Here is a 57,671-nt window from a genome sequence, read left to right as displayed (position 1 = left end):
TAATTCAACCTTCAAATTATTGATGATAAACTCTTGTCGGTCCGGCGTATTTTTGCCCATATAGAAAGAAAGCAATTGCTCTACCGAAGTGTTTTTATCCATCATAACTGGGTCTAATCGTATAGTCTCTCCAATAAAATTCTTGAATTCATCAGGCGAGATTTCTCCTAAACCTTTAAATCGGGTGATTTCGGGTTTTGGTTTCAATTTTTCCATCGCGGCCTTCTTTTCTTCCGGAGAATAGCAATAAATTGTTTCTTTTTTGTTTCGAACCCTAAAGAGTGGTGTTTGCAGAATATACAAATGACCTTCCTTTATTAATTCAGGGAAAAATTGCAGAAAAAATGTAATCAATAACAAGCGAATGTGCATTCCATCGACATCGGCATCTGTTGCAATTACAATATTGTTGTATCGTAAATCTTCCATGTTCTCTTCGATATTCAAAGCCGCTTGCAGCAAATTGAATTCTTCGTTTTCATACACAATTTTCTTGCTCATTCCATACGAATTCAAAGGCTTTCCACGCAAACTGAAAACCGCTTGTGTGTTGACATCACGTGATTTGGTGATAGAACCCGAAGCAGAATCTCCCTCGGTAATAAAAAGCGTACTTTCTAAGTATCTTGGGTTTTTAATATCCGGTAAATGCACGCGGCAATCCCGTAATTTTTTGTTGTGTAAGTTCGATTTTTTGGCTCTGTCTTTGGCTAATTTTCTGATTCCGGAAAGTTCTTTTCGTTCTCTTTCGGCCTGAAGGATTTTGCGCAAAAGCAAATCGGCAACTTCCGGGTTTTTATGCAGATAGTTGTCTAATTTATTTTTTAAAAAATCATTGATAAACGTTCTAACGGATGGCATTCCTGGATCGGATCCCATATCGGTAGACCCTAATTTGGTTTTGGTTTGCGATTCGAAAACGGGTTCCATTACTTTGATACTAATGGCACTGACGATTGATTTTCGAATGTCGGAAGGCTCGAAATTTTTATTATAAAATTCACGAATGGTTTTTACCAATGCTTCCCGAAACGCCACTAAATGCGTCCCTCCCTGCGTGGTATTTTGACCATTTACAAAAGAATGATATTCTTCGCTATATTGCGATTTACTGTGGGTTATGGCTACTTCGATGTCATCACCAAGAAGATGAATAATCGGATAAACCATATCTTCTTCCGAGATATTTTCATCCAATAAATCCTTTAATCCATTCTCCGAAAAGAATTTTTCTCCGTTATATATGATTGTTAAACCCGTATTCAGGTAACAATAATTCTTCAGCATTTTGATTACATATTCATTTCTGAATTTGTAATTTTTAAAAATCGCCTCGTCCGGAATAAAAGTAACTTTGGTTCCTTTTCGTTTGGTGGTTTCAATAATATCTTCTTCGAGAACCAAATTTCCGGCCGAAAATTCAGCGGCTTTTTGTTTGTCTTCCCTAACCGATTCTACGCGAAAATAATGGGACAAGGCATTTACTGCTTTGGTACCGACACCATTTAAACCAACAGATTTCTTAAAGGCCAAAGAATCGTATTTTCCTCCGGTATTCATTTTGGATACTACATCAACGACTTTTCCTAAAGGAATTCCACGACCGTAATCGCGCACGGAAACCGTTTTGTCCTTGATGGTTACTTCGATGTTTTTACCGGCGCCCATAACGAATTCATCGATACAGTTGTCGAGGACTTCTTTTAGTAAAATATAGATACCATCGTCTGGCGAAGAACCATCTCCGAGTTTCCCGATGTACATTCCGGGACGCATACGGATGTGTTCTTTCCAGTCGAGTGAACGAATGTTGTCTTCGGTATATTGATTTTGATCGGACATGGTAAAGTTTATCGAATTTAACTGCGTTCTATTCGGTCTTTGCTTAGCGCAAGACCTCGAGTGTGCTAATGTAGTATATCTAACTAAAAAATAAAAGTAGTCTATCTTAAAGTTATTAATAAAAATATTGACAAATAATTAATGTGAGCATTAAAGCTCCGAAACGATTTTCTTTATCGCTTCGTCAAATTCTGTATTGGATATTTTTCCTTTTTCCATATCAAAATTTTCATAGAAACTAGGTAAGGAGAAAGTCGCTTTTATATCGGCTCCATATCGGGGGAAAGCGTTTTTTGCAATTTCCAGTACGTTTGATCCGCCTCTTTTCCCATCCGATGTGGCCATAAGAAGCATTGGTTTGTTTTGAAAAACTTTTCCGTTGATTCTGGAACACCAGTCAAAAACATTTTTGAACGCTGCGGAGTAATTGGAGTTGTTTTCGGCCAATGATAAAACAATAAAATCAGCTGATGCTATTTTATCCAAAAGCGCTTTTGCTAGCGGATGTTGGCCAATCATTTTTTCGATATCAACACTAAATAATGGCATTTCATAATCATTTAAATCCAAAATTTCGATATCTGCATTTTTGAATAAATGAGCCACATAAGTCGCTAATTTTTTATTTATGGAGTTTTTACTGGGACTTCCGGCAAAGGCTATGATTTTCATGTGGAGCAGATTTTTTTTAAAAGTAATAAAAATTGGAACGCTGACAAAATGGATTTATACTGAAGAGGTTCCCCCTTCTTCGGATCGACAAAACGAAATGGGGTCTGGCACAAAAAAACCTGCAAAATTACTCTTGCAGGTTTTTATATATTTAAATTCAAAAATTACACGTTAAATCTAAAGTGCATCACATCACCATCTTTAACAATGTATTCTTTTCCTTCTACTTTAAATTTTCCGGCTTCTTTACATTTTGCTTCTGAACCGTAGTGAACGAAATCTTCATACGAAATTACTTCGGCACGAATGAATCCTTTTTCGAAATCGGTGTGGATTACTCCGGCAGCTTGCGGTGCCGTTGCGCCAATATTTATGGTCCAGGCACGAACTTCTTTAACTCCTGCCGTAAAATAGGTTTGTTGTTTTAATAATTTATAAGCTGCACGAATCAAAACTGATGCGCCCGGCTCTTGTAACCCCATGTCTTCTAAGAATACCTGACGTTCTTCATAGCTTTCCAATTCTGTGATATCGGCCTCGGCACCTACAGAAAGTACGATAACTTCTGCATCTTCATCTTTTACCAATTCACGAACCTGATCTACATATTTGTTTCCGCTTACCGCCGAATTTTCATCAACATTACAAACATATAAAACTGGTTTTGCAGTAATCAATTGGAAACCTTCCATCAATTCTTCTTCATCAACATTTTTTATTTCTACAGTTCGAGCTGATTTTGCCTGAAGCAAAGTTTCTCTGATTCTGTTTAATAAGGCTTCTTCAACAATTGCTTCTTTATTTCCGGTTTTAGCGGCACGTTTTACTTTTTCAAGACGTTTTTCAACCGTGTCTAAATCTTTTAATTGCAATTCGATATCAATCGTTTCTTTGTCGCGAATTGGATTTACATTTCCGTCAACGTGAACAATGTTATCATTGTCAAAACAACGTAAAACGTGAATAATCGCATTACACTCTCTGATATTTCCAAGGAATTGATTTCCTAAACCTTCGCCTTTACTAGCCCCTTTTACCAATCCTGCAATATCAACGATATCAACAGTTGCCATTTGGACGCGTTCTGGTTTTACTAACTCTTCCAGTTTTTCCATTCTGGAATCCGGTACATTCACTACTCCTATATTAGGTTCAATCGTACAAAAAGGAAAGTTGGCACTTTGCGCTTTTGCATTAGATAAACAATTGAATAACGTTGATTTTCCTACATTCGGTAATCCTACAATTCCTGCTTTCATTGTATTGTAATTTATTTTAAAAGTGTGCAAATATAAGGTTTATATCTTTTGATAAGTCGTTGATAACATTTTTTATGCATTGTTAGTTTGCTGTTAAAAACATAAGATAATGCCAACATTAACCAATCAAAAAGAGAATTATTTTTTCATACAGATTTCTGTGTGTGAATAATGTAACTTTTCATGAAAATTGTATAACAAATTCGAGTTCAAATAAGTATACATTTGTAATATATCAATTATTAAAATTAAATTTTATGAAAACTATAATTTTAGGAATGGCTGCTTTTTTATTAACATTAAATATTCAGGCACAAAATAAAAATGTTAAATCGGAAGTTAAAACCACTGTTACTACAGTTAAAGATTCTGAAGGAGAAAAAAAATTAGTCAAAACTCAGGAAGTTAAAGAAGTTCAAAATATCGAATTACAAAATGCTGATTCTAAGGAGTTGAACAAAGAAATGAAACAAACTCCCGTTCAAGTGACAGCTACCACCGAAGTGACTGCAAATGGTGTTACCAGAGTTCTCGATGTAGACAGATCTGCCTATTATAATTTAAATGGCAGTAAATATAAAGTTGCTGTTGATAAAAGTGGCTACACCATGTTTACACCAACCGGTAAAAAATCGGCGATTTTAAGAAGAACATCGAATAACAATTATATTTATAAAAATAAAAATAAAACTTCATTTGGTTATTTTGATGCCAACGGAAATCTGGTTTTAGAAACATATAATGACAAAACTGATAAAGTAACCGTAACAACTTATGTTATCGTTAAATAGCAAATAATCCTACTAACGCGAAAAAATCCTGAGTTATTCACACTCAGGATTTTTTTTGATTTAAATTTAAAAAAACACCTTATTCCTACAATTTAAATTCATTAAAACCATTTTGTAATGATTTTTTGATAAATATTAATACACATTCATTAAATTTGTAATGCATTAATCTTTAAATATTTAAATATTATGAAAACAATAATTTTAGGAATAGTTGCTTTTTTATTTTCATTAAATATTCAGGCACAGAATCAAAACGTAAAAACCGAAGTCAAAACCACTGTTACTACAGTTAAAGATTCTGAAGGAGAAAAAAAATTAGTCAAAAAAGAGGAAGTTCAGGAGATTCAAAATATCGAATTAAAAGATGCCGAATCTAAAGTTTTGAATAAAGATTTGAAAGAAACTCCTGTTGAAGTGATTTCAAAAACAGAAGTCAGTGTTGATGGCCTGACACGGGTGGTAGATGTTGACCGTTCAGCCTATTATATTTTAGACGGTCAAAAATACCAAATTTCTTTAGATAAAGATGGCTATAAAATGACCAATCCTAACAGTAAAAAGTTGGCGTTACTAAGAAAAACATCCAACAACAACTATATTTATAGAAATAACAATAAAATTTCTTTGGGTTATTTTGATCAGGATGGTAATCTGATTTTAGAGACTTATGATGAGAAAACTGATAAAATTACGCTAGAGAAATTTAGTCTTGCCAAAGAGTAAATTTTGGTATAAATAAAAAATCCTGAGTTATTCGCTCAGGATTTTTTATTTAAAATTTATCAAGAATCTATTCGTTGTGCAAAAACGCTTGTCTGTTCAATAGTGTTTCTTCGCTTTCTACATGATTATCATCCGGGATACAACAATCTACCGGACAAACCGCAGCACATTGTGGTTCATCATGAAAACCTTTACACTCCGTACATTTTCCGGGAACTATATAATAAATATCGTCAGAAATAGGCGTTTGCGCATCATCTGCATCCACTTCGGTACCATCCGGCAGGATTACTTTTCCTTTTAATTTTGTACCGTCTTTATATCTCCAATCGTCTGCTCCTTCGTATATTGCTGTATTTGGACATTCTGGCTCACAAGCGCCACAATTGATACATTCATCTGTTATTATGATTGCCATAGCTATTTATTTTAATATATAAACCTTAATTTTGCACAAAATTACGGCCAAAACTATTCATAAGCAAATCAATATGACTTTAGAACATAAAAAATATATTTTCATTGAACTCGGAAAATTCTTATCCCAATTTTTAGAAAATGAAAGCGTTAACAACCCAACCGTTTTACACAATGATTTATTTTTTAATGAATTTCTGGATTTAATAAAACTCTCGCAATCGCATAATGGCTGGTACACCCCGGAACAAGTCTATTTTTCGATACAATCCTGGGCTTCGGCGCTGACCGCTGACAATTTAAATCAATGGCTTGCTTCATATGATTTTAAAGAAATAATTCCTAAAACAGTCGGATTAATTCTTGCCGGAAATATTCCGTTAGTTGGTTTTCATGATTTTCTTTCCGTTTTGATTACAGGTCATAAAGTTCTTGTAAAAACCTCATCAAACGACCAGCATTTATTGCCTTTCCTGGCTAAATATATTATTTCGGTCGAGCCAAAAATGGAAAACCACATCACTTTCGTTGAAGGCAAACTTGAGAATTTTGATGCCGTAATTGCTACCGGAAGCAATAATACCGCACGTTATTTTGAATATTATTTTAAAGACAAACCTTCGATAATCAGAAAAAGCAGGAATTCAGTTGCTGTTTTAAACGGACAAGAATCCAAGGAACAGATGATTGCTTTGGGCGAAGATGTTTTTAGATATTTTGGATTAGGATGTCGAAATGTTTCCAAGATTTTTATACCAAAAGATTATAATTTTGATTCTTTTTTTAACGGCATGTTTCCTTATCAGGATGTAATCAAATATGAAAAATACGCCAATAATTACGATTATAACAAAGCGGTATTTCTGATGAGCAATTTCAATTTATTGGACAATGAGTTTCTAATTATCAAAGAAGATGCGAGTTACGCCTCTCCTATTTCAAGTGTGTTTTATGAATTTTATGATAGTTTAGATGAAATAAAAACACGCTTAGCAGCTGATAAGGAACAGATCCAATGTATTGTCAGCAATAATTTGATAGAGAACAGCATTGCTTTTGGACATACACAAAAACCAAATTTATGGGATTATGCGGATAATATAGATACGATAGACTTTTTAATAAGGATATAATTTTTGTATATTTGTTTTAAATTCTTACAATTATGAAAAAGTACTTTCCCCTTTTTGCATTGATTTTTATTTTTCAAAATTGTTTTCCCCAATATACCTTAAATGCTTTCTATCCCACCAATAATGCAAGCGGAACCGGATTCGGAACGAATGTAGCCATCAATAATAATGAAATTTTAGTGTCCAGCGCTTCGATGGTTCCAATGAATCTAACGGGGAAAGTTTATCTTTTTAACTTAGCCGTTGGAGGATTGCAACAAACCGATGTATTCTATCCTTCAGATGCAGTGTTAACGGACGATTTTGGCAGTTCGATTTCGATACAAAATGATTTTATTGCCATTGGTTCACCATTACATGATGCAAATTCAGTTGATTCCGGAGCGGTATATTTATATAAAAAAGTAAATAATGCTTGGGTGTTTTTACAAAAAATCACTGCTTTTGATGCGAACTTGAATGATCATTTTGGTAGTTTTGTCAAAATACATAACAATCATTTATTCATTTCTGCTACTGGTGACGAACCTGTTGGCCAGGCAAATAATGCCAACAACGGATCCGTTTATGTCTATACTTTTAATGGAACGGAATGGATTTTTTCTACAAATATAACTGCTGCAAATTCCTTGAAATTTGGAGAAAAAATTGAAGCTGAAAACAATAAAATCGTGATTTCCTGTCGTGGACTTAATGAGAGCACTAATTTTATTTTCAATTCCTATAACTGGAATAATACCAATTGGGTATTTGAGAGTTCCTGTAATACTTTCGGGAGTTTAGAAGAAATTGTAAAAGATTTCAGTTTATCAAACAATCAATTATTTTTAGCTACTTCACAGTTTGCTACAAATGATAAAATTTTGGTTCTTTCTAATGTTACCGGGAATTGGACCTTAACAAACAACATTAATATCTCCCTTTTCCCAGATCAAGTTTTTTCGAGAATAGAAGTAAATAATGATAAAATGTTTATCGGTTCAACGGGTTATATTTTACAAATGCAAAGAAAATTTCCTTTGTTATATTACAAGAACATAGGCGGCAACTGGACTTACCAAAATACTTTATATGGTAACGGAGCTCCGGGTGAAGATGATTTTTTTGGATCCTCAATAGCAACTAATGGAAATGTAGTAGTTGTTGGAGCTCCAAGAGAAGGCTTGCTGTCCTATGGCAAAGCCTATTATGTTGATGTTACTTTGAGTAATAATCAATTTGAAAAAGAATCAACTGTATTGTATCCAAACCCTTCTCAAAACACGGTTTTTATAAAAAATAATTCTGACAATACTATTGAGAAAGCTGAAGTATATTCAATAACTGGGAATTTATTATTTACACAAGATAAAAATCTGGAACAATTATCTTTAGAAAAGTTAGCAAAAGGAGTTTATTTTATAAATTTGAGTTTTACTAACGGATCAAAAAAAACTTATAAGATCATCAGAAATTAACATCAAATATTTTCTTTCGGATACTGTTTTGTTAATAACATCTGGTAATTATTCCTAAAAAAGAAGTTCTAATTTCAGTACAATTTCCGAAATTTGCTTCATAATTTTCTGACCAGCAACACAACACTAATGAAAATACACAATTACAGTGCAGGACCTTGTATTTTACCTCAAGAAGTCTTAGAGAAATCAGCACAAGCCATCCTCAATTTTAACAATTCGGGATTATCAATTTTAGAAATTTCGCATCGCAGCAAAGACTTTGTTGCTGTCATGGAAGAAGCAAGAGCTTTGGCTTTAGAACTTTTAGGTCTTGAAGGCAAAGGATATCAGGCTTTATTTTTGCATGGAGGTGCCAGTTTAGAATTCCTGATGGTTCCTTACAACCTGATGAAAGAAAACGGAAAAGCGGTCTATCTTGATACCGGAACCTGGGCAAGCGGCGCTATTAAAGAAGCCAAATATTTTGGAGAAACCTTTGTGGTTGCCTCTTCAAAAGAAGAAAATTACAATCATATCCCTAAGAATTACAGCGTTCCTGAAGATGCCAATTATTTTCATTGCACCAGCAACAACACCATTTTTGGAACTCAAATGAAGGAATTTCCAGATTTGACTATTCCAACGGTTTGCGATATGAGTTCGGATATTTTTTCACGTCAGATGGATTTCTCTAAATTTGATTTGATTTATGCCGGCGCACAAAAAAATATGGGTCCGGCCGGAACTACTTTGGTTGTGGTGAAAGAAGCAATTCTTGGAAAAACGGGAAGAACTATTCCAAGTATGCTGGATTATGAAAAACACATCAAAGCAGAGAGCATGTACAATACTCCTGCAGTTTTCCCTATATATGCGTCCTTATTAACCTTACAATGGTTGAAAAAACTGGGCGGAATTCCAGCAATCGAAAAAATAAACAACGCAAAAGCAGCTTTACTATACTCGGAAATAGACCGAAACCCTTTGTTTAAAGGAACTGCAAAAAACGAAGATCGTTCTACTATGAATGCTTGTTTTTTATTGGAAAATGAAGCACATACGGAGACATTTGATGCGCTTTGGAAAGCTGCCGGAATTTCAGGATTGGCAGGACACCGTTCTGTTGGCGGTTACAGGGCATCGATGTATAATGCATTACCTTTGGAAAGTGTACAGGTTTTGGTTGAGGTGATGAAAGATTTAGAGAATAAAATATAATCCTCCAGTAGCGACGCACTGCAGTGCGTCTTTATCTAAAAAAAACAGTATATCGATTGAATGTTTAATTTTTCAATCCATAAATTTTAAAATAATAAAAAATGAAAGTATTAGCCAATGACGGGATTTCTAAAAGCGGAATTCTAGCTTTAGAAAAAGGCGGATTTGAAGTGATTACAACAAAAGTAGCGCAAGAGCAGGTCATTAATTATATCAATACCAATAATGTGAGTGTTTTATTGGTGCGAAGTGCTACAAAAGTGCGTCAGGATATTATTGATAATTGTCCGAGTCTGAAAGTGATTGGTCGTGGCGGTGTGGGTATGGATAATATTGATGTGGATTATGCACGATCTAAAGGAATTCATGTGATCAATACGCCTGCTTCATCATCGGAATCGGTGGCAGAATTGGTTTTTGCCCATTTGTTTTCAGGTGTTCGTTTTTTACATGATGCCAATAGAAATATGCCGCTTGAAGGCGATACGAATTTCGAAGGTTTGAAAAAAGCCTATGCAAACGGAATTGAATTACGAGGGAAAACGTTAGGAATTATTGGTTTTGGACGTATCGGAAAAGAAGTAGCCCGAATGGGTTTAGGGTTAGGAATGAAAATTATCGCTTCCGATAAATTTGTTGGGAAAGCAGAAATTAAAGTTGATTTCTACAACGGTCAATTTATAAATGTTGAAATAGAAACCGAACCTATAGAAGATATCTTTAAACATGCCGATTTTATTACGGTTCACGTTCCTGCACAAGAAGGTTATGTGATTGGAAAAGCAGAATTTGAAGCCATGAAAAATGATGTTGGTATTGTGAATTGTGCCCGTGGCGGTATAATTGATGAAGTGGCGCTAATTGAAGCTTTGGATAATGGAAAAGTATTGTTTGCCGGTTTGGATGTTTTTGAAAATGAACCAACACCGGAAATTCAAATCCTGATGAACCCGAAAATTTCATTAACACCACATATCGGTGCAGCGACTCTCGAAGCTCAGGATAGAATTGGGACCGAATTAGCCGAACAGATTATTAGTTTATTAAAATTGGAAAAAGCATAAAAAACATATTATTTTTAAAAAAGCCATTTACTATTAAGTGGCTTTTTTATTATAAAAACTTAATAAGTAACCGTTTATTTTTGTAACTTTATTTTTCATTTCTTATATCATGAAAAATAGTGTTTATATAGCGATTATTTTCTACCTCATTATTGGTTGTACTACTTCCAAGTCTACACTTCCAAGTACCGAAAAATCAACGGCTACACAAAATGATACCGTAAGGATTGCTAATGATGAACTGAAATATGAAGTCATTATTATTGATCCTGGTTTTAGTACCTGGCTTGCCTCAAGGGCTTTACCCCGTGGATATCATTCGCAATCTTATTTAGAAAACAAAAATCGAATGTATGTTAGCGAGTGGAACAATCGTGTTATGCAGCCATTCCGGTACAGTCCCAATCTTTATGAAATGAGTATTAATTATGATTTAAATGTTGATTACGGCTATGAAGTAAATTATCTGATATACAATTACATGATTTATTTTCAAAATACCTATAAACAAAAGCTCGATGGTTATGTCCCTATAAGATAATGTTACTATATTTGTAATCATTATAAATAAAGATGAAAGAATTAAAAAAGCGTTGGGGAATTGATTCCAATTTTCAGCTCACAATTATATTTATCGTTTTTGCAATTACCGGTTCGGCTTCCGCTTGGTTGTCGAAACCTTTCTGTTTTTGGCTGGGAATTACAAAAGAAGATATAGGTTATTGGTTCACTCCTGTTCGTTTGATTTTGATTTTCCCAATATATCAGGTGCTATTAGTACTTATAGGTTTCCTTTTGGGTCAATTTAAATTCTTTTGGGCATTCGAGAAGAAAATGCTACAACGCATGGGATTTGGTTTTATGTTTAAAGAATAAAAAAACGCCTCAGTTATTGGGCGTTTTTGTTTTTTATTAAATAAGTATAAATCCAGGTCAATGTAAAGGTTGGAATAAAATCCGAAAACGGGATAATTTCTTCCACGAAAGCTATCACACCCCCAACTTTTCCTATCGTTCCTTTGTACATTCTGGTCATCAAATAACCCGCAACCGGAGCCCAAATGACATCAGAGAATTCCCCTAGTAGCGGAATTGTAAAAGACAACATTCCTATGGCGTCGAAAATTAATCCTAAGATTAAATTCATCCTTCTGGTTTGAGTGTCGTCAATTTGTATTTTACTTTGGATCATGGTTTCTATTATTATTTCAAATCTAATACAAATCTAATGCCAATTATTTTTTGAGTTTGTCTTTATACACTTTTTTCAATTTCTCGATTTTTGGTGTAATCACATAACTGCAGTAACCTTGCGTTTTATTCTGATTGTAATAATTTTGATGATACTCTTCAGCTTCATAAAACTTTGGCGCTGCTGAAATCTTTGTCACTATTGGTTTTCCAAAGGTGTTCTCTTTAGTCATCAAAGCAATATAATCCTCCGAGAGCGTTTTTTGTGCTTCGTTGTGATAGAATATTTCGCTTCTGTATTGTGTACCAATATCATTCCCCTGACGGTTCAATGTTGTCGGGTCATGTGTGCCAAAAAAGATTTCCAATAATTCCCCAAAACTGATTTTCTTAGGATCAAACGTAATCCGAATTGCTTCCGCATGGCCGGTATCACCATTGCAAATTTCCGCATATGTCGGATTCACGGTTTTTCCGCCTATATATCCTGAAACCACACTTTTTACGCCATTTAATTCTAAAAAAACTGCTTCCGTACACCAAAAACAACCTCCGGCAAACGTCGCGAGTTCCATTCCTTCTTGTATATCCATTTTTACAGGTTCTTTAATTTGTGGCACAATAACTTCTTTTTCTTTCGACTGGCATGAAAAAGAAAACATGGCCAATACAATTCCAATGACTTTTTTCATTACTACTAATTTACATTCAAATTTATCCATTAATCGGGCGTGTCAATTTGTTATTAACTAAAGTTTATAATTTGATTTACGAAATTTCTATTCTCAGAGATTTAAATATCCTCAAAATCTTTGTTTCTTTGTGAAAACTGTTCCAAAAAATGATACACGCAAAAAACATCCATAAATATTACGACCAGCTTCATGTCCTGAAAGGAGTTGATTTACATATTCAAAAAGGCGAAATCGTTTCGATCGTCGGAGCTTCGGGTGCAGGAAAAACTACGCTGTTGCAAATTCTTGGAACGTTAGACAAACCAACGGTCGAAAACGGAATAGAATTGCGCATCAACAACCAGGACATTCTGACCATGAATGACAAAACCTTATCTAGATTCAGAAATTTGAATTTAGGTTTTATCTTCCAATTTCATCAATTATTACCTGAATTCACGGCTTTGGAAAATGTGTGTATTCCCGCCTTCATTGCCAATAAATCAAAACAGGAAACCGAAACCGAAGCCAAAAAATTGTTGGATTATCTTGGACTTTCTCATCGAATCAGCCACAAACCCAACGAACTTTCCGGCGGTGAGCAACAGCGTGTAGCTGTAGCAAGAGCATTAATCAACAAGCCGGCCATTATTTTTGCCGACGAACCATCTGGGAATTTGGATACTGCCTCTGCCGAAAACCTGCATCAATTGTTTTTTAAATTGCGTGACGAATTTGGTCAAACCTTTGTAATCGTGACCCACAACGAAGAGTTAGCCAATATGGCCGATAGAAAATTGGTTATGGTAGACGGACAAATCAGTTTGTAAATATTACACGTTTAAAGTTTAAAGTTTTTTACGAAACTGTAAACCAACATTAAACTTTAAACCTTAAACAAAAAAATGAATCCATCAGAACTAAAATCCTTCCTCGACGAAAAAGTTATTCTTTACAATAACCCCAATTTCATTGAAAGTGACCCGATTCAAATTCCGCATCTATTTTCATTGAAAGAAGATATCGAAATTGCTGGCTTTCTGAGCGCTACTATCGCTTGGGGTAACCGCAAAATGATTATCAAAAATGCGCACAAAATGATGGATTTGATGGGAAATGCGCCTTATGATTTTGTAATGTCGCATACCGAAGATGATTTAGAACGGTTGGAATCCTTTGTACATCGCACGTTCAACGGACAGGATTTTACCAGTTTTATCAGAAGTTTGCAACACATCTACAAAAACCAAAACGGATTGGAAGCTGTTTTTGCGCAACATCAACAATTAGGATCAATGCAAAAAAGCATTTCCGAATTCAAAAAAACATTCTTCGAAATTCCACATCAAAACAGAACCCAAAAACACATTTCAGATCCTATGAACGGTTCGGCGGCGAAACGAATTAATATGATGCTGCGTTGGTTTTGCAGAGAAGACAATAAAGGCGTCGATTTAGGGATTTGGAAAAGTGTTTCACCGGCTTCGCTCTCCTGTCCATTAGATGTGCATTCCGGAAATGTGGCTCGGAAATTAGGCATACTCACCCGAAAACAAAACGACGGAAAAGCAGTAGCTGAATTGGATTTGAAACTCCGTGAATTCGACCCAAATGATCCTGCAAAATACGATTTTGCTTTATTTGGTCTGGGCGTTTTTGAAGGATTTTAAAATTAACACCCGATTAACTTATTCTCTGTAAGAATTTTATATATTTGCAATCCCCAAAATATAACAATAACAATTAAATAACCTGCATTTTGTAACAATAAATTCAAAGATTATAATTTGAATAATTATATAAATCTATGATTGCATATTTATGCATATTGCCTAAAAATACTGGCTTTATTAAACATACCTTATTTTCATCAGAACACATTGGCAAGCTTTATAGTAATGTTGAAGCAACCGCAACCTCTATTTTAGAAACAATCTTTAACTCTCATTTTCTCTATTATTCATTAAAATATTTTGTGATTCCTTTTCTATTATGGATTGTTTTTTCTTTGCTGATATTATTAATTATCAACAGATATTACTTTGAAAAATCAATCATTCCAAAAAAAGAAGCCGAAATAAAAATAAATGCCTTCCTTACTGAAATTATCTTTTCTAATCATAACCTTACCCAGATAAAGGAAAAAATAAACCTTTTTAAAGCAGTGGTTCCCTTTAAGAACAAATGGTGCCGGGATTTAATTCTTACCAAAATCATTACCATTAAACAAAATATAAACGGTGTGAATCCAACCCATATCTTATTAATCTACAAATTTTTCGGGTTTCAGGATTATAGTCAAAAACTCATTCGAAACAGGAGATGGCATAATAAAGCATTGGGGATTTATCATTATCAGATGTTGGATTATAAAATAAAAAAAGGACATATAAAACCTCATATAAATGATAAAAACAAGTTTTTAAAGTCAAATGCGTTGATTGCATTAATCTCTCTTTCTGATGAGAAATTAGATTTTTTGAACAACTATCAGGAAAAAATATCGAAGGCTGACGAACTTAAAATTCTTGATATCATTTATCAAAGAAAATCCAGTTTACCAAAAAACATTAATGATTGGTTCAATAATAAAAACAGTTCCATCGTAATTTTAGCCATCAAATTGGTGATTCAATATCGGGAAACTTTAAGTATTTCTCAAATAAAATTTCTTTTGTCCAGCAGAGACTCTTTAGTTCGTAGAGAAACTTTATTGGCTATTAGGGAATTAGTAATTATTGATTCGAATGACCTTCTAATACATCATTATTCTAGAGAAACGGATAAACGAAATAAAATTTCTGCTTTAAAAACATGGAGTGTCATTGGTGATCATACAACTAAAGATTTTATTTCCACCATTTTATCTGAAGAAAAAGATTTGGAAATTAAATTTGAAATGATCAATTGCATCAATAAACTGGATGACACTTTTTTTAAGAATTATACAACTGACAATACTCTGGAGAATGAGGTTATAAATAGAATTCTTTTACATGTGAACGACCCCCATCTGATTTGAAAACTTTAGAAAATATTATCAAGAATTATGAGTTTTTCATTACCTGCTATTCATTTCTATATATAGCAACCTATTCGGTATTGGCAATATTGTCTTATTTAGCCATAAAAAAATATTATAACTCTAAATACTTTTTGCTTAAAGAGGTATTGGTAAAATCCAATCATAGTCTTGGTGTTTCGATAGTCGCTCCGGCATATAACGAAGAGAAAACAATTGTATTTAATGTCAAATCATTGCTTTCGCAAGAATATCCTAAATTCGAGGTTATCATTATTAATGATGGAAGTACTGACACTACACTTGAAAAATTAATCAGGGAGTTCAGTTTAGTAAAAGTTGCCTTTTTTTATCAGGAGAAAATTCCAACCAAAACAGTAAGAGGGCATTACAAATCAACCAATCCAATCTATTCAAAGCTTTTGATTGTTGATAAAGAAAATGGAAAAAGCAAAGCTGATGCCTCCAATGCCGGTATAAATTCGGCAAAATATTCCCTTTTTCTTTGTACCGATGTAGATTGCGTTTTAAGAAGGGATACTATTACGATGCTGGCTAAGCCTTTTATTGAAAATACGGTAAAAGTGATAGCCACCGGGGCCGCAATCCGGATTTCAAATTCTTGTGAATTTAAAGATGGCATGCTTTATAAATCGTATTATCCCGATAATTTTTTTGCCCGTTTTCAGGAACTGGAATACATCCGGGCTTTTTTATTTGGCAGAATGGCCTGGAGCCAAACCAACTGCTTACTGTTAGTTTCCGGCGGACTGGGAATGTTTGATAAAGAAACCGTTATAGAAGCCGGAGGATATTGGCATAAATCATTGGGTGAAGACATGGATCTCATTACTCGAATGAGAAAATTAATGCATGAAAAGAATCAAAAATTCTTAATAACCTATATTCCTGAATCCTTATGTTGGACAGAAGTCCCGAGTACCATGAACGTTTTTTTAAGACAACGGGTACGCTGGGCCAGAGGATTGGTACAGACATTATATTTGCATAAAAAAATATTTTTAAATCCAAAGTATGGCAGAACCGGGCTTATTGTTTTCCCTTATTTCGTGTTTTTTGAATTTGCTGTGCCTATATTAGAGCTCACTGGTTTAATCGTTCTGCTTCTTGATTATTTATTTTTTGAGATCAATTATGATTTTCTGCTAATTGTCAGTGCATTTGTATATCTATTTTACATCTCAATCACATTAATATCTGTATTTTTAGACCAATTAATTTACAAACATTACTCTAGTATTAAAGAAATCATCATTTTAGTACTAATGGTTTTCCTTGAACCTTTTATTTATCATCCGATTAATGTTTACGCTTACCTTAAAGGCTATTCCTATTTTTTAAGAAAAAAAGAACAAAAATGGGGAACCATGATAAGACAAGGATTTAAGAATTCAGAAGAATAATTATGAAAAGAATAATCGCCTTTATATTTTTAAATTTCATAGCAAGCACAACTATTTTTGCCCAAAAAATGGATTCTGACAGCTTATTAGTCCAAACGCTTTATCAAATAAACACCGTTAAAAATTATCCTAAGGCCATTCAACTTGGGCAATTAGGAATCAAAATCGCACCTGATTATTTAGATTTTCATGTCGCTTTAGGAAGATGTTATATGTTGACCAAAAATATTGACAGTTCCCGTATCTATTTTAATCATGTTATTGATAAAAACCCAAAATACAAAGAAGCCTTTATATATTTAACAAAGCTGGAACTTGAGAAAAAAAATGCGTCAAATGCCATTCGTACCATTGATAAAGCCTTACTTCATTATCCGGAAGAAAAAGAGTTTCATCTCTTAAAGCTCCAAGCGGTTAATTTGGAAAAAAATGATGAAAAATCAATTTTGCTTTTAAATGATTTAGTCCAAAAATATCCTACTGACAGTGATTTAAAACATCAATTAATCGAATTAAAATCGAAATCCGTTTCAGATCGGGTGGGAATTAATTATAATTATACCACTTTTGACAGAAGCGGAACTGGTCCTTGGCATTTATTGGGATTGCAATACATTCGAGAAAGAAAGAAGCTAACCCTGATCGGGCGAATCAATTATGCGGATCGACGTTCTTTCGGAGAAAGCATAAATTCCGGTATTCAATATGAATTGGAAACTTATTTTTTAAACAATAAAAAAAGCTATTCCCTTGCTAACATCTCTTATAGTAAGGATATCGTTTTTCCAAAGCTCCGCCTTTCTTATTCCTATTTCCATAATTTAAGTAAAGGCTGGGAAGGCGATGTCGGAATCCGATATACAAAAACAAGCGATAAAGATTTATATGCGGCTGTTTTAGGAATCGGAAAATATGTGGGTTCCTATTGGTTCAATTTAAGATCTTATGTCCAAATGGATGAAGACAAAATATATCCGGCTTTTACAGCAACTGCCCGATATTATTTTGATACTAAGTATGATTATGCAACAATTATCACCGGGTATGGCACAACTCCGGACGAAAGAGTTACCTTGGGACAATTTCAACAAAGAGTGGCTTTGGATTCCTACAGAATAGGCGCAGGATATTACAAACTATTTGGTCAGCATTATTGTACCGGAGTGCAAGCAGTTTATAATCGCCAGGAATATGTTTCAAATAATTTTCAAAATGAATTTGATGTTTTTTTATCAGTTCAATATAAATTTTAAAAATAATACCACTAAAAAGAACAAAATTAACTAATGAAAAAAATAGTACTCATAGAAGATGATAATTTAATAATCAGCATCTTAGATTTTCTTTTAAAGAAAGAAGGATTTGAAATTCATGTTGCAAGAGATGGTAATGATGGTATCGAAAAAATAATTGCTATTCAACCCCATTTGATTATCACTGATATTATGATGCCTTATAAATCAGGATTGGAAATTACCGCTTTTGCCAAAAAGAACTATCCTTCCATTCCTGTAATAATAGTTTCAGCATTGGGCAAGGAAAACCAGACCGTTATTGAAGCCTTCAAATTGGGCGTAGATGACTTTGTTGCTAAACCATTTAATCCTATTGAATTGATTTTAAGGGTCAAACGCTTCTTTATCGAAAAGGAAATACCGCACCTTTCTCATTCCTAAATAGATAAGAATTCCATAGCAATCATCAATGTCCTCATAAAAAGCGTACCTTTGCAAAAAATATACGTTTTATGACCACTTTCGAGCAATTCAATCTTCCAAAATCAGTACAAAAAGCAATCGATGATTTGGGATTTGTAACCCCTACTCCTATTCAGGAAAAATCTTTTGCCGTGATTATGTCTGGGCGCGATATGATGGGAATTGCACAAACAGGAACGGGTAAAACATTTGCTTATCTATTGCCGTTGTTGAAGTTATATAAATTTACTCCAACCAATACGCCTAAAATTGTTATCCTTGTTCCAACCCGTGAATTAGTAGTTCAGGTAGTGGAAGAAGTAGAGAAACTGACCAAATACATGTCGGTTAAAACACTCGGAATATTTGGTGGTGTCAATATCAATACGCAGAAAAAATCAATCTATGAAGGGATCGATATCTTGGTGGGAACACCGGGACGTGTCATGGATTTGGCGCTGGATAGCGTAATCCGTTTCGATGAAACCCAAAAATTAGTGATTGATGAATTCGACGAAATGTTGAATTTAGGTTTCCGTGTCCAGTTGACTTCTATCTTAGCGATGATGTCGCGTACTAAACGCCAAAACATCTTGTTTTCAGCAACCATGACCGATGAAGTGGATGCCATTTTGAATGACTTTTTCGATTTCCCTGAAGAAGTTACGCTTGCCGCTTCGGGTACGCCTTTAGAAAATATCAAACAAATTACTTATAACGTTCCGAATTTTAATACCAAAGTCAATCTGTTGAAACACTTGTTGCAAACAGACGAAAGCATGGAACGTGTTTTGGTTTTTGTCAATAACAAGAAGATTTCGGATATGCTTCACGAGCGCATCGAAGAAGATTTCGAAGGGGAATTTGGAGTTATTCACTCCAATAAATCCCAAAATTACCGTTTGAGCACGATGGCTTCTTTCCAGGAAGGAAACCTGAGAGGAATTATCACGACGGATATTATGGCGAGAGGTTTGGATATTTCCAATATTTCTCACGTCATCAACTTTGAAGTTCCTGAATTCCCAGAATTATACATGCACCGTATCGGTCGTACCGGTCGTGCCGATGCTACCGGAACAGCAATCAGTTTCATTACGCCCCGTGAGGAAGATTTCAAAATCCAGGCGGAATTATTGATGAACAGAGAGCTAGAAACCGAACTTTTCCCGGAGGAAGTTGAAATTTCCTCAAAATTAATCGAACCTGAAAAAGACAAACAGCCGATTAAATTTTTGATGAAAAAACAAAAACTGGATGGTGATGGTGCTTTTCATGAAAAAGCTAAAAAGAATAAAAAAGTCAATTTGGGTGGTCCTTCCAAAACCAAAAAGAAAATATCTGGTTCGGTTAACAGAAATATGTTGAAAACCAGAGATAAGAAACGTAAGGATAAAAAATAGAGGTCGTCATAGATAGCATTTCTACATTTTAACTTAATAGTTTTCATTTTTTTAAAGAAAAGTTTTACTTTAGTAAAAAAATGTCATGAAAAAAAACGTCTATCTCTTTGTGACTTTATTTACTATAATTAGCTTTTCTTGTAGTAGTGATAATAGCAATAATGATAATCCAGTAGAGCCTGATCCAGTTTTTGATTGCAATTATCATGGTAACGTGGTACTTACCACTCAGGCAGAAGTAAACTCTTTTGCTTCTTTCGGATATTGTCGAATTATTGATGGGCATTTAATTATTGGTAACAGTACCAGCGAAAGTAACATAGGCAGTTTGTCCGGACTTAGTACCATTACAAAATTAAATGGTAACGTTATAATTATTAATAACCCCCTGCTGACAACTCTTCAAGGACTTCATAATATAACCGATGCCAGTTATATAGAGATAAAAAACAACAACTCTCTGATAAACCTTACAGGGTTTGGTTCTGTGGTAAATTTTTCAGGAAATTCTACTGGTTTTCATCTGATTTCCAACGCATCGCTTCAAAATCTTGAAGGACTTGAAAATATGCAAAACATTCCAACAATCCAGATAGACAATTGCCCATCTTTTAACAGCCTTCATGGTCTTGAAAATTGTACCAGCTTACAGAATCTCGAGATAACTTCCTGCCCCCTGTTAACCAATTTGGTCCCTTTAGCTAATCTTGAGCAGCTTGGAACATTGAAAATGTGGGACAATGAATCATTTACTTCGTTACAGGGACTAAATAATGTAACAGAAATGGATCAGCTAGAACTTAAAAATAACCAAGCTCTCGTTTCACTGGATGGTCTGGATAACCTCACTGTACTGGTCGGATTGAGTTGCATACAAAATCATTCGCTTACAACATTGGGAGGGCTCGAGCATATAACAAAAATCCATAATATAAACATTACGAGCAACAACGGGCTAATCTCGCTTTCGGGGCTTCAAAATGTTACCGAAACAGCTGATTTGAAAATAAATTATAACAATGCCCTAACTTCTATAGCTCATCTTTCTTCACTAATTAAAATAGATGCATACTTTAGCGGATTATCGTATATAGGTGGCTTGGATATTAATCTCAACCCTTCACTTCTATCACTTAATGGATTACAGAATATAACCTTGTTTAGAGGCGATTTATATGTAACCAATAACAATTCTCTTACAGGCCTTTGTGCAATTCTAAACTCTATACAAACCGGCACTATACAATACATGTATGTTTATAATAATGCAAATCCAGTTACGTCTTCTCTGCTTAACCTTGGAAACTGCAATTAAATTAAAAACCATCAATTTTTTTTCGAGCCAGCTTCAGGTTCATTCTAATACAATTTCACACGAACTGCTTATATAAGGTTTTTTTGTTATTGCCCGTGATTAGAGAGTTCTTTTGGGAATTTATCTGCTATGAGATTCAAATTTATCTTGTGTTCTAAATACGCTTTTAATCCATCTAAAACGGTTGTAAATCCGCCTGTTGCATCTTTGATTTTTTCTATTAGCTCGTCACCTGTTGTTTCAAAACCGTAGTTTTTTATGATTACATAAGCGGTATCATCACTCAATTTGGTAAACTCAAATTCGACTGTTGTTTTAGGCTCGCCCCATTCGACAATAATTTTCTCGTTGGATACAATTTCTTTTACCAGAACTTCGGCTGAAACATTGCACATTTCCCATTCCCATGTGATTGTTTTTCCTACTTCAAGTTTATCACTGCCTTTAGTAAACCAAAAGTTTTTGGTAATTGTCGGATCAATAAATGCTTGAAAAACCATTTCAACCGGTTTTCTGATTAGCATTTGGGTTTCGACACTTTTTGAGTTTTTGTTTGTCATCTTCTTAAAATTTAATTCTAAAATAGTTAGCACAAATGTTCATTCTTAGAACTGCACTTCTTTTCAACCACAAAACTGTATGCAGAGAACGAAACCCATTATTATCGTTCACCAATTAATTATAAAACAAATGACAGGAATTAATGTTCCTGTCATTTGTTTTATTAAAACTTTATTTTAAGGTTTACGGTCTGCTATATTATTACGGTTTAGTAACAATATTACTATCAAGAATAACAGCTGTTTGTGCTAAGGCACGGCCAGTTAATGATGCTCCCGTAGCAAGCGTAATACCTGTTTTGGACAATATTACACCTTTAAATTGAGCTGTTGTGCCGATACTTACTGTACCTGCAACCTGCCAGAAAATATTTTTGGCTTGCGCTCCTCCGCTTAGAGTAATTTTTACTCCTGAGCTTACGGTAAGGTCTCCCGTTATCTGGAATATCCAAACATCTGTTGAGCTTCCTGAAATTATTACGTCTGTAGGTGCAGTAACAGTATTGGTCCATTTATAAAGACCCTCTGTAAGTGTTTTTCCGCCAATGTTACCAGTGCCAAGTTCAGAGAAATCAGGTGATGGGCGCCCTGCAGCATCGTTATAAGCAGTTATCATATTATTTACTGCTGTTGTAAGGTTAATCGGTGTTGGGCTTGCCATATCTGCGGCATATATTTTTCCGGTTACCTGTGCAGAAGTCGCATATCCAGTGGCATTTGTTATAGAAAGCCCTGTGATATAAGATGTAGCTGCGGGACTTAATCCTAAATCCCCCGTAATAGCGGAAGTTGGGTTATTGTTGATGGCGGTTTTTGCAAGGATAACATAATTACCTGCTCCTCCTAAGCCAACGGCTGAAAGACCTTGTGCATTAATTCCGGTTGTAAAGTTCCATGTGTTATTAACGGCTAGCGAAATTCCTGCAGCACTTTTAACACCTGTAGTTATAGTAGCCGAATAAACCATACCAGCAGTTAAAGCGACTGAAGGTGTAAATGTGGCTGTAGTTCCCGAATAACCAACAGTACCTAGCACCGTTGTATTACCTTGCTTTAAGGAAAAAGTAGTAGTATTAATTGTTGAAGGGTTCATTGACTCGCTGAAAGTAACGGATATTACTTTATTCAGTGCCACGTTAGTTGCATTGCTGCTTGGACTTTTTGCTGTAATTGTAGGAGTCGGAGGAGTCGGAGTCGGAGTCGGAGAATCGTCATTTTCACATCCTACAACGAAAACAACTGCTGCTAGCATAACTGCTGTAAATATTTTTTTTAATTTAATCATTTTGTGTCTTATTAATTTCCGCTACTGGCGGACAGTTGTGAATAATTTTCACACAACAAAATTAAACGGTCTTTAACCCGAGTATGTTACACAATTTAACTAAAGAGTTATATAATTCACTCCTTTTACGGAAGTTTGTCGGAATGATAAATGATGTTTTTATATTGTAAACACATTTTTATATGCCATTTCTGAGGCTTCTTTGATAAGGGGAACTTCATGTTATTGTCTACAAAAACTTCTTCTGCATGGGTTAATCCCAATATTTTTAGCAGGTTAGGTGGTCTATGCCTGCAATAATTTCTCAATATCAAACTTTATCATTTTCATAAATACCTCCATTACTCGTCCTGCTCTTTTCGGGTCGCTCATCAGTTTCGGAAGTATACTCGGAACAATTTGCCAGGACAAACCGAATTTGTCTTTAAGCCAGCCGCATGCAATTTCCTGTCCTCCGTCTTTGGTGAGTTTCTCCCAATAGTCGTCAATTTCTTGCTGGGTATCGCAGAATACCTGAAACGATACCGCTTCATTGAATTTAAAAATAGGTCCGCCATTTAATCCCGTAAAAGGCTGTCCGTTAATCTCAAATTCCACGGTCATCACAGTGCCTTCTTTCTGGCCGTGAACTTCAAAACCTTCCTTTCCGTAATGACTGATCGTATTAATTTTAGAGTTTTTAAAAACGGAAATATAAAACTTGGCTGCTTCTTCGGCCTGACCGTCAAACCATAAGCAAGGGGTAATTGGGTGATTTGTCATTTTTGAAAATATATTGGTTATCCGTTTGTTTCTGTATAATTTTTGAAATTGTCAAGAATGGCTTGCCAACCGCCACGCTGCATTTCAATGGGATTTTCGTTTTCGGCTTCAAAAGTTTCAATCACTTTGGTCTGATTTCCGTCATCCATAAATTGAATTTTTACTTTTCTGCTGTCATCGGTGGTATATTCAATCAGCTCCTTGTTTTTTATGGCGTCATAAGTACCGGTAAAATCAAATCCCCTGCTGCCGTCTTTGGCCTCCATTCGGGAAAGGAATCTTCCTCCTGCCCGCAAATCGTTTTCAGCTCTTGGGGTGTGCCAGTCTTCTGAAGCATTGTTCCAATTGACAATATCATCCGGATTGGTCCAATTTTTCCAAACCTTATCAATGGGCGCCTTAATGGTGGTTTGCACCGTTATGGCAATTTTGTCTTTCGTTTCCATAATTTGAATTTTATACTGGTTTTTCCATACAATTAAACATCCATTCCACTCCGAATTTATCTTTGCAACTGCCATAATAGCCACCCCAAAACATATCCTGAAGTTCCATCTCTACTTTTCCTCCATTAGATAAAGAATCAAATAATTTTTTCGTCTCTGCTCTTGTATCGGGCTCCAAATTGATATAGACATTGTTTCCAAAATTAACTTTAAAACCCATGGATTCCGGCGCATCGGTCCCCATTAAAAAGTGTCCGTCCAGAATGGATAATTCAATGTGCATGACCAAATTTTTATCTTCTTCGGGCAATGGTGGCATTTCGTCTGATGGCGGAATATCTTTGAATCGCGCTATTCCGCCTCCGCTAAATTCGCCTCCAAATACGGATTTATAAAAATTGAATGCTTCCTCTGTATTACGAGGAAAGTTTAGATACGTGCTTACTCTTGCCATTTTAAGTAGTTTTTAATTATTCAATATTTTCTTTTCGTAATGATTACCAATTTATTTATACATCTGACAATCAAATAATTCAGTACACTAATTTAATAAATTTAGCATTAATAATTGCCTAATTTATGTTATACATTTTGACTTGAAAAAATCATTTTATCTATGTTTTTATTGGTTACTAAAATATAAATTGATCATCACTTCGAGTGATTATGTATTATTAAAACGCTAGTTTTAATAATACATAATCGTATCGAGAAGCTTCATCGACTATAAAAGGTTCTCGATACTTCACAAGGCTTTTCTGTCGCAAATCCTTGTTCAACTCGAACTGACGACATCTCAAACCCTCTTAATCACTCCAATTTAAAAACAAATCCAACAAAATCTAATCCCTAAAATTAGAAATCTAAAATCTAAATACTATCTTTGACAAACTCTTAAAAAGAATGCAGTTTAAACACCCGGAAATTCTCTATTTTCTTTTCTCGCTGGTTATTCCAATTCTGGTTCATTTGTTTCAATTACGCCGTTTCAAAAAAGAATATTTCACTAATGTTCGTTTCCTAAAAGAGCTTTCCATTCAAACCCGAAAGAGTTCCAAACTCAAGAAATGGTTGCTTTTAGCCACCCGTTTACTGATTTTAGCATGCATCATTGTTGCTTTTGCGCAACCTTTTTTCCAAGCCAAAGACAACAAAAACAGCACCAATGAAATGTATCTTGTTCTGGATAATTCTTTTTCCATGCAGGCCAAAGGTCAAAAAGGAGAACTGCTAAAAAGAGCCGTTCAGGAATTACTCGAAAACACGCCAGAAAATCAGAATTTTTCGTTGATTACCAATTCCGAAACTTTCTGGAATACGGATATTAAATCCATTCAAAAAGAATTACAAAACCTAAAATACAGCGCGTCGCCTTTTCAGATTGAAAGTGCTATGGCGAAAATAAAATCCCGAAAATCAGCTTTCAATAAAGATATTGTCGTGATTACCGATGCTGTAGGCTTAGAATCCAAACAATTGAAAAGTATCGACAGTACCTTCAACACCTACTTCATAATTCCGAAAGCGGAACAAAAAAACAACGTTTCTATCGATAGTGTTTTCATTCAGCAAACTTTGGACGATTTCTATGAAATTGGCGTAAAAGTATCCACTTATGGCGAAAAAACAAACGATATTCCGGTAGCTTTATACAATCAAAACAAACTGATTGCAAAGACTTTACTAAAAATAGAAGCCAAAGAAAAAACTATTAATTTCACGATTCCCAAGAAAGATTTTCACGGCTATGTTTCCATTATCGACAATGGTTTGACTTACGATAACACGTTGTATTTCAGCATTTCAAAACCAGAAAAAATCAACGTATTAAGTATTGGTGAACCTGAAAAAAGTGCATTTCTATCCCGAATTTATACGAATGACGAATTCAATTATAATAATTTTGCAATTGCAACTTTAGATTATAATTCTCTCGAAAAACAAGATGCCATTGTGTTGAATGAACTTAAGGAAATTCCACAGGCTTTGCAAACCACTTTGAAATCATTTGTGGAAAAAGGCGGTAATTTGGTGGTTATTCCTTCCGGCGAAAATGCGGTTTCAAATATGAATGGTTTCCTTTCTAATTTTGGAAAAATACAATTCGGTTCTTTGCAGAATACAACCAAATTGGTAACCAAAATTTCTTTTAAACATCCGCTATTCCATTCGGTTTTTGAGAAACAAATCAATAACTTTCAGTATCCGAATACAAAAAATTCATTTGGTCTGAGTAGTTCCAATTCGCCGATTTTAAGTTATGAAGACCAGAGCATTTTCCTGACTTCATTGCCAAATCAAGTATCGTCGGTTTATGTGTTTGCTGGGCCAATCAATAAAACCAATTCCAATTTTCAGAATTCACCTTTGATTGTTCCCACGTTTTACAACATGGCTCAAAGCACTCAAAAAACAGGCGTTAATGCTTTGACTATTGGAAACAACCAGCCTTATTTAATAGATGCGCAACTTTCAAAAGATGAAATTGTGAATGTTAAAAATGTTCCCGAAGCTTCGGGAGAAAAGTTTATTCCTGTGCAACAAATTCTGAACAATAAAGTCAAACTTACGTTTAATGATTATCCGGAACAGGCTGGAAATTTTGGTGTGTTCAAACAAGACCAGTTCCTGAAAAATATCAGTTTCAATTATAATCGAACCGAAGGGAATTTGGCTTTAGCCGATGACAATCTGTTATCCGATTACAACGTAATTGACAATATTGATACTGTTTTCGATACCTTACAAACCGACCGAACCAATAATGAGATTTGGAAATGGTTTGTTATTTTTACCTTATTATTTTTAGTTACAGAAGTATTCATACAAAAATTTGTAAAATGAACCTAATCATCCGAGAAGCTAAAATTATTGATCCGAAAAGCCCGTTTCACAACCAGATTGTAGATGTACAAATTGGCAATAAAACGATTGAAAAAATCGCTTCAAACCTCCCTAATCCAAATGGATTTAAAGAAATAAAACTGGATAATTTGCATCTTTCCGAAGGTTGGTTTGACAGTAGTGTTTCGCTTGGAGAACCTGGTTATGAAGATCGTGAAACCATATCAAACGGTTTAATTGTAGCGGCTAAAAGTGGATTTACCTCAATAGCTTTACAACCCAACTCCTACCCGATTATCGACAATCAGTCGCAGATTAATTTTGTAAAAAACAAAGCGAATGATTCCGCTACTCAATTGTTTCCGATTGGTGCCTTAACCAAAGGAAGCGAAGGAAAAGATTTAGCCGAAATGTTTGACATGAAAAATGCCGGAGCAGTTGCTTTTGGTGATTATAATAAGAATATGGACAATGCGAATTTACTAAAAATAGGATTGCAATATGTTCAGGATTTTGATGGATTAGTGATTGCATATGCACAGGATTCAAACATTAAAGGAAGCGGTGTTGCCAATGAAGGTATTGTTTCTACACGTTTGGGTTTGAAAGGAATTCCAAATTTAGCAGAAGAATTACAAGTAGCACGAAACTTATTTTTACTGGAATATACCGGTGGGAAATTACATTTTCCGACAATTTCATCAGCAAAATCTGTGGCATTGATCAAAGAAGCTAAAACCAAAGGTTTGCAGGTAACATCTAGCGTGGCGGTTCATCATTTGGTTTTAACCGATGAAAAACTGGACGAATTCGACACCCGATTTAAAGTTTCTCCTCCACTGAGAACTGATGCCGACAGAAAAGCTTTACTCGCCGGTGTTTTAGACAACACGATTGACATGATTACCTCCGACCATAATCCGATTGACATTGAACATAAAAAAATGGAATTCGACATGGCTAAAAACGGAACTATTGGTTTGGAAAGTGCTTTTGGAGCATTGTTAACGGTATTACCTTTAGAAAAAGTAATCGAAAAATTAACAGCTGGGAAAAATACTTTCTCAATCGAAAATAACTCAATTAAAGAAGGAGCCATCGCTAATTTCACACTTTTTACTCCAGAAATTAATTGGACTTTTACCAAAGAAAACATCTTATCAAAATCGAAAAATTCGGCTTTTCTCGGAGTAGCAATGAAAGGGAAAGTGTACGGGATTTTTAATCAGGGAAAATTGGTTTTATAATTAAAAAACAAATGAACGATACAATCGAAAAAGGAAAAACAGCGGCTATAACAAGCTATATATTAATTGTTGGCGTTTTGATAGCGATGTCGATGAATGGCGAAGATAAAAATTCATTTGCCTCCTTTCATATCCGTCAGGCATTGGGTTTATCGCTTACATTTATATCATTAGGCTTAATCATCAGTAATTTTGACAGCATCATGATATCGGCTCCCATGTGGATATTTGTCTCTGTTTTATGGACTTATGGCATTTTTAGTGCGATAAAAGGAGAGACCAAACCAGTTCCGTTATTAGGTAATTTTTTTCAAAAAGTATTTAAAAGCATATCATAATCAACATGAATTTATCCTTACAGCATCTCGTTAGAGAACCAAAAATAAAATTAGACAAAAACCCGCTATTGCTTTTACTTCACGGTTATGGCAGCAACGAAGCCGATTTATTTTCGTTTGCCGAAGAACTTCCGGAAGACTGTTATGTGATTTCGGCTCGCGCGCCTTATGATATGCAATATGGAAGTTACGCTTGGTATGCCATCAACTTTGATGCAGACGAAAACAAATTTTCGGATCACGATCAGGCCAGAACTTCCAGAGATATAATTGCCACTTTTGTAGATGAATTGATTGCCAATTATCCGATTGATGCCAATAATGTGAGTTTAATTGGTTTTAGCCAAGGTGCGATTTTGAGTTATGCCGTAGCGCTTTCTTATCCGGAAAAAATTCAAAAAGTAGTTGGAATGAGCGGTTATCTGAATCTGGATATTGTAACTGACAATTATCAAAATAATGATTTTAGTAACCTGAAAATATTTGTTTCCCACGGAACGGCTGATCAGGTAATTCCAATAGACTGGGATAGAAAAACACCTGCTATTTTAGAAAATTTAGGCATAAAAACAACCTATAAAGAATATCCAATTGGTCATGGTGTTTCGCCGCAAAACTTCTATGACTTTAAGAATTGGCTATCAGAGTAATAAAAAATGCCCCCAAATAGTGTCTAACTTATTGGGGGCATTTTAAAATCGGAACCTTTTTTATTTCTGATATAACAAAGATTGATTGGTTTCAAAAGAAATACTATCATCTTTATTGACAAAATACTTTAACAATACTTCGCCCCAATATTCTCCATCGCTGAAATCAGCAATAATCCAACGGTGATTAAGGATTTTTACCTTATTAATGATAAACTTATTTGCTCCAATTTTATCCTGACCAACATAAGGGTTTCCATTTGGGTTTGCATTTAAATCCAATAATTTTTCAGTTACATATGGGATTAATTTTTCGTATGGAATGGTTTTTTCAGAATCTGCTAAATCAAAATAATTCTGGGCATTTTCATTTTTTTCTAAAGAAAAATAATTGGCATCTGTTAATTTGTTGTTTGCAAAAGTCAAACTATCATTCATTTTTTTGTTCATTTTTTCATACTTAGTTTTCTGAAAAGTGGCTTCTTTGCTATAATACATATAAGTGAACACATTGAATAATAATGCTAAAATAAAAAGGTACAGTAATAATGATTTTTTCATTTTTTTTTAAATATTAATTTCTAAATTATCGTATGCTAGATAAACGTTATTTGGCAATTTTTGTTGCACTTCATCATGAAATCCAAGAATATGGCTAATATGTGTCAAATAGGCTTTTTCAGGCTGGACCAAAGTTATAAAATCTAAGGCTTCCTGCAAATTAAAATGCATTTGATGCGGTTCTTCCCGCAAAGCATTTACAACCAAAATTTTTACCCCTTTTAGTTTTTCGATTTCGGCCGCTTCAATTGTTTTAACATCAGTCAAATAGGCAAAATCATCAATCCGGTATCCAAAAACCTGTAGATTGCCGTGCATCACATTAATCGGAATAATCGTTTTATTTCCAATTTTAAACGGATGATTATTTGATACTTCAATTGGAGTTACCGTTGGTGCTCCCGGATATTTATTTTCGGTTTCAAAAATATAATCAAAGCGTCTTTTCAAATTTTCAATCACCCGCTGATGTGCATAAATAGGCATTTTACCCTGCTTAAAGTTAAAAGGACGAATATCATCCATTCCTGCCGTATGATCGGAATGCTCATGTGTGTATAATATTGCTTCTACTTTTTGGCATTTAGAGGTCAGCATTTGTTGCCTGAAATCGGGCCCGCAATCAATCACAAAAGAGTGGTCATCCCATGAAATCCAAACAGAAACACGCAATCTTTTGTCTTTTGGATTGGAACTTTGACAAACAGAATGATGGCTCCCAATTACTGGAATGCCTTGTGAAGTTCCTGTGCCTAAAAAATATACTTTCAACTGTTTTATTTTTTACAAAAATAAGACTATTTATCTTTTATTAAAGCCCCTTTTTGTTAACTTTGTAAACTAGTATAGCAATATATAAAATGGATACCGAAATAAAATTAAAAGGTGACAGAGTCATCGAACAAATACCCTCTATAAAAGACAAAGCCCTTCGTATCAATTTGAACGAAAACATCTATGGAACTTTTGCTGAAATTGGAGCTGGTCAGGAAACCGTAAGACATTTTTTTAGATCTGGCGGTTCTTCAGGAACAATTGCAAAAGCAATGTCTGCTTATGATAAAGACTTTAGCGATGCTATTTATGGGATTGAAGATGACGGCCGTTATGTAACGGAAGGTCGTCTGAAAACAATGCTTTCTCACGAAGTAAATCTAATTGAAGAGCGGCTAAAAAGAGACAAACATCCAAGTAAATTATTTTTTAGTTATGCAAATACTGTTGCTACAATAGATTTTGCAAAACAATTCAAAGGACACGGTTGGGTAGGAATTCGTTACCAAATTGAGCCTGATGAAGATTATAATGAAATTATCATACACATACGCTTCAGAGAAACCGATGCGCGTTTGCAACAGGAAACACTTGGTATTTTAGGTGTAAACCTGATTTATGGTGCTTATTATAAATACAATGACCCTAAAAAATTATTGCGTTATTTATATGATCATCTTGATAAAGATCAATTAGAAATTGACACCATCAACTTCTCAGGCCCCCGTTTTGCTAATGTTGACAATCGTTTGATGAGTTTGCAATTAGTAAAAAATGGGATGACCGATGCGGTAATGTTCGATCCGAGTGGAAACAATATTTTACCGGCAGCGATACTTTACAAAAAAAACATATTGGCTCTAAGAGGAAGTTTTCGTCCTGTTACAAAAGTAAATATGGATATGTATGAGAAATCTCTAAAAATGTTTCTCAACGAAAGCAAAGTCGAAAAAGATAATACTTTAGTTATTTTTGAAATTACACTTTCTAACTTACGTTCCGACGGAGAAATTGACGAACTTGATTTTATGGACAGAGCAAAATTGCTTTGTTCTCTTGGTCAAACCGTAATGATTTCGAATTTTCAGGAATATTACAAAGTGGTCGAATATTTCTCTAATTATACCAAAGCCCGTATGGGATTGGCCATGGGAGTTAATAATTTGATAGATATTTTTGACGAAAAATACTACCGTCATTTAAGTGGAGGGATTCTGGAAGCTTTCGGAAAATTATTTTATCGCGATTTAAAAGTTTTCTTATATCCGATGATTGGTGAAAACGGAGAAATTATCACTTCTGAAAATCTAAAAGTTCATCCAAGAATGAAGGAATTATATAAATTCTTCAAATTCAATGGAAAAGTAATTGATATTGATGATTTTGACCCACATACTTTAGAGGTTTTCTCTCGCGAAGTGCTCAAAATGATTAGTAACGGAAAACCGGGTTGGGAAGAAATGCTGCCTCCTGGTGTTGCTGAATTAATAAAAAAAGACCGCCTTTTTGGTTATGATCCAAATAAAATAATTTTAGAAGAAAGCAATTAATTTTTTTTAAAATCAAAAAAAGCCAAAAAATATATGTTTTATTTTTTGGCTCTTTTTTTATAAAATATTATTTTAAAATCTGAGCGGCATGCGCTTTCGTTTTTACATCAGAAATCACTTCATCGATTAAACCATTTTCATCGATTACAAATGTGGTTCTGTGGATTCCATCATATTCACGACCCATAAACTTCTTTGGTCCCCAAACCCCAAAAGCTTCAATGACTGATTTGTCTTCATCTGCTAAAAGCGGATACGGAAAATCAAATTTTTCTTTAAACTTTGCCTGAGCCTTTTGAGAATCAGCACTTACGCCTAACAAAGCATAATTATTGGCTTGAAAACGTTCAAAATTATCTCTTAAATCACATGCTTCTGCCGTGCAACCTGGCGTATTGGCTTTTGGGTAAAAGAAAACCACTAATTTCTTTCCGGCATAATCGGATAATTGATGCATTTTTCCATCTTGATCCACTCCTGAAAAATTAGGTGCTTTATCTCCTTTTTTTAATGTTGTCATAGTATATAATTTCGAAGTTGTAAAGTATCAAAGTTACAAAGTATTCATTGATAATCAGAAAAAGATTAAAATCCGTACTTTCGTAATTCGTAATTTTTAATCCGCAATTCAAAAAATGACCAAAGAAGAAAAAGTTCAATTTGTAATTGATACGCTTGCTGAATACTATCCGGAAATTCCCATTCCGCTTGACCATAAAGATCCCTATACTTTATTGATAGCCGTTTTATTGTCGGCACAATGCACGGATGTTCGGGTGAACCAGATTACGCCTATCCTTTTTGCAAAAGCGGATAATCCTTATGATATGATTAAAATGTCTGTCGAAGAAATTCGGGAAGTCATTCGTCCATGTGGCTTGTCTCCAATGAAGTCAAAAGGAATTCATGGCTTGTCACATATTTTGATTGACAAATACGCGGGGAAAGTACCTCAAAGTTTTAGCGCCTTAGAAGCATTGCCTGCTGTGGGTCATAAAACGGCAAGTGTCGTGATGTCGCAGGCTTTTGGAGTTCCCGCTTTTCCGGTTGATACTCATATTCATCGGTTGATGTATCGCTGGAATCTAACTACCGGAAAGAATGTGGTACAAACTGAAAAAGATGCCAAGCGCATTTTTCCGGAAGAATTATGGAATGATTTGCACCTTCAGATTATTTGGTACGGAAGACAATATTCTCCAGCGCGGGGTTGGGATTTAGAAAAAGATATTATCACCAAAACTATTGGACGGAAATTGGTTTTGGATGCCTATTATAAAAAAACATCCCGATAATTATGTATCGGGATGTTTCCTTAATTAGCAATATTTTCAAAAGTGAATTCACCAACTTTTATAATACTCATTGCTTTTGAGTAACTGAGTAAAAAACTTATAGTTTCTTTTTTTGGTAACATCTTTGGGGTTGCTAATGTTCTCTTAGAGTAAATTTTTGCCATAATTGAAATTACATTTAGTTCATTTCAGTTATAACGCAGCAAATTCCAAAATAGTATTAATTGGTTAATATTATTTGATGTTTATCAATCACTTTTCTTAAATTCATTAAAGCATAACGCATTCTGCCCAGCGCTGTATTGATGCTTACGCCTGTCATTTCTGAGATTTCTTTGAAACTTAGATCCTGATAAATTCGCATCACCAAAACTTCTTTTTGATCAAGAGGAAGTTCTTCAATCAGTTTTTTTAAATCCAACTCAACTTGATCGGAAATCATTTGGTTTTCAATCGTTAGAGAATGATCGGTCATGATAGAAAAAATAGAAAACTCTTCCGTCTCTCTAAACATGGGCATTTTTTTATTTTTTCTAAAATGATCTATAATCAAATTGTGTGCGATTCGCATTACCCAAGGTAAAAACTTGCCTTCCTCGTTATAAGAATTTGATTTTAAAGTTTTTATGACTTTAATAAAAGTATCTTGAAAAATATCATCCGAAATATCTTTGTTAGAGATTTTAGAATATATAAAACCGTAAATTTTCGATTGATGTCTATTGATTAATGCAGACAAAGCGTTTTCATCACCTGCCACATAACTTTTTACCAATAAAGCGTCTGGAGTTTGTACATTAGCCATAAAAATACCTTTTAGTTTTGGGTTAAAAAAATTTCGAGAATTTTCTCTAAAAAGTAGTTTTTGTAATAGGCAGATGTTAAATTAAGATTAATTAATACCCAAATGTAGCACAATTTTTTTTTAACTCGCAAATTAAAATTGAAAATTTAACACTTCCAATGCAATAAATAAAATTTAACACTCTTTTTAGATAGTAATAAAGAGGATTTTTGTCAAGAATTAAAACTTAAGCGGAAGTTGTTTTTTCCATGCTAAAAGAAATAAAAAAATGCCAATTGCATAGTGTCAATTCTCTGTTCAGATTTGGTTATCTTTGTAAAAATTCACTTTTTTATATGCAAATTGACATCTCTAAACTAGATCCGAAAAGAAATATAATCATCAAAGGGGCCCAAGTTCACAACCTGAAAAACCTTGATGTGGCTATTCCGCGTAATAAACTGGTGGTCATTACCGGTCTTTCAGGTTCCGGTAAATCGAGCTTGGCATTCGACACTTTATACGCAGAAGGACAAAGAAGATATGTGGAGAGTTTGTCATCGTATGCCCGACAATTTCTTGGACGGTTGGATAAACCAAAAGTAGAATACATAAAAGGCATAGCGCCGGCAATTGCCATAGAGCAAAAAGTAAACACTACAAATGCCCGCTCTACCGTAGGAACATCAACAGAAATCTATGATTATTTAAAATTACTTTTCGCCCGAATCGGAAAAACGTATTCGCCGGTTTCAGGTCTGGAAGTAAAAAAAGACACCGTTTCGGATGTTATAAATGCAGTACAATCGTTTGAAACAGATAGCAAATGGTTACTCCTCGCTCCTATTCATTTGGAAAATGGAAGGGCTTTGGAAAACAAGTTAAAAGCATTACTCCAACAAGGTTTTGCCAGAATTTTGGTCAACAACGAAATGATCCGTTTAGATGAAATCGACAAGCATTCCTTAGACAACAAAGATATTCTTCTTATTATTGACAGAATTGTAGTCAAAGACGAAGAAGAATTCTATAACCGTTTAGCCGATGCGGTGCAAACTGCGTTTTATGAAGGAAAAGGAATTTGCTATTTGCAGGAATTAGGTACCAACAAACGTTTTACTTATAGCAGTAATTTTGAATTGGATGGCATTACTTTTTTGGAACCCAATGTGCATTTGTTCAGTTTTAATAATCCGTATGGCGCTTGCCCGGTTTGTGAAGGCTACGGAAGCATTATCGGTATTGATGAGGAATTGGTGGTACCCAATACCGCTTTATCCATTTATGAAAATGCCGTTTTTGCCTGGCGTGGCGAAAGTATGGGCTGGTATCGTGATGAATTAGTGAACAATGCCTACAAATTTGATTTCCCGATTCACAAGCCTTATTATCAACTATCCGAAGAAGATAAAGCCGTGCTTTGGAAAGGAAATAAATATTTTACAGGACTAAATGATTTCTTCAAAGAACTGGAAGAAAAAAATTACAAAATACAAAATAGAGTAATGCTGTCGCGGTATCGTGGCAAAACCAAATGTTATGCCTGTAAAGGAAAACGTTTACGCATAGAAGCTTCCTATATTAAAATTGAAGGGAAAACGGTTTCTGATTTGGTTGATTTACCGATAAAAAAACTGGCTGCTTTTTTTGCATCTATGCAATTATCTGAATTTGATCAAAAAGTAGCCAAACGATTAATGATAGAAATTAATAATCGCCTGAATTTCCTGATTGAAGTTGGTTTGGATTATTTGACTTTAAACAGAAATTCAGCAACACTTTCCGGAGGAGAATCACAGCGTATCAACTTGGCTACTTCACTCGGAAGCAGTTTGGTGGGTTCGATGTATATTCTGGACGAGCCGAGTATTGGCTTGCATCCAAAAGATACCGAACGCTTAATCAAAGTATTGCTTTCCCTTCGTGATTTAGGCAACACCGTAATCGTGGTCGAACATGATGAAGATATTATGAAAGCAGCTGATATGATTATTGATATCGGTCCCGAAGCAGGAACCCATGGTGGCGAATTGGTCGCTCAGGGCACTTTTGATGAAATTTTAAAATCGACATCGCTGACCGCAAAATATCTAAATGGTGATTTGGAAATTGCGGTTCCAAGAAATAGAAGAAAATGGGGAACTTATATCGAAATTTTAGGCGCTCGGGAGAATAATTTACAAAATGTAGATGTCAAATTTCCGTTGGAAGTTTTAACCGTAATTACAGGTGTTTCCGGAAGCGGAAAAAGTACTTTGGTAAAGAAAATTTTGTTTCCGGCTATGCAAAAAAAGTTAGACGGAGTCGGAGAAAAAGCGGGACAATTTGCCGAAATGCGTGGGTATTACCATAAAATTCAACATATTGAATATGTAGACCAGAATCCAATCGGAAGGAGTTCACGCTCAAATCCTGTGACTTATATCAAAGCGTATGATGATATTCGGGATTTGTATGCCAAAGAAAAACTATCCAAAATCAGAGGATATCAACCCAAACATTTTTCTTTTAATGTGGATGGCGGTCGCTGCGTAGCCTGTAAAGGTGAAGGATCCATCAATGTAGAAATGGTTTTTATGGCCGATGTGCAATTGCCTTGTGATGCATGTAACGGCAAACGATTTAAAAAAGAAGTATTAGAAGTTTACTTTGAAGGCAAAAATATCGATGATATTCTAACCATGACCATCGATGATGCGGTTACATTTTTCAAAGAAACGAATCAAAATAAAATCTCTCAAAAATTACAACCCTTACAGGATGTTGGTTTGGGTTATGTGCAATTAGGACAATCTTCTTCTACCCTTTCGGGTGGCGAAGCACAACGTATTAAACTCGCCTCTTTTCTTGTAAAAGGAAGTACAAAAGACAAAGCCTTGTTTGTATTTGATGAACCCACAACAGGTTTGCATTTTCATGATATCAAGAAATTATTGACTTCATTTGATGCTTTAATTGACAAAGGACATTCGATTATTGTGATAGAACACAACCTGGATTTAATAAAATGTGCCGATTATATTATTGATTTAGGACCTGAAGGCGGCGAAAACGGCGGGCAAATTCTGGCTGTTGGAACACCTGAAGAAATTATCAAAAACAAAAATTCCATTACTGGTAAATATTTAAAAGAGAAATTATAAAAGTTGTTTTTGGTTTAAATGACTTTATAAAAACAGTTTCTATATAAACTTCACGATCTGTATCATTTGCATTCTTGAATTAAAAAAGAGCTCAAATGATGCAGATTTTTTTTGCTTTTAAATGAAACAAAATAGCAATCAAAATCATAATTATTCATACTTCGTTCAGGAATGAACATTTTTTTAAATTATTTTTAAAATTTTAATCAATTGATTTTAAGATGTTTAAATATAATAAATAAATCTAAAGTCATAAACCTGAAAGTCTGATCTGAAATTTTGGCACGCAACTTGAATATACCTAATCAAATAAAAAAAGCGGAAGCCGAAAAGCTCAAGAGTAGGCAAAATTCAAATTATATTGATTATGAAAAAAATTACCCTTTTAGTAGCTAGTATCTTTCTGGTAGGAAGTGTAGCGAATGCCTCAGAAATAATCGATATTTCTGATGAAAGAAGATCTCCTGTAGATTTTAGAGATGCAGATCCAATCGTATTTACAGAACGAGGAATTGAATTTTATGTGTTCCCTGACGGACAATTTGATTTTAATACTATTCCTTCAACCGGCGGTGATATGTATTATAAAACAAGTAAAAGAGGTGCAGTAAATAAAACCTATGGTGCTCCTGCAAATGTCCAAAACAGAAATTCTGGTGTAAAAATAGAACATGATTATAAGGGCAGAGTAAGACGTGTTGGAAATGTGTTTATCAACTATGATGCAAATGACAGAATTAAAAGAGTGGGTTCAGTTTACATGACTTACAACCGTTATGCCCTGACACAAGTAGGTGGTTTGCAAATTATCTATAACCGTCGTGGTCAAATTATCGATGTCGTTGGAAATGTAAAAGGACACAGAGCCTATGCATATCAAAACAATAACAATCATGATTATGATAGTGGTTCAAACGACAACGATCAGGATTACTACTATTACAAAACTGATGGTACAAAAGGTAAAATCGAAGACGATAAAAAAGATAAAAGATAGTTTGGTTTGTTAAAAATGGTTGATTTGAAAAGTCCCGTTGGTATTCGTACCAGCGGGTTTTTTATTTTGATTTGTTGCTTCCTTAACGCAATCTTTGAAGCAATTTATCCAAAACCTGATTAATTTCAATCGAAATCACATATTTATAGTTCACAAAAACATAGACCATTGTAATTAAAACAGACTTCAAAACAATATTAATAATCGGATGAAAAGGAAAATCCCAAAAATAGAATGCAAGAAAACAGATCAGTGAAATAAGTAATGAAAACAAGGTATTCATGGAAAACGGATACAGTTTCATTTTGAAAACCACAAACAATAATTTAGCTATACTATACAGCGTAATTGAAATTAAGGTAGCAATCGCAGCGCCTTCAATCCCCATTCTCGGTATGAAAAACATATTTAAAGTAATGGCCAGAAAAGCAAGAAACAAGCCTAAAAACAACACCGCTTTATAATATTTTGAATTAAAAATAATAGCATTATTATTCCCCAAAATCAAATCAAAATATTTAGAAAGCCCAATGGCAAAAACCACAAAAACACCACCGCTGTAACTCTTCGGCAATAAAAGATACAATTGATTGATGTTGACCAAAATCCCTAAAAAAATCAATCCGCCCACGACTTGTAAAGAGATGGAAGTTTTTTTGTATAAATCATTCAATTCATCGTGTTTTCCTTCAGTCATTAATTTGGCTGTGATTGGATACGTAATTTGATGCATTGCTCTGCTGGGAACCGAAATTACGGTAGCAATAAAAATAGCGACAGAATAATAGGCAATATTTTCAATTTTAATGTATTGGGCAATCATAGTTTTGTCAATATCCAAAAGCATATTGGCGATGCTTCCCGATAAAATAATAAAAATAGAATACGCAAAAACAGCCTTACTATTATGAGGGAATTTTAATGAAAATACGATGGGTTTTACTTTCATCGCATAGAAAAACATGATGATCATAATGGCACAATAAATCCCCATTAGTGAATTGATGAAAACAATTGGCGAAATCCATTTGAAATAAACGGCAAAAAGAAAAATAGTAATAAAAACACGAAGTACAATTTCTTTTATAAAACTCCCGAAAACCGATTGTAAATGCACTTTTACCCAGGCATAGAAAATCTCAAAATAGCCCATACAAAGACCGATAACCGGAATTTGCCAAACATAATCAAAGATAATCGCGTTCTTTCTGGATAAAAATGTGGCAATAAAATCGTAACACAAAGTTCCAAAAACAGCAATCGGAATCAAAACCAAAAACGGAAGCAGCAAAACAAAGGTTAGAAACGCTCCTTTTTCTTTTTCGGTTTTGTATTGGGTGAAAAATTTTATCAGGGTATTGTGAACGCCAAAAGCCATCAACGGAAAAATCACATTGGCTGTTGAAAGCAAATAACCCGTCAGGCCATAATAGGTTTCTCCTAAAAAATGGGGATACATAAAAAGCGTGTTGGCCGCACCAATAATAAAACCCAAATAGGTAATAATTGTGTTTTTTATTGATTGGTTGATGACAATTCCCATGTTATTTTTTTAGTAAATTAGCCAGCTTTTCCGTCAGATTTCTTCTGGAATACTGTTGTAATCCTACTGCATGAGATTGTAATTTTCCTTCTAAATAGTGACTATAATAGTTTAAAATTACAGCTTTCAATTTCTCTGTTTCATCATATTTCACAAAAACGCCGGTATTAGTGTTTTTAATGATTTCGGCAAAATCAGAACCTTCGGGACCAATAGCAATAATGGGTCTTTCGGAAACCATATATTCGAATAATTTCCCTGGAATAATACTTTTTGTTTCTTCTGAATTGATTTCGATAAGCAATAAAACCTGAGATTTTTTTTGATGAGCGATAGCCTCATTATGCGAAACATAGCCTAAATTATTAACATATTTTGACAAACTAAATTCTTCAATCGTATCCAAAACTTCCTGGCTCACAGCACCAATTAATTTCAATTGAAAATTAGTCGCAAAAGAAGGATTTTCTTCAATTAATTCAGCCAAGCATTTCCATAAAATCGTTGGGTTTCTTTCGGACAAAAAAGAACCTATATGAGCCATGGAAAATTTCTCATCCAGCGTTTGTCTGCCTGTTTTTTCTATATCGAAACCATTCGTAATCACTTCAATGGGTTTGGAAGTCAATGCTTCAAACTCCTTTTTCGTGGTATTGCTGGTGACCAAAATTATATCTGCTGAATTCAAAACTTGATGTTCTAAATTCTTATGTTTTTTGGATGCAGATGTTGATAATTTCAAAGCTTTATGATAACCAATGGTTGTCCACGGATCACGAAAGTCGGCAAACCACGTTATGTTTAATTTTTGCTTTAATTCCAATCCGATTAAATGCAAACTATGCGGAGGGCCCGAAGTAATTACGGTGTCAATTTGATGTTCCTGAATGTATTTTTCCAAGTAAGAAACGGAGGGTTTTACCCATAAAACTCTGGCATCTGGAACAAAAAGATTGCCACGAATCCAAAGTAAAGTTTTTTCGAGAAACGATTGCTTTTTTTGATTTGGAATAATTCCTGAACTGATTTTTTTGGTTTTATTCTTAGAAAAAAACGAAGCCCACTGATAGGGCTCCATAATTTTTTGTCTGATTATAATGGTTTTTTCCGAAACTTCCGAAAGCAATTCTGTATCTATAATTGGATAGGTCGGATTTTCAGGAATATAAACTATCGGTTGCACACCAAAATCGGGTAAGTACTTCACAAACTTCAACCAACGCTGAACGCCAGGACCTCCGGCTGGTGGCCAATAGTAAGTTATGATGAGTACTTTTTTCATTAGGATTTGTTTCTTTTAAAGTTAAAATAATTTAAAATCTAACTTTAAATTTTTGACTTCTTCTTGTTTTCAAAATATATCCCGCCGATCAGTAACAACAACATTCCAATGGAGCTGAAAAGCGCAATAGTACTTCCTGTTTTTACAACTTGTGGTTCAAATTTGAATTCAATAATATGTTTTCCTGGCGGAATTTCCATCGCTCTTAAAGTATAATCTGCTCTGAAATGTTCCGCTTTTTTTCCATCAATAAAAGTATTCCACCCATTAGGATAATAGATTTCGGAGAAAACGGCTAAACCGGGTTTTGGATTTTCACTGACGTATTTTAGATAATTGGGTCTGTATTTATTCAAAACAATCGTCGCCGAACTGTCTTTGGCGAAAATCGTATTTTTAATCTGATTTCCGAATTCTTTTTGGTTAACAATTGCAACATTTTTAGTGTCTAAACTGTCCAATGATTTCATTTCTTCATCGGCACTGTTCACGAATTTTACTTCTTGAACAAACCACGCATTTCCATTAGCATTAGGATTCGACGTTGGAAACTCTTTTCCTTCTTTATCGGTTTGAATGATGAATTTTGTGTTCAGCATATTCAGAACTTCCATATTATTTTTAGCAATCTGGTAATCGAAAAGCTGTTGCATTCTTCTCGGTTTTGCCGCATGGTACCCACCTATGGATTGATGAAAATAAGAAGCTCTTCCACTCGACATATGTCCGTTTACTTCAAAAACCCTATAATGTGTCGAGTCTCTCAGAATTTCTAAATCAGATGCTGTTGGTTGAAAAGGCATATCCACTTCATTGGCACTTACAAAACTCTTGCTGTCCACATAATTTTTATCGATAAAAAACAGGTCGCCAACCATAAATAAACCAACCAAAATGATGGTCGTATTTTGTGATAATTTGTTTTTGATAGCTAACCATAAAATTCCGGCTACGGCAAAAACTAAAAAAGCAGAACGCAACAAATCAGCTGAGTATAAACTTTTTCTGTCTTCTTTCAAGGCATTTATAAAATCAGGTCCGTAATTTTCGGCAAAATATCCATCGCTTCCACCCGAAAAACTAAACTGGCTTTTGAAAAGAAATAATAATAAAATTAATCCGAAAAATATACCTCCGGAGGAATATAATGCTTTCCATTGCTGCTCTTTTTCTGTTTTGAAGAATGATTGCAATCCCATTATAGCCAAAACCGGAGTACACAATTCCAATAAAACCTGAATCGATGAAACAGCCCTAAACTTATTGTACATTGGAACAATTTCAATAAAAAAGTCAGTTAATATTGGGAAGTTTTTACCCCAGGAAAGCATCAAAGAAAGAATCGCGCCTGCCAGAAAAGCATATTTTATTTTTCTTTTATCAACAAATAAAGCCAAAACACATAAAAAGAAAACAACCGCTCCAATATAAGCCGGTGCGGCAACAATAGGCTGATCACCCCAATACGTTGGCATACTGGAAACAAAATCCTTCGCCTGATCTTCGGGTACATTTTGTCCGATGATAAACTCATACATTTTACTGTCGGTTCCTACATTTTCACCATTAGAACCTCCAAATAATCTTGGTGCTATCAGATTTAAACTTTCGGCAATTCCATAACTGTATTCGGTGATGTATTCATGGCTCATCGCATTATCAGTGACGCTTTTGGAACCGTCTGGGCTAAAAGTCAATTCACTTTTATCTCTGGTACTAAATTTCGCATATTCGGCTGTAGCCATTAAATTTGTGGCATTTGCTCCAACAGCTAATATTCCGGCAATAACAAAAACGCCAAAGGAATAAAGTAGGGTTTTGAAGTCTTTTTCTTTTAGATATTTATAAATAAAATATACCGAAATCACCAATAATAACAACAACAAATAATAGGTCATTTGAAAGTGATTGGCATTAATTTCTAACGCTGCGGCTAGCATTGTCAACAGTCCTCCCACTATGAATCGTCGTCTAAAAACCAAAATCGTACCGGCAATTACCAAAGGCATATAGGCAATCGCATGTGCTTTTGCATTGTGGCCTACGCCAAGAATAATAATTAAATAAGTTGAAAAACCAAAAGCCAACGCACCAAAAAATGCTTTCAAAGGATCGGTTTTCAAAACCAATAACAACACATAAAACCCGAAGAAATAAAGAAATAAATAATCGGCTGGGCGAGGTAAAAATCGTAAGGCAGTATCTAATTTACTGATATATTCATGCGGATAATTGGCTCCTAATTGATAAGTTGGCATTCCTCCGAAAGCAGAATTTGTCCAATAAGGTTCTGCGTTTTCGGTAGCCCGAAAATCATTTTGTTCTTTCGCCATTCCGGTATATTGAACAATATCGGATTGGGAGATTTTCTTGCCTTGAAGAACGGGGTAAAAATAAATAAGGGAAATTAAAATAAAACCAAGTATGGCTAAAGCGTGGGGATAGAACTTATCGAGTCTTTTCATTTTTTATTTTTAGTGACTGTAAAAGTAAAAAATAAATTAAACAATTCTGAAATTTAAAAAAGGTAAATAAAATCTCGCATTAGTCTATTTCTTCAAAATCTACGTATTCGCCCACTTTTTTGGTTTCACGCGGTTTTGCCGCTTTTGAAGTATCAACAACAATTTCGTCTCTATTGGGAGTATGTTGTGTATTTTGGTATTGTTGCTGGAAATTTTGTCCTGCTTTCTCTACTACTTTTTTTACCACAATAGGAAGAAATAGGCGAGCCAAAAATTTAAATATATAATAAAAAGCCACAATATAAAGTAGTATTTTTAAAAATCCGTTAAAAGACGCCGTTTCCATATTCAATTAATTTACGACAAAAATAATAAATCAAAAGCTCAAAATTAAAATATCATTCTTAAATAAATAATAAATTATAGTACATTTGGATTTCATTTTAATTTTTGATAAAAAAGAAAATATGGTTCATTTCAAATCAATCTTTTTATTTTTTGCTTTACTGACAACAACTTTAAACTACGGTCAATTTACCGATGTCATTAATTCGAACCGTCCCGGTGAATCTATGGGTGGGTTTTCTGTTGGAAAAACCGTTTTTCAGGCAGAATTGGGTTTCTATGGAATTAAAGAAAAACATGAATTTTTGGATTATGAAGCCGATGGTTTTGGATCAGAATTGAGCTTGCGTTATGGCGCTCTTTTAGAACAATTAGAGTTTAATCTGGACTTACAATATCAAAAAGACTGGTATAATTCGGATGTATTAAATGAAACCCGAAGCGGACTTAAACAAACTACAATAGGAGTTAAATATTTGTTTTATGATCCTAATAAAAAACCCGAGGGAAAGCCTAACGTTTATAGTTGGAAAGCCAATCACAGATTCAGTTATAAAAGTTTAATCCCGGCAGTTGGTCTTTATGCAGGTGCACATATCAATATTTCTGATAATCCTTTTTCTTTTCCGAACGAACCAACAATAAGCCCAAAAGCCATGTTGATCACTCAAAATCAATTTGGAAAGCAAGTTTTGGTCATCAATATTATTGCGGATAAAATTGCAACCGATTATTTCTCTTATGGTTATATCATTACTTTGACGAGAGGATTCAGTCCAAGATGGTCGGGATTTTTAGAAAATCAGGGGATTAAAGGTGATTATTATTCAGATGGAATCTTTAGAGGTGGTGCCGCTTTTTTAATCAAAGAAAACATTCAGGTAGATGCTTCCATTGGTGCAAATTATAAAAACACCCCTTCTTTATTATTTGGAGGCATTGGACTTTCCTGGCGATTTGACAAAAATTACAGCGAAATAATGCTTCGAACTCCAAAAGAGAAAAAGGGAAAAGACAAAAAAGGTAAGGACAAAAAAGACAAAACCAAAAAGCGTTTAGACGAAGTAGACCAAGAAAAATAGAATTAAAATGATTACAGTTAAAGAAGCAACTTCAAAAAGTGAACTATTAGATTTCGTAAAATTCCCTTTTTCATTATATAAAAACAATCCATACTGGGTTCCACCATTGATTAATGATGAGTTAGAAACTTTTGATAAAAATAAAAATCCTTCATTCGAAAATGCGGAAGCCCAATTTTATATTGCCTACAAAGACAATACAATTGTTGGTCGAATCGCTGCCATTATTAATTGGAGTGAAGTAAATGACCAACAAAAAAAGAAAGTTCGTTTTGGTTGGTTCGATGTTATTGATGATATTGAAGTTACCAAAGCACTTTTGGAAAAAGTATATGAATTGGGACGGAAAAACAATCTAGAATACGTTGAAGGTCCGATGGGATTCTCGAATTTAGATAAAGTGGGCGTTCTGACCGAGGGTTTTGACCAAATCGGAACTATGGTTACTTGGTATAATAATCCGTATCATGTTGTTCATTTTGAGCAATTGGGTTACGTAAAAGACAAAGAATACATAGAAAGTAAATTTCCTTTTTCAAACGTAAGAACCGAATTTTTCGAAAAGGCAAATGATTTGGTAAAAAAGAGATATCAATTGTCGCCGTTAAATTTTAAAACGACCAAAGAAGTAATGCCCCATGTGGATAAAATGTTTGATTTATTCAATGAATCTTACGCTAATTTATCAACTTTTGTGGCTATTTCGGATACGCAAAAAGAATATTTCAAGAAAAAATATATTAGCTTTATCAATCCTGAATACATCAAATTCGTAGTGGACAAAGAGCAAAATATTGTAGCCTTTAGTATTGTGATGCCCTCCTTTTCGGAAGCAATGCAAAAAGCAAAAGGAAAATTATTCCCCTTTGGATTTCTTCATTTACTGAAAGCAAAAAAGCAAACTAAAGATGTACTTTTCTATCTAATTGGCGTTCTTCCGGAATACCAAAATAAGGCAGTTACTGCCATTATTTTCAATGAATACTACCACACTTTCAAAGAAAAAGGAATTGTAAACTGTTTTAGAACTCCTGAATTAGCAGACAATGCGGCTAGTATAAATTTATGGAAACACTTTGATCCGGTTATTAACAAACGAAGGTGCACGTATCGTATCGATTTATAAAAAAAGCGGCTCAAAATTGAGCCGCTTTTTTATTTATTTTTTACAATCTACTTTTGATAAAATTGTTTTACTGTCAAAGTTTAATTGCTTCGCATTTTTAAACCTTACTTTTCCATTATCATCTATTATATCGCCATACCCTTCGACATAAGCATTTCCTTTTTTTAGGAAAGCAACCTGACGAACTGAAGTTGTTCCTTCTGACATAAAAGTATAATCTGCAATCAAAGTATCGCCTTTCAGTTCTCCGGATAATGTCCCTTCGTTACTATCTTTTTCAAAGAACTTATAACTTAATTTTCCTGAGGAAATCTGATTCCCGTTTAGGTTCAACGTCATTGAAATAGTGTCTTTTTTTAGAACCCCTTGATAACATTCTTCAGAAATGGTTGCTTCGACAATTACCGGTTCTGTTATAGCAGGAATAACTTCTTCGGGTTTTTCTTTTTTACAGGAAACTATAAACCCCATTAAAACCGTGCTTATTATAATTACTTTTTTCATAAATTTAAGTTTATCAATTTCATTTCCAATAAATGTAAACAAAAAAATCCATTCAAATTGAATGGATTTTTTTATAAAACTTTAATACTTAACTAAGCGTCTAAGTCAACCGTCGTTCGTGCTGCTATCTCTTTATAAGTACCATTTTCTAATTTCTCACGAATCGCTTCAAAAGCAACCAATGTTTCATCAATATCGGATAAAGTATGTGAAGTAGTTGGTATCATTCTCAACAAAATAATTCCTTTTGGAATCACCGGATAAATCACAATCGATAAGAAAATACCATAATTCTCTCTTAAATCGTTTACCATAACCATTGCTTCCGGCACACTTCCTTCCAAATAAACTGGTGTTACACAAGTATTTGTATCTCCAATATTGAAATTTCTCGATTTCAATCCGTTTTGCAGAGCATTTACATTTTCCCAAAGTTTATCTTTCAATTCTGGGTGATTACGCAACAATTCCAATCGTTTCAAAGAACCAATGGTTTGAATCATTGGCAACGATTTGGCAAACATTTGAGAACGCATGTTATATTTTAGGTAATCAATAATATCTTTATCTGCTGCTACAAAAGCACCAATATTCGCCATAGATTTTGCAAAAGTCGAAAAGTACACATCAATATCATCCTGAACACCTTGCTCCTCACCTGCTCCGGCACCTGTTTCCCCGAGTGTACCAAAACCATGTGCATCATCTACTAATAAACGGAAATTGTATTTTTGCTTCATCGCAACAATCTCTTTCAATTTTCCTTGTTGCCCACGCATTCCAAAAACTCCTTCGGTAATAAAAAGTATACCTCCACCATTTTCTTGTGCTAATTTTGTAGCACGTTGCAGGTTTTTCTCCATGCTTTCTACATCGTTATGTCGGTATGTAAAACGTTTTCCCATATGTAAACGAACTCCGTCAATAATACAGGCATGCGCATCAACATCATACACAATTACGTCGTTTTTAGTAACCAAAGCATCAATAATAGACACCATTCCTTGGTAACCAAAATTCAATAAATAAGCTGATTCTTTCATTACAAAAGCAGCCAATTCATTCTCTAATTGCTCATGATATTTAGTTTGTCCACTCATCATTCGCGCTCCCATTGGGTAAGCCGCTCCGTATTGAATCGCTGCATCCGTATCTGCCTGACGCACTTCCGGGTGATTGGCAAGACCTAAATAGTCATTCAAACTCCAGTTCAAAATATCTTTTCCGCCAAACTGCATTCTTGGACCCAATTCTCCTTCTAATTTAGGGAATACAAAATAACCTTCTGCTTGTGAAGCCCATTTTCCTAAAGGCCCTTTATTGTTCTGAATTCTTTCGAATAAATCTTTTACCATGATATGTTGAAATACATTTTTTATTTTAAGAAGTTGCAAAAATAATTATTTAAAATTTATAATGGTATTGAAACCAAATTTATTTTCGGGAGCTCTTTCCTGCTGTACACTATATCTTTAGCTTTATTAAGAAAAAAGCTAAAGGATGCCGTTTCCATCAGGGCTAAAAAACGGTTTTCAATGATAAACTTTGTATATTTGAATGATACAAAACCCAGTTTATGGCCAATCCAATAATAAACGAACTACCCGAACTGCTGAAAGCCAACATCATTTCAGAAGAAACTGCCGAAAAAATCAGATTACATTACAGCCAAAAAAACAACGAAAACCAAAATAAAATACCGCTAGTTTTTGGAATTTTAGGTGCCATTCTTATCGGATTGGGTATTATTCTTGTTTTCGCACACAATTGGGATGATTTATCGAGGCTGACCAAAACAATACTTTCGTTCCTCCCGCTTATATTAGGCCAATTATTTTGCGGTTATACATTACTCAAAAAACCGGATCATCCGGCTTGGCGGGAAAGTTCGTCCGTTTTTTTATTCTTTGCCGTCGGCGCCAGTATTTCCCTGATTGCACAGGTTTATAATATTCCGGGAGATATCAATTCGTTTATTATTACCTGGATGTTGTTAAGTCTGCCTTTGGTTTATCTCTTAAAATCATCTGTGGTTTCATTATTATATATTTCCGGGATTACCTATTATGCTTGCAATGCCAATTATTTTACATTTCCAAGGGACCAATCTTATTTGTATTGGTTCCTGCTTTTAGGAATCGTGCCGCATTATCGCAATCTTTTGAAAAATAAGATTCAAAGCAATTTTACGTTATTTCATAACTGGTTCGTAGCTTTATCAATAGTAATTTGTTTGGGAACTTTTGCTCACAAAAACGAAAATTTAATATATTTAGGATACATGAGTTTATTTGCCGTTTTTTATTTCAACGGAAAAACGGAATTCTTTGATAATCAAAAATTAAAATACAACAGTTTTCTGATCTTCGGTAAATTAGGAACCCTTTCTGTCCTTTTGGTTTATACCTTCAAATCGTTTTGGGAAATGTTTTACAGAAACAAATATGCTCTAAACGAAATCATTTTTGCTCCTGAATTCCTCGTAGCTTTAACACTTACAATTTTAGCGGGCATATTATTTTACAGAAAAAACAGCAACACAAATTTTAGAAACATTAATATCATTGAAATTGTATTTTTAGTAAATATTCTGTTGCTTTTTACTGGAAATTTTGCGTCAGTATTAGCAAACATACTTGTTTTATTAATAGGAATTTCTGAAATTAAACGGGGAAACAAACACAATGATTTAAGAATTCTAAATTTTGGTTTACTTATCATTACCATTCTTATTGCTTGTCGTTTTTTTGATACCAATTTGAGTTTTATATTACGAGGTATTCTGTTTATTACAATAGGTTTCGGATTTTTCCTAACCAATTATTTCATGCTTAAAAAAAGAAATAGAAATGAAAAATAAGAAAACCTTACTTATACTATTCATATTGGTTGTCCTGGCACAATTATACGTTCCCTTACAAATGATATTCGATCAGGAAGATGTATTAAAGACCGGAAAGGAATTCAAATTTCAAACCGAGCCTGTAGATCCTAATGATCCTTTTAGAGGAAAATACATTACACTTTCTTTTAAGGTAAGAGAAATTACTGTAAAAAACATAAAAAACTGGCAGAATGGTGAAACTATCTTCGCAAAAATTACTACAGACAAAAACGGTTTTGCAAAAATAGCCGCAATTTCAAAAAGCAAACCTAAATACAGTTCCGATTATCTTAAGGTTAAAATCAATGCGGTTTCAAACTTTAAAAACGAGAACATTATATTTCTTGATTTTCCGTTTAATCGTTTTTATATGAATGAGAATAAAGCACAAAAAGCGGAGGAAGTTTATGCCGAATCAATAACCGATTCCATCAATAAAACCTTCGCGTTGGTTGCCGTTAAAAATGGAGAAGCAGTTATAAAAGATGTCTTAATCAACGAAGTTTCCATTAAAGAATTGGCCAACAAAAAGTAAAAATAGTACCATTTATAAGAATATTTTCTATCTTTAATATAGGAATCCAATACCATTAAAAATGTCTCAAAACAAAGAATTAAAATTAGCCGTCTTAATTGATGCCGATAACGTTCCGTACAGCAATGTAAAAGGAATGATGGAGGAAATTGCCAAGTTCGGAACACCCACCACCAAACGTATTTATGCCGATTGGACCAAACCAAATGCCGGAGGATGGAAAAGTGTCTTGCTCGAACACGCCATCACACCTATTCAGCAATACAGTTATACGGTAGGGAAAAACTCTTCAGATTCTGCAATGATTATTGATGCCATGGATTTGTTGTATTCCGATAAAGTCGATGGATTTTGTATAGTTTCCAGCGACAGCGATTTTACCCGTTTGGCGATACGCTTGAGAGAATCCGGAATGAAAGTCATTGGAATTGGAGAAAAGAAAACACCCAATTCATTTATTGTAGCCTGTGATCGGTTTGTTTATATAGAAGTGCTGGATGGTGCTATCAAAAAGAAATCACCAAAGCTGACTACAACAATAGACCCTAAAAAACCAATACCAAAAACCTTAAATAAAATCGATTTGCAAACCATCGAACTTATCGAATCCACCATTGAAGATATTGGCGATGATGATGGCTGGGCTTTCCTTGGTGATGTTGGTAACTTAATTGTTAAGAAAAAACCGGAATTCGACCCAAGAAATTATGGGTTTACAAAACTGACCCCGTTATTAAAATCCTTAACCGATATTCTAGAAATAGACGAAAGAGAATCTGATAAAAAAGGAATCAAACATGTTTATGTGAGATTGAGATATAGTTAGGATTGGCTTGCTTCCCGTAGTTTCAACTAACTATATTTCCAAAAATATCATCTAAAAATCCGTAAACCGAAAACCAATATTTTTCATAAACGCAACAAAAAAGGAGGCCTTATACAGACCTCCAGTTGTCGGTTTCGTTTTATCCTTATCAACTTCGCACATTAATCAGTACGGCTGACTATTGACTAATCTACACTCATATAATATGAGAATGATCCATTCAATTGATTAATCAAAACCACATCCAAAGGTACAATTTATTTCAATTCAACTAATTGTAATTCAAAACTTTAACCATTCATTAACGACTCTTTTTTAATGTTTAATGATTATCTTTTAATTAATTATATCCCTGTTGTTTTTCATTAGTTTGAGGGATTTTTCGAAAAAAGTAGCTTAAATATGGTAACTATAGAACCAAAACTTTTAGCTTTTAGCCATAAAAAAAGGAGGTCTTTTGACAGACCTCCGATTGTAGATTTCGATTTACAATTACCAACTCATACTTCTCAGTATGGCTGACTATTGAATAATCTTCTCTTTGCAGTTGGATATACTCAAGTAATTAATCAAAACCACACTCAAAGATACAAATAATTTAAATATAACAAACTGAAAATCATAATTTTAAATATTTTTTAACGTATTTATTTATTACTGTTTAAAGTTTCTCTTTTTGTTTATTAGTATTACTCCAGTCCACGCTTATTCACGTAAATTTCAGAAACTTTGAATGAAAAAATATTGAAAATGGCATCAGAACATTTATAAATTAAAACCAAAACTTTTATTTTATAGCCATAAAAAAAGGAGGTCTTTTGACAGACCTCCGATTGTAGATTTGATTTATCATTATCAACATATACCCGCTGAGTATAGCTGACTATTGAATAATCTTCTCTTTGCAGATGGATAAATTCAAGTAATTAATCAAAACCACACTCAAAGATATAAATTATTTTCAACATAACAAACTGGAAATCATTATTTTAAATGTTTTTATTATGAATTATTTAAAGAAGTGACTTTTCTTTAGGTGCATCGTTCTGCTTATGCCTGTCTTAGTCAATTTTAGAAACTTTCAAAAAAAATTAATTTATGAGCATAAAAAAAGGAGGTCTTTTGACAGACCTCCGATTGTAAATTTCGATTTATCATTACCAACATATACCTTACAGTATAGCTGACTATTGAACTATCTTCTCTTTGCAGATGGATAAATTCAAGTAATTAATCAAAACCACACTCAAAGATACAAATTATTTTCAATATAACTAATTGAATATCATGATTTTAATGTTTTGTTTTTTATTGCCAAATGTTTGCCTTTTTTCCAAGGTTAACATATCCGTTCAATAGATTTTTCAGGAAATTTCAATAAAAGTTAGATTTTGGAAAACGTAACGAAATATTTTATAAACTAAAAAAAATCCAGATTTAGAAACAAAAAAGGAGGCCTTTTTACAGACCTCCAGTTGTAGTTTTGATTTACCAATATTAACTAATACCGTTACTGATATAGTCGATTATGAGTTATCATTCCCAATATGAGATAGACATCTCAAGTAATTAATCAAAACCACACTCAAATTTACAAAATATTTTTTAATACAACTAATTGTGAATCAACATTTTTAATATTTTATTAATGTGTTAAATTTCCAATATTTAACGACTCTATATTTCCATCAGGAACTTCAACAATACTAACATCAGTCGAGGTTATTTTTAGAAATATTCTTTGAAAAGTTGCTGAAAACAAAATTGAAAACTTTTATAATCTAAAATTTTAAAACAAAAAAGGAGGCCTTTTTACAGACCTCCAATTGTCGATTTCGATTTACCATTACCAATTTACACCTTTAACAGTATAATTGACTATTGAATAATTCAATCTTATGCAGACGAAAACTCAAGTAATTAATCAAAACCACACTCAAAGATACCAATTATTTTAATTCAAATATATGGAAATCAATATTTTAATAAATAATTAACATGTTGATTTTTAACCAAGTAACAAATGCTAATAAGTTATATGTATAAGGTTTAATACAACTTGTTTTTTACATAATATTCAAAATAGTGTATCTTTGAAATTCAAATAGAAATCTTTAAATATGCAGCTCGTTTTCGCTTCCAATAACAAAAATAAAATCAGGGAAATTCAACAATTACTTCCTTCAAACATCCAAATACTGAGTTTGGAAGACATCGGTTGTTTCGAAGATATCCCTGAAACTGCCGATACTATTGAAGGAAACGCCATTCTGAAAGCCAATTATGTTACTGAAAAGTATGGTTACGATTGCTTTGCAGACGATACAGGATTAGAAGTGGAAGCCTTACAGGGTGCACCCGGCGTTTATTCGGCACGTTATGCCGGAGAACAAAAAAAAGATGACGATAATATGAATAAATTATTGGAGGCGCTTTTAGATCAAACCAATCGGAAGGCGCATTTCAAAACTGTAATCGCCTTAAACCTTAACAAAAAACAACAACTCTTTACAGGCATTGCCAAAGGAGAAATCACTTTAGAAAAAGCAGGAAGTCAAGGCTTTGGCTATGACCCTATCTTTAAGCCTGAAGGTTTGTCCTGCACGTTTGCGCAAATTCCTCTCGAAGAAAAAGCAACAATGAGTCATCGCGGAAAAGCAACGAAACTCCTTCTGGAATTCTTAAACTCATCGCTTTAACATCTATTCTCTGACATATATTCCTTAGCTTTAAAGGCTGCAAAATAAAATAAAAAATCTAAAAACCTGATTATCAATTCCTAGTAAAAAACTAAAACTCCAAAAACCATTAGTTTATCACAAATATTTGCCGTACTTTTGCAAAATATTTTAAAATACAATATGAATAAATTTGAACAATTAGGATTGAGTGAATCGTTACTGAAGGCGATTTTAGATCTAGGATTTGAGAATCCGACTGAAGTACAGGAGAAAGCGATTCCCCTATTATTGGAAAAAGATACTGATATGGTTGCGTTGGCTCAGACAGGGACAGGGAAAACGGCAGCTTTTGGTTTCCCAGTTATCCAAAAAATTGATGCCAACAACAGAAATACACAAGCATTAATTTTATCTCCAACACGCGAACTTTGTTTGCAGATTACCAACGAAATTAAAAACTACTCTAAATACGAAAAAGGTATTAATGTGGTAGCAGTTTACGGTGGGGCTAGCATTACAGAGCAGGCAAGAGACATTAAGAGAGGCGCACAAATTATTGTGGCTACTCCAGGAAGAATGCAAGACATGATTAACAGAGGATTGGTAAACATTTCTCAAATTAATTACTGTATTCTTGACGAAGCTGACGAAATGTTGAACATGGGTTTCTACGAAGATATCGTAAACATCCTTTCTACTACGCCAGACGACAAAAACACATGGTTATTCTCGGCTACAATGCCGGCAGAGGTTGCAAGAATTGGAAAACAATTCATGAATGACCCGATTGAAATTACAGTTGGAGCTAAAAATTCAGGTTCAGCAACGGTTTCTCACGAATTTTACTTGGTAAATGCACGTGACCGTTACGAAGCTTTGAAACGTTTAGCCGATGCTAATCCAGATATTTTCTCAGTAGTTTTTTGTCGTACCAAAAGAGATACGCAAGCTGTTGCTGAAAAATTGATCGAAGATGGATACAGCGCTGCCGCTTTGCACGGAGATTTATCTCAGGCGCAACGTGATGGTGTAATGAAATCTTTCCGTGGTCGTCAAATTCAAATGCTTGTTGCGACTGACGTTGCAGCACGTGGAATAGACGTTGATAACATTACTCACGTAGTAAATTATCAATTACCTGACGAAATCGAAACTTACAATCACCGTTCAGGACGTACAGGAAGAGCCGGGAAACTAGGAACTTCTATCGTAATCGTTACTAAAAGTGAATTGCGTAAGATTTCTTCTATCGAGAGAATCATCAAACAAAAATTTGAAGAAAAAACCATTCCATCTGGAATCGAAATCTGCGAAATCCAATTATTGCACTTAGCAAATAAGATTAAAGATACAGAAGTTGATCACGAAATTGACAACTATCTTCCTGCTATCAATAGTGTTCTTGAAGGTTTGTCGAAAGAAGAACTGATCAAGAAAATGGTATCGGTAGAATTCAACCGTTTCATTGCTTACTACAAGAAAAACAGAGATATCTCTAATCAATCTTCAGGTTCTGAAAGACGTGATGACAGAGATAGCGCTCCAAGAGAAGGTAGTAACAGCGGTGCTACAAGATATTTTGTGAACATCGGTTCAAGAGATAATTTCGACTGGATGTCTTTGAAAGATTATTTGAAAGAAACATTAGACTTAGGTCGTGATGATGTTTTCAAAGTAGATGTAAAAGAAGGTTTCTCTTTCTTTAACACTGATCCGGAACATACTGATAAAGTAATGGAAATATTGAACAACGTACAATTAGAAGGACGTAGAATCAATGTGGAGATTTCTAAAAATGACGGTGGCGGAAGACGTGATCACAACGGAAGAAGTTCTGGTGGTGGTTTCGGCGGAGGTCGTTCTGGTGGCGAAAGAAGTTCTGCTCCGAGAAGAGAAGGAAGTTTTGCTCCAAGAAAAGAAGGTGGATTTAGAGGTGAAAGAAGTTCAGCTCCAAGAGAAGGCGGTTTTGGCGGTAGAAGTTCTGCTCCAAGAGAAGGCGGTTTCGGAGGAAGAAGTGCTGCAGCTCCAAGAACTGAAGGTGGATTTTCTGATAGAGCGCCAAGAAGCGAAGGTTCTTCTGATAGAGCACCTAGAAGATCTGAAGGTTTCGGTGATGCATCAAGACCAAAAAGACCAAGAAAAAGCTAACACTTTCTGTTAATTTTCTTATAATTATATGAAAACTACAAAATATCTTATCGGGTTTTATTACTTTTAAACTTTTAAAACCCGATATGAAATATTTTGTAGTTTTCTTTTTATTATTACTTTCCACATTCACTTTTGCACAGGAAGTTGAATTACCTCAAAAAGTTTCCGGAACCATTATCAATGACAACACCTTACTTCCGTTGTCGAATGTCAACATCATTAATTTAAATAAAGTCAGAGGAACCATTTCGAACTCGAAAGGTAATTTTGAAATTGAAGTTGGCGTAAATGACACGTTACATCTTTCGCTTATCGGATTCAAATCAATAACGATGAGAGTGACCAATGACTGGATCAAAAACAAAACTACCCGAATCCAAATGACCGAAAAAGCCATTGCGCTAGAAGAAGTCGTGGTTCGCCCATATGATTTAACGGGGTATCTTGAAATAGATTCAAAACTAATTCCCACCAGAGACAATTACCGCTACAGTATTTCCGGATTAGAACAAGGATATGAAGCAGGCGAATATTCTCCGGGGGCTTTCGGAAAAGTAATGGGTTCTTTATTTAATCCTGCCGATATGCTTTATAATTTCTTTGGCAAAAAACCAAAAGAACTCAAAAGGATGAAGGAGATGAGAAAAGACGATACTGTACGGAATTTACTGGCTTCAAAATTTGACAGAGAAACGCTTTCGGCACTTCTGGGAATCGACAAAAATGAAATCGCAGAAATCATGGAACGCTGTAATTACTCTGAAGCTTTTGTAAAAACCGCTAATGACCTTCAAATCATGGATGCCATTAGTGAATGTTATGAGGAATACAAGATATTGAAGAAGAAATAGCCTATATATATTTTTAAAAATTTTTTATTTTATAACGCAACCTTTTCAACATTTAGCATCTTATATTAAAACCAATAATAATGAAGAAGCTATTAGGTATTATCTTTTTATTGTTACTACTCCCCATTTTTAATAGCTGTATCTATTGTAATGATTGCGAAGGGGTGGGTCCCATACATGATCCATATACTCCGGTAATCTTGGATCGTCCTGCATTTGAGAATTCCGTTCAAAGTCTTCCTTCTCAAAATATTATCAAATCTGGAAAGATATATATTAAAGACAATTTAATGTTCATTAATGAGGTAAACAAAGGATTCCATGTCTATAATTATGCCAATCCTGAAAACCCCATTCTTATTGGATTCATACAAATTTTAGGCGCTACGGATTTAGCCGTTCGGGACAATATCGTGTACATTAACCAAGCAATCGATCTGGTGACTTTGGAATATAACCCTTCCAATAATTCAATCCTTATAAAGCATCGCAATAAAAATGTTTTCCCGCAGAAGTCATCTCCAAATGGCACAATTGCAAACACAACAGAAAATCAAATCGTAGTAGATTGGATTCAACAATAAATAAATTAAACATGAAATATCTAAAAGTACTTTTATTAGTTTTAATTTTAATTGGTTGTTCTAAAGATGGCGATAGTTCTTCCGCAAATTCTGGCGATGGCACAGGAGGTTCTCTTGCAATTTTTGCCTTAAAGGGAAATTATTTATATACCGTTGATAATTATAATCTCAATGTCTTTTCTTTAATTAATACTTCACAGCCTTCAAAAGTAAACGAAATAAATATTGGATTTAATATAGAAACCTTATTTTCCTTTGGTGACTATTTATTTATTGGCTCCCGAGAAGG

55 protein-coding genes (2 of these 55 running past the window's edge) are annotated in these 57,671 nt (G+C 34.2%); 34 read left to right on the top strand and 21 right to left on the bottom strand.

Features of this window, described 5'->3' with window-relative positions; genetic code table 11:
- The 3 genes from VI621_RS12880 to ychF form a co-directional block, all read right to left on the bottom strand.
- Nucleotides 1-1,842, bottom strand: the 5' portion of a protein-coding gene (locus tag VI621_RS12880; RefSeq protein WP_324218804.1) for a DNA topoisomerase IV subunit B. Its footprint begins 21 nt before the window's first position; the window shows 1,842 of its 1,863 coding nt (coding positions 1-1,842); its start codon is at nt 1,840-1,842; its stop codon lies off the left edge, out of view.
- Between the two features lie 150 nt (nt 1,843-1,992).
- Complete coding sequence (locus VI621_RS12875; protein WP_324218803.1) at nt 1,993-2,514, bottom strand: NAD(P)H-dependent oxidoreductase; 522 nt, start codon at nt 2,512-2,514, stop codon at nt 1,993-1,995.
- Between the two features lie 164 nt (nt 2,515-2,678).
- A complete protein-coding gene (ychF, locus tag VI621_RS12870; protein ID WP_324218802.1) occupies nt 2,679-3,773 on the bottom strand; it encodes a redox-regulated ATPase YchF in 1,095 nt (364 codons plus the stop codon).
- 257 nt (nt 3,774-4,030) lie between these two features.
- On the opposite strand from ychF, the gene VI621_RS12865 reads away from it, so the two are divergent.
- Both VI621_RS12865 and VI621_RS12860 read left to right on the top strand, forming a co-directional pair.
- Nucleotides 4,031-4,564 carry a hypothetical protein gene (locus VI621_RS12865; protein ID WP_324218801.1) on the top strand — a complete coding sequence of 178 codons (534 nt, stop codon included), beginning with the start codon at nt 4,031-4,033 and terminating at the stop codon, nt 4,562-4,564.
- Nucleotides 4,565-4,753: 189 nt separating this feature from the next.
- Nucleotides 4,754-5,290, top strand: a complete 537-nt coding sequence (locus VI621_RS12860; RefSeq protein ID WP_324218800.1) for a hypothetical protein — start codon at nt 4,754-4,756, stop codon at nt 5,288-5,290.
- Nucleotides 5,291-5,357: 67 nt separating this feature from the next.
- On the opposite strand, the gene VI621_RS12855 is transcribed toward VI621_RS12860, so the two are convergent.
- Entirely contained in the window at nt 5,358-5,708 is a 351-nt protein-coding gene (locus tag VI621_RS12855) for a 4Fe-4S dicluster domain-containing protein (protein WP_324218799.1), read from the bottom strand.
- 73 nt (nt 5,709-5,781) lie between these two features.
- Between VI621_RS12855 and VI621_RS12850 the strand changes: the two genes are divergently transcribed.
- From VI621_RS12850 to VI621_RS12825, 6 genes are all read left to right on the top strand, one after another.
- The gene (locus VI621_RS12850; protein WP_324218847.1) at nt 5,782-6,840 is read left to right on the top strand and encodes an acyl-CoA reductase; all 1,059 of its coding nucleotides are present in this window, start codon (nt 5,782-5,784) and stop codon (nt 6,838-6,840) included.
- 32 nt (nt 6,841-6,872) lie between these two features.
- Entirely contained in the window at nt 6,873-8,297 is a 1,425-nt protein-coding gene (locus VI621_RS12845; RefSeq protein WP_324218798.1) for a T9SS type A sorting domain-containing protein, read from the top strand.
- Nucleotides 8,298-8,426: 129 nt separating this feature from the next.
- Nucleotides 8,427-9,497 (top strand): 3-phosphoserine/phosphohydroxythreonine transaminase, encoded by a 1,071-nt coding sequence (gene serC, locus VI621_RS12840; protein WP_324218797.1) that lies wholly within the window; start codon nt 8,427-8,429, stop codon nt 9,495-9,497.
- A 101-nt stretch (nt 9,498-9,598) separates the two neighbouring features.
- Nucleotides 9,599-10,561 carry a D-2-hydroxyacid dehydrogenase gene (locus tag VI621_RS12835; RefSeq protein ID WP_324218796.1) on the top strand — a complete coding sequence of 321 codons (963 nt, stop codon included), beginning with the start codon at nt 9,599-9,601 and terminating at the stop codon, nt 10,559-10,561.
- Nucleotides 10,562-10,670: 109 nt separating this feature from the next.
- Nucleotides 10,671-11,102 (top strand): DUF6146 family protein, encoded by a 432-nt coding sequence (locus tag VI621_RS12830; protein ID WP_324218795.1) that lies wholly within the window; start codon nt 10,671-10,673, stop codon nt 11,100-11,102.
- A 32-nt stretch (nt 11,103-11,134) separates the two neighbouring features.
- Nucleotides 11,135-11,437: a DUF6787 family protein gene (locus VI621_RS12825; RefSeq protein ID WP_324218794.1), complete on the top strand. Its 303-nt coding sequence runs from the start codon at nt 11,135-11,137 to the stop codon at nt 11,435-11,437.
- 13 nt (nt 11,438-11,450) lie between these two features.
- On the opposite strand, the gene VI621_RS12820 is transcribed toward VI621_RS12825, so the two are convergent.
- Together VI621_RS12820 and msrA are read right to left on the bottom strand one after the other, a co-directional pair.
- Nucleotides 11,451-11,708 (bottom strand): hypothetical protein, encoded by a 258-nt coding sequence (locus VI621_RS12820; protein ID WP_324218793.1) that lies wholly within the window; start codon nt 11,706-11,708, stop codon nt 11,451-11,453.
- 88 nt (nt 11,709-11,796) lie between these two features.
- Nucleotides 11,797-12,345, bottom strand: coding sequence for a peptide-methionine (S)-S-oxide reductase MsrA (gene msrA / locus VI621_RS12815; RefSeq protein ID WP_324218846.1), 549 nt, complete (start codon nt 12,343-12,345; stop codon nt 11,797-11,799).
- 248 nt (nt 12,346-12,593) lie between these two features.
- Between msrA and VI621_RS12810 the strand changes: the two genes are divergently transcribed.
- From VI621_RS12810 to VI621_RS12775, 8 genes are all read left to right on the top strand, one after another.
- On the top strand, nt 12,594-13,256 hold the full coding sequence (locus VI621_RS12810; RefSeq protein WP_324218792.1) for an ABC transporter ATP-binding protein: 663 nt from the start codon (nt 12,594-12,596) through the stop codon (nt 13,254-13,256).
- 75 nt (nt 13,257-13,331) lie between these two features.
- Complete coding sequence (locus VI621_RS12805; protein ID WP_324218791.1) at nt 13,332-14,096, top strand: TIGR02757 family protein; 765 nt, start codon at nt 13,332-13,334, stop codon at nt 14,094-14,096.
- Nucleotides 14,097-14,233: 137 nt separating this feature from the next.
- The gene (locus tag VI621_RS12800) at nt 14,234-15,448 is read left to right on the top strand and encodes a hypothetical protein (RefSeq protein WP_324218790.1); all 1,215 of its coding nucleotides are present in this window, start codon (nt 14,234-14,236) and stop codon (nt 15,446-15,448) included.
- On the top strand, nt 15,445-16,872 hold the full coding sequence (locus VI621_RS12795) for a glycosyltransferase (protein ID WP_324218789.1): 1,428 nt from the start codon (nt 15,445-15,447) through the stop codon (nt 16,870-16,872). The genes VI621_RS12800 and VI621_RS12795 overlap by 4 nt, the downstream gene beginning before the upstream one ends.
- Nucleotides 16,873-16,874: 2 nt before the next feature.
- Nucleotides 16,875-18,125 (top strand): YaiO family outer membrane beta-barrel protein, encoded by a 1,251-nt coding sequence (locus tag VI621_RS12790; protein ID WP_324218788.1) that lies wholly within the window; start codon nt 16,875-16,877, stop codon nt 18,123-18,125.
- A gap of 33 nt (nt 18,126-18,158) precedes the next feature.
- Nucleotides 18,159-18,548, top strand: a complete 390-nt coding sequence (locus VI621_RS12785; RefSeq protein ID WP_324218787.1) for a response regulator — start codon at nt 18,159-18,161, stop codon at nt 18,546-18,548.
- Between the two features lie 71 nt (nt 18,549-18,619).
- Nucleotides 18,620-19,972: a DEAD/DEAH box helicase gene (locus VI621_RS12780; protein WP_324218786.1), complete on the top strand. Its 1,353-nt coding sequence runs from the start codon at nt 18,620-18,622 to the stop codon at nt 19,970-19,972.
- Nucleotides 19,973-20,057: 85 nt separating this feature from the next.
- Entirely contained in the window at nt 20,058-21,287 is a 1,230-nt protein-coding gene (locus tag VI621_RS12775; RefSeq protein WP_324218785.1) for a hypothetical protein, read from the top strand.
- Nucleotides 21,288-21,373: 86 nt separating this feature from the next.
- Here the strand turns inward: VI621_RS12775 and VI621_RS12770 are convergent, their stop codons facing one another.
- From VI621_RS12770 to VI621_RS12750, 5 genes are all read right to left on the bottom strand, one after another.
- Nucleotides 21,374-21,847 carry an SRPBCC family protein gene (locus VI621_RS12770; protein ID WP_324218784.1) on the bottom strand — a complete coding sequence of 158 codons (474 nt, stop codon included), beginning with the start codon at nt 21,845-21,847 and terminating at the stop codon, nt 21,374-21,376.
- A gap of 202 nt (nt 21,848-22,049) precedes the next feature.
- Nucleotides 22,050-23,132 (bottom strand): ice-binding family protein, encoded by a 1,083-nt coding sequence (locus VI621_RS12765; RefSeq protein WP_324218783.1) that lies wholly within the window; start codon nt 23,130-23,132, stop codon nt 22,050-22,052.
- Nucleotides 23,133-23,417: 285 nt separating this feature from the next.
- On the bottom strand, nt 23,418-23,894 hold the full coding sequence (locus tag VI621_RS12760) for a VOC family protein (RefSeq protein WP_324218782.1): 477 nt from the start codon (nt 23,892-23,894) through the stop codon (nt 23,418-23,420).
- 17 nt (nt 23,895-23,911) lie between these two features.
- Entirely contained in the window at nt 23,912-24,340 is a 429-nt protein-coding gene (locus tag VI621_RS12755) for an SRPBCC family protein (RefSeq protein WP_324218781.1), read from the bottom strand.
- Nucleotides 24,341-24,350: 10 nt separating this feature from the next.
- The gene (locus VI621_RS12750; RefSeq protein ID WP_324218780.1) at nt 24,351-24,794 is read right to left on the bottom strand and encodes a VOC family protein; all 444 of its coding nucleotides are present in this window, start codon (nt 24,792-24,794) and stop codon (nt 24,351-24,353) included.
- A 449-nt stretch (nt 24,795-25,243) separates the two neighbouring features.
- On the opposite strand from VI621_RS12750, the gene VI621_RS12745 reads away from it, so the two are divergent.
- The 4 genes from VI621_RS12745 to VI621_RS12730 are packed head-to-tail and all read left to right on the top strand — an operon-like array spanning nt 25,244 to nt 29,419.
- Complete coding sequence (locus VI621_RS12745; protein ID WP_324218779.1) at nt 25,244-27,184, top strand: BatA and WFA domain-containing protein; 1,941 nt, start codon at nt 25,244-25,246, stop codon at nt 27,182-27,184.
- Nucleotides 27,181-28,431, top strand: a complete 1,251-nt coding sequence (locus tag VI621_RS12740; RefSeq protein ID WP_324218778.1) for a dihydroorotase — start codon at nt 27,181-27,183, stop codon at nt 28,429-28,431. Before VI621_RS12745 ends, VI621_RS12740 begins: the two co-directional genes overlap by 4 nt.
- Nucleotides 28,432-28,442: 11 nt before the next feature.
- Nucleotides 28,443-28,769 carry a hypothetical protein gene (locus VI621_RS12735; RefSeq protein WP_324218777.1) on the top strand — a complete coding sequence of 109 codons (327 nt, stop codon included), beginning with the start codon at nt 28,443-28,445 and terminating at the stop codon, nt 28,767-28,769.
- A 5-nt stretch (nt 28,770-28,774) separates the two neighbouring features.
- Complete coding sequence (locus VI621_RS12730; protein WP_324218776.1) at nt 28,775-29,419, top strand: alpha/beta hydrolase; 645 nt, start codon at nt 28,775-28,777, stop codon at nt 29,417-29,419.
- 60 nt (nt 29,420-29,479) lie between these two features.
- On the opposite strand, the gene VI621_RS12725 is transcribed toward VI621_RS12730, so the two are convergent.
- Nucleotides 29,480-29,980, bottom strand: coding sequence for a hypothetical protein (locus VI621_RS12725; protein ID WP_324218775.1), 501 nt, complete (start codon nt 29,978-29,980; stop codon nt 29,480-29,482).
- A 6-nt stretch (nt 29,981-29,986) separates the two neighbouring features.
- Nucleotides 29,987-30,751, bottom strand: coding sequence for an MBL fold metallo-hydrolase (locus VI621_RS12720; protein ID WP_324218774.1), 765 nt, complete (start codon nt 30,749-30,751; stop codon nt 29,987-29,989).
- A gap of 89 nt (nt 30,752-30,840) precedes the next feature.
- Here VI621_RS12720 and VI621_RS12715 point away from each other — a divergent pair, with 89 nt between their 5' ends.
- Complete coding sequence (locus VI621_RS12715; protein ID WP_324218773.1) at nt 30,841-32,304, top strand: TonB-dependent receptor; 1,464 nt, start codon at nt 30,841-30,843, stop codon at nt 32,302-32,304.
- 67 nt (nt 32,305-32,371) lie between these two features.
- Here VI621_RS12715 and bcp read toward each other — a convergent pair whose 3' ends face one another.
- Nucleotides 32,372-32,824 carry a thioredoxin-dependent thiol peroxidase gene (bcp, locus tag VI621_RS12710; protein ID WP_324218772.1) on the bottom strand — a complete coding sequence of 151 codons (453 nt, stop codon included), beginning with the start codon at nt 32,822-32,824 and terminating at the stop codon, nt 32,372-32,374.
- Between the two features lie 115 nt (nt 32,825-32,939).
- On the opposite strand from bcp, the gene VI621_RS12705 reads away from it, so the two are divergent.
- Nucleotides 32,940-33,599 (top strand): endonuclease III, encoded by a 660-nt coding sequence (locus tag VI621_RS12705; RefSeq protein WP_324218771.1) that lies wholly within the window; start codon nt 32,940-32,942, stop codon nt 33,597-33,599.
- 220 nt (nt 33,600-33,819) lie between these two features.
- On the opposite strand, the gene VI621_RS12700 is transcribed toward VI621_RS12705, so the two are convergent.
- Nucleotides 33,820-34,404, bottom strand: coding sequence for an RNA polymerase sigma factor (locus VI621_RS12700; RefSeq protein WP_324218770.1), 585 nt, complete (start codon nt 34,402-34,404; stop codon nt 33,820-33,822).
- Between the two features lie 335 nt (nt 34,405-34,739).
- Between VI621_RS12700 and uvrA the strand changes: the two genes are divergently transcribed.
- Nucleotides 34,740-37,526 carry an excinuclease ABC subunit UvrA gene (gene uvrA, locus VI621_RS12695; protein WP_324218769.1) on the top strand — a complete coding sequence of 929 codons (2,787 nt, stop codon included), beginning with the start codon at nt 34,740-34,742 and terminating at the stop codon, nt 37,524-37,526.
- A gap of 367 nt (nt 37,527-37,893) precedes the next feature.
- The gene (locus tag VI621_RS12690) at nt 37,894-38,523 is read left to right on the top strand and encodes a hypothetical protein (RefSeq protein ID WP_324218768.1); all 630 of its coding nucleotides are present in this window, start codon (nt 37,894-37,896) and stop codon (nt 38,521-38,523) included.
- 82 nt (nt 38,524-38,605) lie between these two features.
- Here VI621_RS12690 and VI621_RS12685 read toward each other — a convergent pair whose 3' ends face one another.
- The 4 genes from VI621_RS12685 to VI621_RS12670 form a co-directional block, all read right to left on the bottom strand.
- Entirely contained in the window at nt 38,606-40,066 is a 1,461-nt protein-coding gene (locus VI621_RS12685; protein ID WP_324218767.1) for an oligosaccharide flippase family protein, read from the bottom strand.
- A gap of 1 nt (nt 40,067) precedes the next feature.
- The gene (locus VI621_RS12680) at nt 40,068-41,348 is read right to left on the bottom strand and encodes a glycosyltransferase family 4 protein (protein WP_414655496.1); all 1,281 of its coding nucleotides are present in this window, start codon (nt 41,346-41,348) and stop codon (nt 40,068-40,070) included.
- Between the two features lie 44 nt (nt 41,349-41,392).
- A complete protein-coding gene (locus VI621_RS12675) occupies nt 41,393-43,813 on the bottom strand; it encodes a YfhO family protein (protein WP_324218766.1) in 2,421 nt (806 codons plus the stop codon).
- 79 nt (nt 43,814-43,892) lie between these two features.
- Nucleotides 43,893-44,159: a DUF4834 family protein gene (locus VI621_RS12670; RefSeq protein ID WP_324218765.1), complete on the bottom strand. Its 267-nt coding sequence runs from the start codon at nt 44,157-44,159 to the stop codon at nt 43,893-43,895.
- Between the two features lie 85 nt (nt 44,160-44,244).
- Between VI621_RS12670 and VI621_RS12665 the strand changes: the two genes are divergently transcribed.
- Together VI621_RS12665 and VI621_RS12660 are read left to right on the top strand one after the other, a co-directional pair.
- On the top strand, nt 44,245-45,240 hold the full coding sequence (locus VI621_RS12665) for a transporter (RefSeq protein ID WP_324218764.1): 996 nt from the start codon (nt 44,245-44,247) through the stop codon (nt 45,238-45,240).
- Nucleotides 45,241-45,247: 7 nt separating this feature from the next.
- Nucleotides 45,248-46,366, top strand: a complete 1,119-nt coding sequence (locus VI621_RS12660; RefSeq protein WP_324218763.1) for a GTP cyclohydrolase — start codon at nt 45,248-45,250, stop codon at nt 46,364-46,366.
- 33 nt (nt 46,367-46,399) lie between these two features.
- Here VI621_RS12660 and VI621_RS12655 read toward each other — a convergent pair whose 3' ends face one another.
- Together VI621_RS12655 and VI621_RS12650 are read right to left on the bottom strand one after the other, a co-directional pair.
- On the bottom strand, nt 46,400-46,870 hold the full coding sequence (locus VI621_RS12655) for a hypothetical protein (RefSeq protein WP_324218762.1): 471 nt from the start codon (nt 46,868-46,870) through the stop codon (nt 46,400-46,402).
- Between the two features lie 92 nt (nt 46,871-46,962).
- Nucleotides 46,963-48,225 (bottom strand): aminotransferase class I/II-fold pyridoxal phosphate-dependent enzyme, encoded by a 1,263-nt coding sequence (locus VI621_RS12650; RefSeq protein WP_324218761.1) that lies wholly within the window; start codon nt 48,223-48,225, stop codon nt 46,963-46,965.
- A 221-nt stretch (nt 48,226-48,446) separates the two neighbouring features.
- On the opposite strand from VI621_RS12650, the gene VI621_RS12645 reads away from it, so the two are divergent.
- From VI621_RS12645 to VI621_RS12610, 8 genes are all read left to right on the top strand, one after another.
- Nucleotides 48,447-49,730, top strand: a complete 1,284-nt coding sequence (locus tag VI621_RS12645) for a DUF2157 domain-containing protein (RefSeq protein ID WP_324218760.1) — start codon at nt 48,447-48,449, stop codon at nt 49,728-49,730.
- Nucleotides 49,720-50,289 (top strand): GDYXXLXY domain-containing protein, encoded by a 570-nt coding sequence (locus VI621_RS12640; RefSeq protein ID WP_324218759.1) that lies wholly within the window; start codon nt 49,720-49,722, stop codon nt 50,287-50,289. The genes VI621_RS12645 and VI621_RS12640 overlap by 11 nt, the downstream gene beginning before the upstream one ends.
- Nucleotides 50,290-50,350: 61 nt before the next feature.
- A complete protein-coding gene (locus tag VI621_RS12635; RefSeq protein WP_324218758.1) occupies nt 50,351-51,115 on the top strand; it encodes an NYN domain-containing protein in 765 nt (254 codons plus the stop codon).
- Nucleotides 51,116-53,235: 2,120 nt separating this feature from the next.
- Complete coding sequence (locus VI621_RS12630) at nt 53,236-53,814, top strand: non-canonical purine NTP diphosphatase (RefSeq protein ID WP_324218757.1); 579 nt, start codon at nt 53,236-53,238, stop codon at nt 53,812-53,814.
- A gap of 162 nt (nt 53,815-53,976) precedes the next feature.
- Nucleotides 53,977-55,944, top strand: a complete 1,968-nt coding sequence (locus VI621_RS12625) for a DEAD/DEAH box helicase (RefSeq protein ID WP_324218756.1) — start codon at nt 53,977-53,979, stop codon at nt 55,942-55,944.
- Nucleotides 55,945-56,030: 86 nt separating this feature from the next.
- Nucleotides 56,031-56,798 (top strand): carboxypeptidase-like regulatory domain-containing protein, encoded by a 768-nt coding sequence (locus VI621_RS12620; protein WP_324218755.1) that lies wholly within the window; start codon nt 56,031-56,033, stop codon nt 56,796-56,798.
- A gap of 80 nt (nt 56,799-56,878) precedes the next feature.
- On the top strand, nt 56,879-57,382 hold the full coding sequence (locus tag VI621_RS12615) for a hypothetical protein (protein WP_324218754.1): 504 nt from the start codon (nt 56,879-56,881) through the stop codon (nt 57,380-57,382).
- An 11-nt stretch (nt 57,383-57,393) separates the two neighbouring features.
- A protein-coding gene (locus VI621_RS12610) for a hypothetical protein (RefSeq protein WP_324218753.1) crosses the window boundary here: on the top strand, nt 57,394-57,671 show its start. It continues 454 nt past the right edge of the window; 278 of the gene's 732 nt are visible here — the first part of the coding sequence; the start codon lies at nt 57,394-57,396; its stop codon lies off the right edge, out of view.

Source organism: Flavobacterium sp. (genome assembly GCF_035292545.1).
Lineage (GTDB): Bacteria > Bacteroidota > Bacteroidia > Flavobacteriales > Flavobacteriaceae > Flavobacterium.
Note: the sequence above shows the minus strand (reverse complement) of the source record. Positions and strands in the feature narration are given on the sequence as shown.

What these genes read in the sequence shown, in the direction of transcription:
- bcp (WP_324218772.1), bottom strand. Translation starts at nt 32,824, where the DNA reads ATGACAACATTAAAAAAAGGAGATAAAGCACCTAATTTTTCAGGAGTG.
- VI621_RS12830 (WP_324218795.1), top strand. Translation starts at nt 10,671, where the DNA reads ATGAAAAATAGTGTTTATATAGCGATTATTTTCTACCTCATTATTGGT.
- VI621_RS12810 (WP_324218792.1), top strand. Translation starts at nt 12,594, where the DNA reads ATGATACACGCAAAAAACATCCATAAATATTACGACCAGCTTCATGTC.
- VI621_RS12855 (WP_324218799.1), bottom strand. Translation starts at nt 5,708, where the DNA reads ATGGCAATCATAATAACAGATGAATGTATCAATTGTGGCGCTTGTGAG.
- VI621_RS12775 (WP_324218785.1), top strand. Translation starts at nt 20,058, where the DNA reads ATGAAAAAAAACGTCTATCTCTTTGTGACTTTATTTACTATAATTAGC.
- VI621_RS12615 (WP_324218754.1), top strand. Translation starts at nt 56,879, where the DNA reads ATGAAGAAGCTATTAGGTATTATCTTTTTATTGTTACTACTCCCCATT.
- VI621_RS12655 (WP_324218762.1), bottom strand. Translation starts at nt 46,870, where the DNA reads ATGAAAAAAGTAATTATAATAAGCACGGTTTTAATGGGGTTTATAGTT.
- VI621_RS12875 (WP_324218803.1), bottom strand. Translation starts at nt 2,514, where the DNA reads ATGAAAATCATAGCCTTTGCCGGAAGTCCCAGTAAAAACTCCATAAAT.
- VI621_RS12650 (WP_324218761.1), bottom strand. Translation starts at nt 48,225, where the DNA reads ATGGTAAAAGATTTATTCGAAAGAATTCAGAACAATAAAGGGCCTTTA.
- VI621_RS12740 (WP_324218778.1), top strand. Translation starts at nt 27,181, where the DNA reads ATGAACCTAATCATCCGAGAAGCTAAAATTATTGATCCGAAAAGCCCG.
- VI621_RS12825 (WP_324218794.1), top strand. Translation starts at nt 11,135, where the DNA reads ATGAAAGAATTAAAAAAGCGTTGGGGAATTGATTCCAATTTTCAGCTC.
- VI621_RS12865 (WP_324218801.1), top strand. Translation starts at nt 4,031, where the DNA reads ATGAAAACTATAATTTTAGGAATGGCTGCTTTTTTATTAACATTAAAT.
- ychF (WP_324218802.1), bottom strand. Translation starts at nt 3,773, where the DNA reads ATGAAAGCAGGAATTGTAGGATTACCGAATGTAGGAAAATCAACGTTA.
- msrA (WP_324218846.1), bottom strand. Translation starts at nt 12,345, where the DNA reads ATGGATATACAAGAAGGAATGGAACTCGCGACGTTTGCCGGAGGTTGT.
- VI621_RS12755 (WP_324218781.1), bottom strand. Translation starts at nt 24,340, where the DNA reads ATGGAAACGAAAGACAAAATTGCCATAACGGTGCAAACCACCATTAAG.
- VI621_RS12670 (WP_324218765.1), bottom strand. Translation starts at nt 44,159, where the DNA reads ATGGAAACGGCGTCTTTTAACGGATTTTTAAAAATACTACTTTATATT.
- VI621_RS12805 (WP_324218791.1), top strand. Translation starts at nt 13,332, where the DNA reads ATGAATCCATCAGAACTAAAATCCTTCCTCGACGAAAAAGTTATTCTT.
- uvrA (WP_324218769.1), top strand. Translation starts at nt 34,740, where the DNA reads ATGCAAATTGACATCTCTAAACTAGATCCGAAAAGAAATATAATCATC.
- serC (WP_324218797.1), top strand. Translation starts at nt 8,427, where the DNA reads ATGAAAATACACAATTACAGTGCAGGACCTTGTATTTTACCTCAAGAA.
- VI621_RS12640 (WP_324218759.1), top strand. Translation starts at nt 49,720, where the DNA reads ATGAAAAATAAGAAAACCTTACTTATACTATTCATATTGGTTGTCCTG.
- VI621_RS12770 (WP_324218784.1), bottom strand. Translation starts at nt 21,847, where the DNA reads ATGACAAACAAAAACTCAAAAAGTGTCGAAACCCAAATGCTAATCAGA.
- VI621_RS12645 (WP_324218760.1), top strand. Translation starts at nt 48,447, where the DNA reads ATGGCCAATCCAATAATAAACGAACTACCCGAACTGCTGAAAGCCAAC.
- VI621_RS12750 (WP_324218780.1), bottom strand. Translation starts at nt 24,794, where the DNA reads ATGGCAAGAGTAAGCACGTATCTAAACTTTCCTCGTAATACAGAGGAA.
- VI621_RS12625 (WP_324218756.1), top strand. Translation starts at nt 53,977, where the DNA reads ATGAATAAATTTGAACAATTAGGATTGAGTGAATCGTTACTGAAGGCG.
- VI621_RS12735 (WP_324218777.1), top strand. Translation starts at nt 28,443, where the DNA reads ATGAACGATACAATCGAAAAAGGAAAAACAGCGGCTATAACAAGCTAT.
- VI621_RS12705 (WP_324218771.1), top strand. Translation starts at nt 32,940, where the DNA reads ATGACCAAAGAAGAAAAAGTTCAATTTGTAATTGATACGCTTGCTGAA.
- VI621_RS12765 (WP_324218783.1), bottom strand. Translation starts at nt 23,132, where the DNA reads ATGATTAAATTAAAAAAAATATTTACAGCAGTTATGCTAGCAGCAGTT.
- VI621_RS12760 (WP_324218782.1), bottom strand. Translation starts at nt 23,894, where the DNA reads ATGACAAATCACCCAATTACCCCTTGCTTATGGTTTGACGGTCAGGCC.
- VI621_RS12845 (WP_324218798.1), top strand. Translation starts at nt 6,873, where the DNA reads ATGAAAAAGTACTTTCCCCTTTTTGCATTGATTTTTATTTTTCAAAAT.
- VI621_RS12620 (WP_324218755.1), top strand. Translation starts at nt 56,031, where the DNA reads ATGAAATATTTTGTAGTTTTCTTTTTATTATTACTTTCCACATTCACT.
- VI621_RS12715 (WP_324218773.1), top strand. Translation starts at nt 30,841, where the DNA reads ATGGATACCGAAATAAAATTAAAAGGTGACAGAGTCATCGAACAAATA.
- VI621_RS12800 (WP_324218790.1), top strand. Translation starts at nt 14,234, where the DNA reads ATGATTGCATATTTATGCATATTGCCTAAAAATACTGGCTTTATTAAA.
- VI621_RS12730 (WP_324218776.1), top strand. Translation starts at nt 28,775, where the DNA reads ATGAATTTATCCTTACAGCATCTCGTTAGAGAACCAAAAATAAAATTA.
- VI621_RS12630 (WP_324218757.1), top strand. Translation starts at nt 53,236, where the DNA reads ATGCAGCTCGTTTTCGCTTCCAATAACAAAAATAAAATCAGGGAAATT.
- VI621_RS12745 (WP_324218779.1), top strand. Translation starts at nt 25,244, where the DNA reads ATGCAGTTTAAACACCCGGAAATTCTCTATTTTCTTTTCTCGCTGGTT.
- VI621_RS12725 (WP_324218775.1), bottom strand. Translation starts at nt 29,980, where the DNA reads ATGAAAAAATCATTATTACTGTACCTTTTTATTTTAGCATTATTATTC.
- VI621_RS12860 (WP_324218800.1), top strand. Translation starts at nt 4,754, where the DNA reads ATGAAAACAATAATTTTAGGAATAGTTGCTTTTTTATTTTCATTAAAT.
- VI621_RS12675 (WP_324218766.1), bottom strand. Translation starts at nt 43,813, where the DNA reads ATGAAAAGACTCGATAAGTTCTATCCCCACGCTTTAGCCATACTTGGT.
- VI621_RS12790 (WP_324218788.1), top strand. Translation starts at nt 16,875, where the DNA reads ATGAAAAGAATAATCGCCTTTATATTTTTAAATTTCATAGCAAGCACA.
- VI621_RS12680 (WP_414655496.1), bottom strand. Translation starts at nt 41,348, where the DNA reads ATGAAAAAAGTACTCATCATAACTTACTATTGGCCACCAGCCGGAGGT.
- VI621_RS12685 (WP_324218767.1), bottom strand. Translation starts at nt 40,066, where the DNA reads ATGGGAATTGTCATCAACCAATCAATAAAAAACACAATTATTACCTAT.
- VI621_RS12780 (WP_324218786.1), top strand. Translation starts at nt 18,620, where the DNA reads ATGACCACTTTCGAGCAATTCAATCTTCCAAAATCAGTACAAAAAGCA.
- VI621_RS12660 (WP_324218763.1), top strand. Translation starts at nt 45,248, where the DNA reads ATGATTACAGTTAAAGAAGCAACTTCAAAAAGTGAACTATTAGATTTC.
- VI621_RS12850 (WP_324218847.1), top strand. Translation starts at nt 5,782, where the DNA reads ATGACTTTAGAACATAAAAAATATATTTTCATTGAACTCGGAAAATTC.
- VI621_RS12690 (WP_324218768.1), top strand. Translation starts at nt 37,894, where the DNA reads ATGAAAAAAATTACCCTTTTAGTAGCTAGTATCTTTCTGGTAGGAAGT.
- VI621_RS12820 (WP_324218793.1), bottom strand. Translation starts at nt 11,708, where the DNA reads ATGAATTTAATCTTAGGATTAATTTTCGACGCCATAGGAATGTTGTCT.
- VI621_RS12635 (WP_324218758.1), top strand. Translation starts at nt 50,351, where the DNA reads ATGTCTCAAAACAAAGAATTAAAATTAGCCGTCTTAATTGATGCCGAT.
- VI621_RS12700 (WP_324218770.1), bottom strand. Translation starts at nt 34,404, where the DNA reads ATGGCTAATGTACAAACTCCAGACGCTTTATTGGTAAAAAGTTATGTG.
- VI621_RS12785 (WP_324218787.1), top strand. Translation starts at nt 18,159, where the DNA reads ATGAAAAAAATAGTACTCATAGAAGATGATAATTTAATAATCAGCATC.
- VI621_RS12835 (WP_324218796.1), top strand. Translation starts at nt 9,599, where the DNA reads ATGAAAGTATTAGCCAATGACGGGATTTCTAAAAGCGGAATTCTAGCT.